Source organism: Rossellomorea sp. YZS02, assembly GCF_033963925.1.
In the GTDB taxonomy this organism is placed as follows: Bacteria; Bacillota; Bacilli; order Bacillales; family Bacillaceae_B; genus Rossellomorea.
Genome location: NZ_JAXBLY010000006.1, coordinates 57,672 through 115,342, shown reverse-complemented (window position 1 = coordinate 115,342; position 57,671 = coordinate 57,672). Strand labels below are relative to the sequence as shown.

Annotated in this window: 56 protein-coding genes and 1 riboswitch (2 of these 57 cut by a window edge); of the genes, 13 read left to right on the top strand and 43 right to left on the bottom strand. The window is 42.9% G+C overall.

Features of this window, described 5'->3' with window-relative positions:
* The 4 genes from fumC to SLH55_RS07890 all read right to left on the bottom strand — a co-directional run.
* On the bottom strand, positions 1–828 hold the 5' portion of the coding sequence (gene fumC, locus SLH55_RS07905; protein WP_219165698.1) for a class II fumarate hydratase. The gene continues 558 nt to the left of window position 1, outside the view; the window shows 828 of its 1,386 coding nt (coding positions 1–828); the start codon lies at positions 826–828; its stop codon lies off the left edge, out of view.
* 543 nt (positions 829–1,371) lie between these two features.
* On the bottom strand, positions 1,372–2,106 hold the full coding sequence (locus tag SLH55_RS07900; RefSeq protein WP_320323139.1) for an amino acid ABC transporter ATP-binding protein: 735 nt from the start codon (positions 2,104–2,106) through the stop codon (positions 1,372–1,374).
* 18 nt (positions 2,107–2,124) lie between these two features.
* A complete protein-coding gene (locus tag SLH55_RS07895; RefSeq protein ID WP_320323138.1) occupies positions 2,125–2,820 on the bottom strand; it encodes an amino acid ABC transporter permease in 696 nt (231 codons plus the stop codon).
* Complete coding sequence (locus tag SLH55_RS07890) at positions 2,804–3,625, bottom strand: amino acid ABC transporter substrate-binding protein (RefSeq protein ID WP_320323137.1); 822 nt, start codon at positions 3,623–3,625, stop codon at positions 2,804–2,806. Before SLH55_RS07890 ends, SLH55_RS07895 begins: the two co-directional genes overlap by 17 nt.
* 202 nt (positions 3,626–3,827) lie before the next feature.
* Here SLH55_RS07890 and SLH55_RS07885 point away from each other — a divergent pair, with 202 nt between their 5' ends.
* Positions 3,828–4,436 (top strand): NAD(P)-dependent oxidoreductase, encoded by a 609-nt coding sequence (locus tag SLH55_RS07885; protein WP_320323136.1) that lies wholly within the window; start codon positions 3,828–3,830, stop codon positions 4,434–4,436.
* A gap of 40 nt (positions 4,437–4,476) precedes the next feature.
* Here the strand turns inward: SLH55_RS07885 and SLH55_RS07880 are convergent, their stop codons facing one another.
* The 11 genes from SLH55_RS07880 to yfcC all read right to left on the bottom strand — a co-directional run bounded on the left by SLH55_RS07880 (position 4,477) and on the right by yfcC (position 15,801).
* Positions 4,477–4,971, bottom strand: coding sequence for a hypothetical protein (locus SLH55_RS07880; protein ID WP_320323135.1), 495 nt, complete (start codon positions 4,969–4,971; stop codon positions 4,477–4,479).
* Entirely contained in the window at positions 4,968–5,345 is a 378-nt protein-coding gene (locus SLH55_RS07875) for a hypothetical protein (RefSeq protein WP_320323134.1), read from the bottom strand. Before SLH55_RS07875 ends, SLH55_RS07880 begins: the two co-directional genes overlap by 4 nt.
* A 220-nt stretch (positions 5,346–5,565) precedes the next feature.
* Positions 5,566–7,584, bottom strand: coding sequence for an ABC transporter ATP-binding protein (locus tag SLH55_RS07870; RefSeq protein WP_320323133.1), 2,019 nt, complete (start codon positions 7,582–7,584; stop codon positions 5,566–5,568).
* Positions 7,581–9,338: an ABC transporter ATP-binding protein gene (locus SLH55_RS07865; protein WP_320323132.1), complete on the bottom strand. Its 1,758-nt coding sequence runs from the start codon at positions 9,336–9,338 to the stop codon at positions 7,581–7,583. Before SLH55_RS07865 ends, SLH55_RS07870 begins: the two co-directional genes overlap by 4 nt.
* A gap of 554 nt (positions 9,339–9,892) precedes the next feature.
* Positions 9,893–10,207 carry a YbjQ family protein gene (locus tag SLH55_RS07860; RefSeq protein ID WP_320323131.1) on the bottom strand — a complete coding sequence of 105 codons (315 nt, stop codon included), beginning with the start codon at positions 10,205–10,207 and terminating at the stop codon, positions 9,893–9,895.
* Positions 10,204–10,410 carry a sigmaY antisigma factor component gene (locus tag SLH55_RS07855; protein ID WP_320323130.1) on the bottom strand — a complete coding sequence of 69 codons (207 nt, stop codon included), beginning with the start codon at positions 10,408–10,410 and terminating at the stop codon, positions 10,204–10,206. Before SLH55_RS07855 ends, SLH55_RS07860 begins: the two co-directional genes overlap by 4 nt.
* The gene (locus tag SLH55_RS07850; RefSeq protein ID WP_219165707.1) at positions 10,407–10,724 is read right to left on the bottom strand and encodes a DUF5345 family protein; all 318 of its coding nucleotides are present in this window, start codon (positions 10,722–10,724) and stop codon (positions 10,407–10,409) included. Before SLH55_RS07850 ends, SLH55_RS07855 begins: the two co-directional genes overlap by 4 nt.
* A complete protein-coding gene (sigY, locus tag SLH55_RS07845; RefSeq protein WP_219165708.1) occupies positions 10,708–11,241 on the bottom strand; it encodes an RNA polymerase sigma factor SigY in 534 nt (177 codons plus the stop codon). Before sigY ends, SLH55_RS07850 begins: the two co-directional genes overlap by 17 nt.
* Positions 11,242–11,527: 286 nt before the next feature.
* Positions 11,528–12,796: an MFS transporter gene (locus SLH55_RS07840; protein WP_219165709.1), complete on the bottom strand. Its 1,269-nt coding sequence runs from the start codon at positions 12,794–12,796 to the stop codon at positions 11,528–11,530.
* Positions 12,797–13,061: 265 nt separating this feature from the next.
* A complete protein-coding gene (gene iadA, locus SLH55_RS07835) occupies positions 13,062–14,237 on the bottom strand; it encodes a beta-aspartyl-peptidase (protein ID WP_219165710.1) in 1,176 nt (391 codons plus the stop codon).
* A 61-nt stretch (positions 14,238–14,298) separates the two neighbouring features.
* Entirely contained in the window at positions 14,299–15,801 is a 1,503-nt protein-coding gene (gene yfcC, locus SLH55_RS07830) for a putative basic amino acid antiporter YfcC (protein WP_219165711.1), read from the bottom strand.
* Positions 15,802–15,966: 165 nt separating this feature from the next.
* On the opposite strand from yfcC, the gene SLH55_RS07825 reads away from it, so the two are divergent.
* Together SLH55_RS07825 and SLH55_RS07820 are read left to right on the top strand one after the other, a co-directional pair.
* On the top strand, positions 15,967–18,024 hold the full coding sequence (locus SLH55_RS07825; protein ID WP_219165712.1) for a sigma-54 interaction domain-containing protein: 2,058 nt from the start codon (positions 15,967–15,969) through the stop codon (positions 18,022–18,024).
* A 348-nt stretch (positions 18,025–18,372) separates the two neighbouring features.
* The gene (locus SLH55_RS07820) at positions 18,373–18,897 is read left to right on the top strand and encodes a universal stress protein (protein WP_219165713.1); all 525 of its coding nucleotides are present in this window, start codon (positions 18,373–18,375) and stop codon (positions 18,895–18,897) included.
* A 47-nt stretch (positions 18,898–18,944) separates the two neighbouring features.
* On the opposite strand, the gene SLH55_RS07815 is transcribed toward SLH55_RS07820, so the two are convergent.
* A complete protein-coding gene (locus SLH55_RS07815; RefSeq protein WP_219165714.1) occupies positions 18,945–19,397 on the bottom strand; it encodes a helix-turn-helix transcriptional regulator in 453 nt (150 codons plus the stop codon).
* A gap of 233 nt (positions 19,398–19,630) precedes the next feature.
* On the opposite strand from SLH55_RS07815, the gene SLH55_RS07810 reads away from it, so the two are divergent.
* The gene (locus SLH55_RS07810) at positions 19,631–21,037 is read left to right on the top strand and encodes a cryptochrome/photolyase family protein (RefSeq protein WP_219165715.1); all 1,407 of its coding nucleotides are present in this window, start codon (positions 19,631–19,633) and stop codon (positions 21,035–21,037) included.
* A 59-nt stretch (positions 21,038–21,096) separates the two neighbouring features.
* Here SLH55_RS07810 and putP read toward each other — a convergent pair whose 3' ends face one another.
* The 3 genes from putP to SLH55_RS07795 all read right to left on the bottom strand — a co-directional run bounded on the left by putP (position 21,097) and on the right by SLH55_RS07795 (position 24,964).
* A complete protein-coding gene (gene putP, locus SLH55_RS07805) occupies positions 21,097–22,566 on the bottom strand; it encodes a sodium/proline symporter PutP (RefSeq protein WP_257474851.1) in 1,470 nt (489 codons plus the stop codon).
* A gap of 376 nt (positions 22,567–22,942) precedes the next feature.
* On the bottom strand, positions 22,943–23,506 hold the full coding sequence (locus SLH55_RS07800; protein ID WP_219165716.1) for an NAD(P)H oxidoreductase: 564 nt from the start codon (positions 23,504–23,506) through the stop codon (positions 22,943–22,945).
* 213 nt (positions 23,507–23,719) lie between these two features.
* Entirely contained in the window at positions 23,720–24,964 is a 1,245-nt protein-coding gene (locus SLH55_RS07795; protein WP_219165717.1) for a dicarboxylate/amino acid:cation symporter, read from the bottom strand.
* 360 nt (positions 24,965–25,324) lie between these two features.
* On the opposite strand from SLH55_RS07795, the gene SLH55_RS07790 reads away from it, so the two are divergent.
* Positions 25,325–25,753, top strand: a complete 429-nt coding sequence (locus tag SLH55_RS07790) for a phosphatase (protein ID WP_219165718.1) — start codon at positions 25,325–25,327, stop codon at positions 25,751–25,753.
* Between the two features lie 45 nt (positions 25,754–25,798).
* Here SLH55_RS07790 and splB read toward each other — a convergent pair whose 3' ends face one another.
* The 8 genes from splB to SLH55_RS07750 form a co-directional block, all read right to left on the bottom strand.
* A complete protein-coding gene (gene splB / locus SLH55_RS07785; RefSeq protein WP_219165719.1) occupies positions 25,799–26,827 on the bottom strand; it encodes a spore photoproduct lyase in 1,029 nt (342 codons plus the stop codon).
* A 12-nt stretch (positions 26,828–26,839) separates the two neighbouring features.
* Positions 26,840–27,085 (bottom strand): transcriptional regulator SplA domain-containing protein, encoded by a 246-nt coding sequence (locus SLH55_RS07780; RefSeq protein WP_219165720.1) that lies wholly within the window; start codon positions 27,083–27,085, stop codon positions 26,840–26,842.
* 138 nt (positions 27,086–27,223) lie between these two features.
* On the bottom strand, positions 27,224–28,003 hold the full coding sequence (locus SLH55_RS07775; RefSeq protein ID WP_219165721.1) for a TatD family hydrolase: 780 nt from the start codon (positions 28,001–28,003) through the stop codon (positions 27,224–27,226).
* Positions 27,996–28,733, bottom strand: coding sequence for an ABC transporter ATP-binding protein (locus SLH55_RS07770; protein WP_219165722.1), 738 nt, complete (start codon positions 28,731–28,733; stop codon positions 27,996–27,998). The genes SLH55_RS07775 and SLH55_RS07770 overlap by 8 nt, the downstream gene beginning before the upstream one ends.
* A 1-nt stretch (position 28,734) precedes the next feature.
* Positions 28,735–29,496, bottom strand: a complete 762-nt coding sequence (locus SLH55_RS07765; RefSeq protein WP_219165759.1) for an ABC transporter permease — start codon at positions 29,494–29,496, stop codon at positions 28,735–28,737.
* Positions 29,496–29,786 (bottom strand): MTH1187 family thiamine-binding protein, encoded by a 291-nt coding sequence (locus tag SLH55_RS07760; RefSeq protein WP_219165723.1) that lies wholly within the window; start codon positions 29,784–29,786, stop codon positions 29,496–29,498. The genes SLH55_RS07765 and SLH55_RS07760 overlap by 1 nt, the downstream gene beginning before the upstream one ends.
* A gap of 12 nt (positions 29,787–29,798) precedes the next feature.
* Positions 29,799–30,785: an ABC transporter substrate-binding protein gene (locus SLH55_RS07755; RefSeq protein ID WP_219165760.1), complete on the bottom strand. Its 987-nt coding sequence runs from the start codon at positions 30,783–30,785 to the stop codon at positions 29,799–29,801.
* Positions 30,786–30,916: 131 nt separating this feature from the next.
* Positions 30,917–31,026: riboswitch (TPP riboswitch) on the bottom strand.
* A gap of 91 nt (positions 31,027–31,117) precedes the next feature.
* Positions 31,118–31,999 carry a phosphotransferase enzyme family protein gene (locus SLH55_RS07750; protein WP_219165724.1) on the bottom strand — a complete coding sequence of 294 codons (882 nt, stop codon included), beginning with the start codon at positions 31,997–31,999 and terminating at the stop codon, positions 31,118–31,120.
* Between the two features lie 87 nt (positions 32,000–32,086).
* Between SLH55_RS07750 and SLH55_RS07745 the strand changes: the two genes are divergently transcribed.
* A complete protein-coding gene (locus tag SLH55_RS07745; protein WP_219165725.1) occupies positions 32,087–32,989 on the top strand; it encodes an aldo/keto reductase in 903 nt (300 codons plus the stop codon).
* Between the two features lie 50 nt (positions 32,990–33,039).
* On the opposite strand, the gene SLH55_RS07740 is transcribed toward SLH55_RS07745, so the two are convergent.
* The 5 genes from SLH55_RS07740 to SLH55_RS07720 all read right to left on the bottom strand — a co-directional run bounded on the left by SLH55_RS07740 (position 33,040) and on the right by SLH55_RS07720 (position 37,288).
* Positions 33,040–33,225 (bottom strand): Fur-regulated basic protein FbpA, encoded by a 186-nt coding sequence (locus SLH55_RS07740; protein WP_219165726.1) that lies wholly within the window; start codon positions 33,223–33,225, stop codon positions 33,040–33,042.
* Positions 33,226–33,397: 172 nt separating this feature from the next.
* Positions 33,398–34,312, bottom strand: a complete 915-nt coding sequence (locus tag SLH55_RS07735; RefSeq protein ID WP_257474852.1) for a cation diffusion facilitator family transporter — start codon at positions 34,310–34,312, stop codon at positions 33,398–33,400.
* A complete protein-coding gene (locus tag SLH55_RS07730) occupies positions 34,302–36,413 on the bottom strand; it encodes a heavy metal translocating P-type ATPase (RefSeq protein ID WP_219165761.1) in 2,112 nt (703 codons plus the stop codon). The genes SLH55_RS07735 and SLH55_RS07730 overlap by 11 nt, the downstream gene beginning before the upstream one ends.
* Positions 36,403–36,771: an ArsR/SmtB family transcription factor gene (locus tag SLH55_RS07725; protein WP_219165728.1), complete on the bottom strand. Its 369-nt coding sequence runs from the start codon at positions 36,769–36,771 to the stop codon at positions 36,403–36,405. Before SLH55_RS07725 ends, SLH55_RS07730 begins: the two co-directional genes overlap by 11 nt.
* A gap of 187 nt (positions 36,772–36,958) precedes the next feature.
* Positions 36,959–37,288, bottom strand: a complete 330-nt coding sequence (locus SLH55_RS07720; RefSeq protein WP_219165729.1) for a hypothetical protein — start codon at positions 37,286–37,288, stop codon at positions 36,959–36,961.
* A 284-nt stretch (positions 37,289–37,572) separates the two neighbouring features.
* Here SLH55_RS07720 and SLH55_RS07715 point away from each other — a divergent pair, with 284 nt between their 5' ends.
* The 5 genes from SLH55_RS07715 to SLH55_RS07695 all read left to right on the top strand — a co-directional run bounded on the left by SLH55_RS07715 (position 37,573) and on the right by SLH55_RS07695 (position 43,550).
* Positions 37,573–38,928: a hemolysin family protein gene (locus SLH55_RS07715; protein ID WP_219165730.1), complete on the top strand. Its 1,356-nt coding sequence runs from the start codon at positions 37,573–37,575 to the stop codon at positions 38,926–38,928.
* Positions 38,929–39,189: 261 nt separating this feature from the next.
* Positions 39,190–40,599 carry an ABC transporter permease gene (locus SLH55_RS07710; protein ID WP_219165731.1) on the top strand — a complete coding sequence of 470 codons (1,410 nt, stop codon included), beginning with the start codon at positions 39,190–39,192 and terminating at the stop codon, positions 40,597–40,599.
* Positions 40,600–40,610: 11 nt separating this feature from the next.
* Positions 40,611–41,309: an ABC transporter ATP-binding protein gene (locus SLH55_RS07705; protein ID WP_219165732.1), complete on the top strand. Its 699-nt coding sequence runs from the start codon at positions 40,611–40,613 to the stop codon at positions 41,307–41,309.
* Positions 41,310–41,467: 158 nt separating this feature from the next.
* Positions 41,468–42,754, top strand: a complete 1,287-nt coding sequence (locus SLH55_RS07700; RefSeq protein WP_219165733.1) for a GntP family permease — start codon at positions 41,468–41,470, stop codon at positions 42,752–42,754.
* 19 nt (positions 42,755–42,773) lie between these two features.
* Positions 42,774–43,550, top strand: a complete 777-nt coding sequence (locus SLH55_RS07695) for a 3-hydroxybutyrate dehydrogenase (protein ID WP_219165734.1) — start codon at positions 42,774–42,776, stop codon at positions 43,548–43,550.
* Between the two features lie 42 nt (positions 43,551–43,592).
* Here the strand turns inward: SLH55_RS07695 and SLH55_RS07690 are convergent, their stop codons facing one another.
* Positions 43,593–45,188, bottom strand: a complete 1,596-nt coding sequence (locus SLH55_RS07690) for a DASS family sodium-coupled anion symporter (protein ID WP_320323174.1) — start codon at positions 45,186–45,188, stop codon at positions 43,593–43,595.
* A 204-nt stretch (positions 45,189–45,392) separates the two neighbouring features.
* On the opposite strand from SLH55_RS07690, the gene SLH55_RS07685 reads away from it, so the two are divergent.
* Positions 45,393–46,022: a YczE/YyaS/YitT family protein gene (locus SLH55_RS07685; protein WP_219165735.1), complete on the top strand. Its 630-nt coding sequence runs from the start codon at positions 45,393–45,395 to the stop codon at positions 46,020–46,022.
* Positions 46,023–46,090: 68 nt separating this feature from the next.
* On the opposite strand, the gene SLH55_RS07680 is transcribed toward SLH55_RS07685, so the two are convergent.
* The 4 genes from SLH55_RS07680 to SLH55_RS07665 form a co-directional block, all read right to left on the bottom strand.
* Positions 46,091–46,435: a hypothetical protein gene (locus tag SLH55_RS07680; protein WP_219165736.1), complete on the bottom strand. Its 345-nt coding sequence runs from the start codon at positions 46,433–46,435 to the stop codon at positions 46,091–46,093.
* A 109-nt stretch (positions 46,436–46,544) separates the two neighbouring features.
* A complete protein-coding gene (locus SLH55_RS07675) occupies positions 46,545–47,957 on the bottom strand; it encodes a SpoVR family protein (RefSeq protein WP_219165737.1) in 1,413 nt (470 codons plus the stop codon).
* Positions 47,958–48,361: 404 nt separating this feature from the next.
* Positions 48,362–49,552 carry an MFS transporter gene (locus SLH55_RS07670; RefSeq protein WP_320323129.1) on the bottom strand — a complete coding sequence of 397 codons (1,191 nt, stop codon included), beginning with the start codon at positions 49,550–49,552 and terminating at the stop codon, positions 48,362–48,364.
* 406 nt (positions 49,553–49,958) lie between these two features.
* The gene (locus tag SLH55_RS07665; RefSeq protein WP_219165739.1) at positions 49,959–50,261 is read right to left on the bottom strand and encodes a DUF3889 domain-containing protein; all 303 of its coding nucleotides are present in this window, start codon (positions 50,259–50,261) and stop codon (positions 49,959–49,961) included.
* A 169-nt stretch (positions 50,262–50,430) separates the two neighbouring features.
* On the opposite strand from SLH55_RS07665, the gene SLH55_RS07660 reads away from it, so the two are divergent.
* Positions 50,431–50,685: a YhdB family protein gene (locus tag SLH55_RS07660; protein ID WP_034763164.1), complete on the top strand. Its 255-nt coding sequence runs from the start codon at positions 50,431–50,433 to the stop codon at positions 50,683–50,685.
* A 113-nt stretch (positions 50,686–50,798) separates the two neighbouring features.
* Here the strand turns inward: SLH55_RS07660 and SLH55_RS07655 are convergent, their stop codons facing one another.
* The 6 genes from SLH55_RS07655 to SLH55_RS07630 form a co-directional block, all read right to left on the bottom strand.
* Positions 50,799–51,341, bottom strand: a complete 543-nt coding sequence (locus tag SLH55_RS07655) for an NADPH-dependent FMN reductase (protein WP_320323128.1) — start codon at positions 51,339–51,341, stop codon at positions 50,799–50,801.
* Positions 51,342–51,362: 21 nt separating this feature from the next.
* Positions 51,363–51,998 (bottom strand): response regulator, encoded by a 636-nt coding sequence (locus SLH55_RS07650; RefSeq protein ID WP_219165741.1) that lies wholly within the window; start codon positions 51,996–51,998, stop codon positions 51,363–51,365.
* A gap of 13 nt (positions 51,999–52,011) precedes the next feature.
* Positions 52,012–53,127, bottom strand: coding sequence for a GAF domain-containing sensor histidine kinase (locus tag SLH55_RS07645; RefSeq protein ID WP_219165742.1), 1,116 nt, complete (start codon positions 53,125–53,127; stop codon positions 52,012–52,014).
* A gap of 173 nt (positions 53,128–53,300) precedes the next feature.
* Positions 53,301–55,052, bottom strand: coding sequence for a phospho-sugar mutase (locus tag SLH55_RS07640; RefSeq protein WP_219165743.1), 1,752 nt, complete (start codon positions 55,050–55,052; stop codon positions 53,301–53,303).
* 323 nt (positions 55,053–55,375) lie between these two features.
* Positions 55,376–56,917: a bifunctional GNAT family N-acetyltransferase/carbon-nitrogen hydrolase family protein gene (locus SLH55_RS07635; RefSeq protein WP_219165744.1), complete on the bottom strand. Its 1,542-nt coding sequence runs from the start codon at positions 56,915–56,917 to the stop codon at positions 55,376–55,378.
* A 184-nt stretch (positions 56,918–57,101) separates the two neighbouring features.
* On the bottom strand, positions 57,102–57,671 hold the end of the coding sequence (locus tag SLH55_RS07630) for an alpha-glucosidase (RefSeq protein WP_320323127.1). It continues 1,104 nt past the right edge of the window; 570 of the gene's 1,674 nt are visible here — the last part of the coding sequence; its start codon lies beyond the right edge, outside the window; it ends in the stop codon at positions 57,102–57,104.

Below are 57,671 nucleotides of genomic sequence, written 5' to 3'. Positions count from 1 at the left end.
ATGTACGTACACCATTTCATCATGGGATGTCAGGGCGTGAAACTTATTGTCAGAGGAAACGAACTTGATCCCAGTCTGGACTTCCAATTGTTTCGCAACCTTGTCACCGAACGTGGGATCTGCATTGATACCTGTTCCTACGGCTGTTCCTCCGATGGCCAAGTTGACTAGACGCTGTACCCCTTCTCTAGTCATACTATAGGATTTTTCCATCATGGAGCGCCATCCGCTGATTTCCTGACCCAGTGTCAAAGGAGTGGCATCCTGAAGATGCGTGCGTCCGATCTTTATTATGTCCTTGAATACATGTTCTTTATCTTTCAGTGTTGCAATGAATTCCTGAAGTACAGGAAACAGCTTTGACTCGATTTCCTGAAAAGCCGCAATGTGCATAGCAGTCGGAAACGTATCATTGGAACTTTGGGACATGTTTACATCATCATTAGGGTGGACCAACTCACCTGAACCATTCTCGGCCAGAATTTCATTGGCACGATAGGCAACCACTTCATTTACATTCATATTGGATTGTGTTCCGCTCCCCGTTTGCCAGACAACCAAAGGGAAATGTGTGTCCCACGTCCCATCAAGGATTTCGTCGCAAGCCTGCCCGATTGCCTTCATTTTGTCTTCAGACAGCTTTCCGAGTGAATGATTGACCACTGCAGCCGCTTTCTTCAGCTGTGCGAAGGCATATGTAACTTCGATGGGCATCTTTTCAGTTCCAATTTGGAAATTCTCTTTGCTACGCTGGGTCTGGGCACCCCAATATTTTTCTTTCGGCACCTTCATTTCTCCTATTGTGTCACGCTCTATACGATATTCCATGCTCATTCCTCCCTTAAAAAGTATTGTCTACTTCCATATTTCCACTAAATCGTTTCATCTAACCTTTTTCTGAAAAGTTTATTAGCTACATTTGACTTTATTCACAACTAAATTAACTAATTCAACTGTTAGGGAACTTGGAATCTGCCTTTTGAATGGCAGTGAGAAAGAATGAGCGTACGTATTAACATGGAATAAAGAAAATTCGACACCACGGCACGATTATCCGAGATCTCGCATGAAAATCATGAATCTCGCATGAAAAACTCACTTCTCGCCCAATTATATCTAGTCTCGAACGATTCCCCTCAAATCCCGCATGATTATCATGAAGATGGTGTTCAAATGTTAAAATCTACTCTACTCTTGACCCTATACTCCTTTCAAACATGCTTATCCAGCTAAAACAGACAAACTAAAGGGCAAATCGCTTGAATGGTGAGAAATATTAAAGCTATTGTACCTTTCCTTTGCTTCATTGATAATGAGTCCCAGCAAATAAAAAAGATGAATGGGCATTTTCCCCATCCATCTCAATCAAAACTACTGTATTAAGTTCAAGAATTGTTTCGTCCGTTCATTCTTCGGGTTCTCGAAAACTTGTTCAGGTGAACCCTCTTCCACGATGTTGCCGCCATCCATGAAGATCACTTTATCGGCTGCTTCTTTCGCGAATCTCATTTCGTGAGTGACAACCACCATGGTCATACCTTCTTCGGCAAGATCTTTCATGACCTTGAGGACCTCACCCACAAGTTCGGGATCGAGTGCAGACGTAGGCTCATCGAAGAGCATCACTTCAGGCTCGATGGCAAGGGCCCTTGCAATCCCCACCCTTTGCTGTTGACCACCTGAAAGCTGGAATGGATAATAATCAACCTTATCACCAAGACCGACTTTTTCAAGCAGTTTGATGGCCTTTTCGCGCATCTCGGATTTTTTTCGTTTCTGTACAACGGTTGGTCCTTCCATGACGTTTTCGAGTGCAGTCATGTGAGGGAACAGATTATAGTTCTGAAATACCATCCCTGTTTTTCTTCTTAGTGAAATAAGCTCCTGCTTGGATACCTTTTTATTGAAATCAACGGTGGAACCGCCTATCGAAACAGTACCGTCATTCGGGATTTCAAGGGCATTCAAGCAGCGCAGGAACGTTGTCTTTCCTGAACCAGAAGGACCGATCAGGACGATGACCTGTCCTTTTTCGACCTCTACATTCATTCCTTTTAATACTTCTAACTGATCAAATCGTTTTGTTAATCCTTTAATGGAAATCATGTTCAATCTCCTTTTATATTACTTGGCAATGTACCGATCCAGTCGGTTCTCTATACGACCTTGTATAATGGATAAAATAAAGCAGATGACCCAGTAAAGCAGCGCTGCTTCCATGTACATAAGTAAAAACTCATAGTTGGTAGCCGCAATTTCCTGTGCCTTCCTGAACATTTCCGTCACTAGAATCAAGGAAGCAAGTGACGTATCCTTCACCAGACTGATGAAAGAATTTGATAACGGAGGAATGGATACCCTTGTTGCCTGCGGCAGGATGATTCTCTTTAAGGCTTGAGAATAAGTCATGCCGATGGAATAGCCTGCTTCCCATTGTCCTTTCGGAATCGATTGAATCGCGGCACGTACGATTTCTGACGAATAAGCACCTTTATTTAATGAGAAAGCGATAATGGCAGAAGGGAACGGATCAAACTTGATTCCCAGAGTAGGTAACCCATAGAAAATGATAAATAATTGAACCAGTAAAGGGGTTCCTCTTATCGCAGATACATAAACACGTGCAATCCCACGTAAAATTGATATATTTGACAGACGGGCAAGAGCAGTCAGAACAGCCAGGATCATTCCTAAAGCAAATGAAATGAGCGTTAGAGGTATAGAATAATACAAAGCCCCCTCTAACATTGGAAGCAGGGAGCTTTGTAAAATATCAATCATTGCTTGAGGATCCTGGTAAATGCTACTTAGGAGATACATCTTCTCCGAACCACTTATCAGAGATCTCTTTGTACGTACCGTCTTCCATCATTTCCTCTAACGCATTATTCACTTCTTCTACCAGCTTGTCGTTGCCTTTGCGGAACATCAAACCACTTTGACCAGCGTCTTCAGCTTCTGCGGCAATTTTCACATTGGCATTCGGCTGTTTCTTCAGGTAATCAAGGATTGAAATCTTATCGTTCACTGTTACATCCACTCGGCCTTGCTCAAGTAATTGGATGGATTGTGATAGACCTTCCACCCCTTGAATTTTCGCACCATTTTTTTCAGCGATATCTCGGTAGTTACTAGTCAGGGATTGAGCAGAAGTCAATCCTTTGATGTCCTCAAATGAAGTAACATCTTTGTTATCTTTTGATACAACAACTACTGCACTTGATTCAATATATGGTTTAGAGAAATCATATTTCTTCTCGCGGTCTTCACGGATCCCTACCTGGTTTGCAATCATATCAAAGCGTTTGGAGTTCAACCCTTCAAACATTGCATCCCATTGTGTTTCCTGGAATTTCGCTTCCACACCAAGGCGCTTCGCTACCTCACGAGCAATTTCCACGTCAAAACCTGTCAGCTTTCCAGCTTCGTCATGGAATGTGAATGGAGGGTATGTACCTTCCGTTCCGACGAGTAATTCGCCATCTTCCTTCACTTTATCGTAAAGAGATGTTTTCCCATCATTCGAATCACCGTTAGATTCTTCTTTATCTTTAGATTGACCACATGCAGCTAATACCATGGATAAGGCGATTAGCATGATGATGGATAATTTCCACTTTTTCATCGTAAAACCCCCACTATTCTTATCGGATTTAAATTTGTTACGATTGTCATCATAAAACGTTATGGGAAATAAGTCAATATAAAAGTTTCATTTCGAGATTTTTTCATCTCGTTATCTAGTATGTAACTCTGAATCCATTATCATGTAAAATCCCTCAATATAAGATACACTATCTTTTATAAGGAAACGGGAGGTCATGATGATGAAAATTGCGTTATTCGGGAGTACGGGCCGGGTTGGTTCCGTAGTCCTTCAACAAGCATTGGCTAAGCATGATATAAAACGTTTAGTCCGGAAGAACAGTTTGGAACACGTGAAAGGAATACAAATGATAGGGGATGTACTGAACGAAGAAGACGTGATGAGGACCGTAGAAGGAACGGATGCTGTGATCAGCTGCCTGAATACAGATAAAAATGATACGCTTTCAAGAAGTATGCCGATTCTATTAAAAGCCATGAGGCATCATGGCTTAAAACGGATCATTACTTGTGGTACAGCAGGTATCCTCCAGTCTCGATACGATTCAACCCTTTACCGCTTTCAATCAAGTGAATCAAAAAGGAGGAGCACAGTTGCTGCAGAGGACCACCTGAGAGCCTTTTTAATGCTGCAGGCATCAGAGATGGATTGGACGGTCGTTTGTCCCACCTATTTACCAGATGGTGTGAGACTGGGGAATTACAGGACGGAAAAGGACGTTCTGCCTGAAGGCGGCAAAAGCATTTCCATGTTCGACACAGGAGATTTCATCTTTAAACAACTTGAGGACGACTCCTATATTAGGAGCCGGGTCGGGATTTCATATTGAACACTAAAAAACGGGACTGAAAATCAGTCCCGTTTCTCCGTTATTTGAATATGGTAGAAATGATCTCGTCCGTGGTCATCCCACTTTCGACTTCGAATGTACCTGGGCGCAAGTCGTTTTCAACACCCCGGTTTTCGACTTGTTTGTAAAAATCCAAACCGCTCTTAATGATGTTCGCCTTCTCCAGGGCATTTCCGACATCGATGCTTGTCATACCTGTAGAAACTGTTAGCATCGTTTTGTATATCACCTTACCGTCGGTGTTATCTTCTTTCTTCTCTGCTGTCTTGTCTTCCTTCTTTTCGTTCATGGCTTGAAGCTGCTTCTTCCACTGATCTTCTGTATGTATGACATAGCCCTTTGAAGTCAAATTCTTTACCATGTCGTCCTCTGACAGCTTTTCTACTTTGGCAGATTCAACTTTGCCAGTACTTTTTGCTTCTGATGGACCGAACAGATAAACAGCCCCGATCAAAGAGGTTGATATCAAGATCCCTGCAGCAAAACTTCGCAATGTATTCGATGTCACTGTCATTGTGCCACTAAGCCCCTTTCACCTTTTTGAACCGTGAAAGGCAAGAGCATTTGCTCAACTTCTATGGGCTTAAGCTTTGTTTTACCTGCTATACTTTCAATGGAGTAGCCTCTCTTATACAAATCAAGCATTTCACGAAGCATCTCACGTTCTTCTGATTCAGCAGGTACAGCCCCTGCCTGCTGAGCAGTGATTTCTGCATCCAGTTGAATATTTCTTAATTGCATTTCCAGTCCATGCACCTCATTCAAAACATTGATTGATACATGCTCTATCTGTTGCTCAAGCTTTGAGTTTGTTTGTGTCGTTTTAATAAACGATAAAATGAGCAGCACAACTGCTGACCCAAATAAAATGGCGATTGCCCATCCCATCATAGGATCCTCCCTTTATGAAACTTTTTTATCAATTAAATTATACATTGATAACGGCGAAATTTCGATTTAAAACGACAAAATACCACGAAAGTCCTGTTTTCTTAACAGGAAATTGTATTTATGGTGGAATGACAGAGTCCATTTGGTTCGTTTAATGATCTATTTCAAACCAAAAAAGAAAAGCATCCGACTCCCATCGTCAGATGCCTTCCCTCTATTATCCAGCCAGATCCCCTTTTGACCCCTGCTGGAGCTGGTACATTTGATAATAGCGTCCCATCCGCTTCATCAATTCGTCATGATTGCCCCGCTCCACAATTTCACCACGATCCAATACAAGGATTTGATCGGCCTCTTTAATCGTAGAGAGTCTGTGAGCAATGATGAAGGTCGTTCTGCCTTTCTTCAAAACCTCCATCGCTTCCTGAATGATCGCTTCGGTCTCTGTATCGATGCTCGAAGTGGCTTCATCCAGGATCAGGATAGCCGGATTAAACGCAAGTGCCCTGGCGAAAGATATCAGCTGACGTTGACCGGATGAAAGCGTACTGCCTTTCTCGATCACCGGCTCATCATACCCGTTCTCCAGATTCTTGAAGACTTTTTCAGCTCCAACGGCATTGAGTGCCGCCTCCACCTGCTCCCTTGAAATCCTGGGATCTTCTAAACTGACGTTCGAGGCGATCGTCCCCGTGAACAAGTAAGGATCCTGAAGGACGATTCCCATATGCTCACGAATCGTCTGATAGGGAATGTCGACGATGTCATTTCCATCGATCAGTATTTTCCCTTCATTGCTATCATAGAAGCGGAATAAAAGATTCATGATCGAGCTTTTCCCTGAACCAGTGTGTCCCACCAAGGCAACGGTTTCCCCTCTGTTTGCTGTAAACGAAATATCTTTCAGCACATATTCATTTTCCTTATATCCAAAGAAAACATGCTCAAAGCTTACATTTCCTTCGTACCTGCTCATTTTCTCATCTTCCACTGGAGTTCCAGTCTCTTCCAACAGTTTGAAAACCCGTTCTCCAGCCACCAGTGCCTGTTCGAGGTTTGCAAGCTGATTCACTATACCCGTCACAGGCTGGAACAATCGGTTGATGTAATCGACAAAGGCATATAGTACGCCGAGCGTGACCACAGACCCCACTCCGATCGATGCGCCTCCGAAATACCATATAAATGCCACGAAGGTAATATTCCTTAAAACCCCCACCAGATTATGAGAGGTCATTGAATTTAAGCTTAGCAATTTATTTTGATATTTGAAGTGTGTTTCGTTTAAGTCTTCAAATTCTTCATTTGTTTTCTTTTCCCTGCTGAATGCCTGAATGATGTTCATACCCTGAATGGATTCATTGATCATGGCATTGATGTCGCTCACTTTCGATCTGATGATGTGATTGTATTTAGACGCATATATGCGATATAGATACGTCCACAGTACCAGTATCGGAATGAGGATTAAGCAGAGTGCCGCCAATTTCACATCAAGGATAAATAAAGCAATGTATATCCCGATAATGTAAATCGTACTGGAAAAGAAGGTCGACAGCACTGTCACATACAATTCCCTGATTGCCTCAGTGTCATTAGTGATCCTGGCGACGACCTTCCCTGCCGGGAGATTATCAAAATAGCGGATCGGCAGCTTCTGGATGTGTTGAAATACATCATTGCGCATTTTTTGAATGACCCGGTTAGCCGCCTTCTGTAAATAGAAGCGCTGACCATATTGGAAAAAGGAAGAGACGACAAGCAACCCAAAATAAAAGGCGATCAATTTAATGATCTTTGGGATTTCAGGATTGAAAAATTTTAATAGCTCATCTCCTGTCAGCTTCTCGGCAGGGTAAGTGGCAGTCTTTTCACCTTTCGTAACCGTCATCTTATCTGATTCGACCGTACGTTCACCATCAAAGGATACGGTGGCCGGAACGAAATAGAACGACCTGCCTACCTGAAGGATGCGGACGTCTTCTCCTTTCGTCTCTCCTTGCATGAAATATTGTTCACGTTTATACCATTTCCCGCCATAAGGTACAGCATCTTTCCCCTTTACAGTCTCATACCAGGTGGATTCAATGCCGAGAATATGGTTATCGATCAATTTTTTTGCAATGAATGGGCCTGCAAGCTCTGCGGCAACTGATACAGTGAGCATTAAAAGGGCAACAATAATGATTTTTTTATACATAAGGGCATATTCGGTTAGTTTTCTTCCGACTTTCATGCGCCCACCTCCTCCAGTGAGGAATCTTCAACTTGTTGACGGTCGAATTGTTCTTTATACCAGCCGCCATTTTCAAGGAGACGTTCATGAACGCCTTCTTCTACTACTTTCCCATCTTCGAATACGATGATCCAATCCGCATGCTGTACAGCCGATAGACGGTGAGTGGTAATGATCGTTGTTTTTCCTTCACGTTCTGTTCGAATATTGTCTATGATCTTGGCTTCTGTCTTTGCATCGACAGCTGATAACGAGTCATCCAGAATCAGGATTTCCGGGTTCTTGATGAGTGCCCTTGCAATGGATATCCGCTGTTTCTGGCCACCTGAAAGGGCTACCCCTTTTTCTCCTACTAGTGTCTTTAATCCATCAGGGAGCATTTCGAGGTCTTTCTTGAAGTCAGCCAGCTCAATGGCTCTTTCGAGATCACTCTCCTTTGCATCATGTCGTCCGAACAGAATATTCTCTCTTACGGTCCTGGAAAAAAGAACATGATCCTGCGGGACATAACCTATCCAATCCCGTACCTGCTGAATACTCAACTCACTGATTGGTACCCCCCCGATGGAGAGGGTTCCTTTCCCCACCGGATATTCTCTCAGAAGCTGCTTAATGAACGTCGTTTTCCCGCTTCCAGTCTTTCCAACTATTCCAAGGGTACCACCCTTGGCGATATTCACATTGATATCGGTCAGATTCAGAACCTGTGAAGAAGGGTACTTAAAGTCCACTTCCTTAAATCCGATCTGTTCAGGCGAGTCCATCCATTTTGGGTCTTCTGAATCCCGTACATCCTGCACATAATCAAGTGTCTCCTGAACCCGGTCAAGCGAGGCATTCCCCCGTTGCATGACATTGATCAATTCTCCGATCGCAAACATCGGCCAGATCAGCATCCCGAGATACACATTGAACGAGACCAGCTCACCCAGGGTGATCGTCTGATGGAATACAAGATAAGCGCCGTAGCCAAGGCCGATTAGATAACTCAATCCGACCAGGACTTTGATGGTAGGTTCGAAAAGAGAATCGATCCTTGCCACCGCTATATTTTTGTTGAACACGTCTTCCGTCATATCAGAAAACCGCTTCTCATCCGCCCTTTCCTGTACATACGCCCGGATCACCCGCACACCTGCAATAGACTCGAGAACTTTGTCATTCAAGTCCCCGAATGAATCCTGGGCATCTGTGAACCGTTTATGAATCCTGGCCCCATATACCTTCATTAACAACGCCATGATCGGCAATGGTATTATGGCTGCAATCGTAAGTTTCCAACTGATCAGGAACCCCATAGTAAACAGGATCGTTAACATAAACACGCTTGAATCGATCAAGGTCAGAACCCCGAAGCCCGCCGTAACGGAGATGGCCTTCAGATCATTCGTTGCCCTCGCCATTAAATCCCCTGTACGATTCTTCTCGAAGAATGTAGGCGTCATTTTCAACAGATGTCCCATGAACTTGCTGCGAAGTTTCCTCTCTACAAGGAAGGCGCCGCCAAATAGTTGATACATCCATACATAGGTCATTCCGTAAGATATCAGGGCGATGCCTGTTATCATCCAGAGATACTTGCCCACCACACTCCAGGTCATGTCACCGAGGTGTATGTCATCAATGGCATTGCCCACAAGTTTTGGAGGCATAACATCCAGGATTCCGACAATCGTCAATAGGACGATCGCCACTGTATACCTCTTCCAATTTTCAATAAAAAACCATGATAATTTCTTGAAAATACTAAACATTTCAGTCTACCTCCCCCATATTGATTTCTTTACTATCCGCCTTCTGTCTCCACAGCAGACATCATTTTCTTCAATTGAACCATTACCATCATCTTTTCCTCCCCTTAAAAATGGATATTATATGTGATCAAGGATTCCCTTGGGTCCACCGCACAGTGGAAAAACCAAAAAAGACGGACGTCAAATGGCGGTCAGAATCAACATTCCCCTGATCGGGGCATGCGAATCTGTCGTGCCTTATAGACGTCCGTCTTCAATATTGGACATAAAAAAGCACAGATTATATACATAACCTGCGCTCATGGATTCAGATAAAATCGTTAAGGAGTTAACGGTCATGTGATGATATGAAATTGATTTGAAAAGCCGCTTGTGCTCCTTGAGATCTATACACATTCATCATCACAAACCCTCCATTCGTTTACGTTTTTTATTCCATTAATAACCATACTATAGGAACTGAATTGTGTCAATATTATTTTTATTGATAATTTTCTATACACTATATGCTTTCCTACCGTATTCCTGAACCACTTTTCAACATTTATCCTTCATCATTCCACAGTGACTGCCGTTCCATAGGCAATGATTTCAGAAGCGTTCTGCATGACGGAGGACGTCTCGAGTCGCACGGCCACCACTGCGTTCGCTCCTAATTGAGAGGCTCCCACTTTCATTCGGTCAATTGCCTGCTTTCTTGCTTCCTCCATCAATTCGCTGTATTCACTGATTTCGCCGCCGATGATGGTCTTTAAGCCTGCAATGATGTCCTTTCCGATATGCTTTGCCTGCACGGTGCTTCCCCTGACGAATCCCTTTAGCTCCTTGATTTCCTTACCTGGTACATAATCCGTCGTTACGATGATCATGATTTCCTCTCCCCTTTTCTACTAAAAACTTTCTTAGCGAATATGAAATAAAAAATGATGGGCATCGGGCACTGAATCAGCCCCCAAATTCCCCAGAACCAATGGTGATGTCCATTCTTGCGTGCATCGATGAATAAATAAATGCTTTGGGCCAACAGAATGGGAATGACGATGGGCAGGATATAAAGCTCTTCTCTTGTCATATCCTTTTCACCTTTTTTGTATAAGTCACACCAATGAACACCAACGCTCCTGCGAATATGAGACCCTGAAGGAGAAGAAATAGAAGCGGCATCTGAAATAAGGTAAGGGAGAATACAGTCAGCAGGCAGCAAGCGAGAAAAAGAAAGAGTATCATATCTCGTTTAAACCTTGCTTTTAGCTGTTCCTGCTGAACCTCGACCAATTGCTCAAACCATTGAAGAGAGGGGGTACTTTCGTCTACTCCACGATCAATGGAACGAAAACCCTCATCTATCAATTCCTTTAGTTCATCATGTTCATGTCTGTTTTTCATCTATTTTCAACTCCTTTCTCATCTTGGTAATCCCGTGATGAACCCTGGATTTTACGGTTCCAGGCGGCAGGTCCGTCATTTGGCCGATTTCATCATAAGAGTATCCGTAATAATGTTTTAAAATGATAGGAAGCCTCACCTCTTCTGAAAGTCGTCCAAGCGCAGATAATACATCATTCCACTCTTCATTTCTGGATTCCATTTCCCACTTCAGCTTCCTTATTTTCATTTCTTCCCTTTGCCAATCCTTTTCTCTATTACTTTTGCGCTGAAGATCGATATACCGATTAGTGGCGATCGTAATCAACCAGGAGGAAAACTTTGATTTCCCGTTGTATTGATGGATTTTCTCCACACATTTAGCCATCGTGTCCTGAGCAATCTCCTCTGCCAGATCACGGTTCATGGTTACTTTGATCAAGTATTTCACTAGAAAGGGATAATGTTCTTTAAATAGAAGAGCAAAAGCTTCATGATTCCCTTTTTTCGCTTGCTTAATCCATTTCTTCTCTTCCATTCTTTACTGTCCTTTCTATCCCCCGGCAGGTGAGTTCATTGATAAGACGTACATAAGGGAAAATCGTTCATAAAATGATTATACTTTTTAAAAATAATTTTCATTCTTTTTATAATAGCGGTTTATTAAACATTTTTACTGTTAAAGAAGCGAGTGCTGGTTGATTTAACTATAAGTAAAGGAATAAATCATTTTCTCCTTCCAATCCATTTTCAATGATCGGAGAGATTTATAATATTAAAAACCCCTACTGAATCATCTTGCCCAATTCAGCAGGGATGTTTCTTTAACTATTTAAAACGGCAGAATGTGGTTCTTCTTCCTTAACGTATTTAGGCAGGATGATGGTGTAGAATATGGCTACGATGAGTAAACAGCCTCCAACGAGCCAGTAGAGCATTTCAACCGTGATCACAGAAGGGAATGTCATGGCGATGACTCCAAGGGTGATTGATTGTGACAACATCATAAGGGGATTGATCCACCCCTGCACCCTCCCCATCATCTTGGGGTCAATGATACTCGGCATCCACCCCCCAATTGCAATGTTCACAAGTGGCAATCCCAGTGCTGCGATAAAAATGATCATCAAGAAAAGCCAGGTGGTCGGGGCAAACGATGCTGCGATGATAAAGGTACCCGATATCACGAGACCTGTCACGATCAATACATGAAACTTGAATTTCTGGGTAAGCATGGATGAGAAGATACTTCCGATCAGCACTCCTGCACCGAAGGCGATTCCTAATAGAATCGAATATTCTTCGTAGGAGCCTGGAGCCAATTTATATTTCAATATAAAGATGGGAATGACTGCAAATCCCCCGTTCACAATTCCAAAAACGACAAAGCCTCCAATCAATGATAGGAGCAGCTTATGATTAAGAATATATTTCATCCCTTCCGTAAAGTCTTTACTGACAGATTGAATGTTCAAATCTTTCCAGGAATGCTTCCCATTTGGGAGCCTGACTTCTTCCGGAATGACACATTTCTTAATCAAGATGGCAGAGATCACAAAGGTAACGAAATCAACCGCGATGGCTCCGTAAATCCCTGTCGTCCAATAGACAAAGATGGCAACGGCATTTCCGAGCAGCATAAACAGACTCATCACCATTTGATTAAGTCCGGCAGCAGTAGAATAATCATCCTTTGAGAGGACCCCTTGAAGGATTCCCTGTTCTGCCGGGAAGAAAAATTTCTGTACACCACTTCGCAGGAAGAGAACTGTAAAGATAAGAGGAAGCCAGCCTATGAAGATGGCAACGAATAATAATAGTGTGAGAAAAGCACTGATCGTATCACAGTGATAAGCAATTTTTTGGCGATCCATTCTGTCAGCCAACACACCAACAAGGAAAAACACGACAAGAGTCGGAAGCGAATACATCATCTCCGTAACCGACGCATACATAGGCTGCTCTGAAAAGCGATCCAGCAGGTAAAACATAAACGCTGTCAAGCCAATAACACTTCCCATATGCGACGTGAAATTAGCAAAAAATAATTTTAAAAATATCGGATTCTTAAAAATTTCAATCATTTTTTTCATAACATCCGTCCCCCATCAATAAGTAACTATCTTTATCATATAGAGATTTGCTTATGGGGAGGAGGGTCAATTGGTGGTTTTTTCCTCCTCCTCGGGTCGGATAAGGATTAGGCGCATCTGCGGAAATGGGAATGGTTTTTCGTTTCGGTGACATATTCGGGATTTCCCTGATAAATTAAAGATTTCACATGTGCCGCTCTAATAGTTCATTTATATTCAAAAAAAAAGCCGGAAGCGCAAGGCCCCGGGCTTTCCTTCTTTTCAATCACAGTTCAAATGTCCCTTTCACAAGAGCTTCCCCATTCTCCACCATCATTTTCCCCCTGGCGAATACCGTATTCACTTTAAGGGTATCTTCTTCCAATAGTATGAGATCAGCATCCCTCTCCACTTCCACATGACCTTTTTGTTTTAGTTTCAGGATTTTAGCAGGATTCGAGGTAATGACCCTGATCGCTGTTTCCAATGGGATTCCTTCCTTCAGAACGGCATCCTTCACTTCATCATAGAGGCTTGCAACCTGACCGATCTGCAGTCCGATCAATTCTCCATCAGCATCAAAGTTCGGCAGACTTGCTTGTCCATCGGAAGTGTAGGTGATTTGTTCCACCGGTACGCCCGCATCAAGCATGCGTTTAAGCGCCATACTGCATTTGACTTCACCGTCTTCCAGAAATTGAGGGATGGTACTCGTTGTAAAGTCTACATATCCACCTTTAAGGGCATATTGAATCCCCGCTTCAAAGAGATGTGCATTCCGGTTGATATGAGTCGGATAGAACTGCTTGATTGGAATATCCGTTGTCTCGACAATCTCTTCCAACAGGTTCAGGTGATCATAACTATCCCCGACATGGACATTGACAATTCCGGCTTTCCCCGACAACATCCCACCGATCCTTGCCGCTGAAGCAATTTTCGCTAACTCGTTTACCGTCGGCTGGGATGAGCGGTGATCGGCAATCGCCACCTCACCCACACCAATGATTCTATCCACTAAGATGATATCATCTTCAATCTTTCCGGTAAGTGTTTTCAAAGGTACCTGGTATGAACCAGTTTGCACATAACAGGTAATCCCTTCTTCTTCAAGCCCCTTCGCTTTGGCTATGAGGCTTGCCATCGTCCTCGTCGTCCCGTCGGTGCCGATGACACCGACAAGAGTGGTGATTCCCGATAGAGTGGCCTGAGTCAATTGGATTTCAGGAGTTCTTGTACGGAAGCTTCCTTCTCCCCCACCGCCCATAATATGAACATGCGAGTCGATGAATCCGGGTACAACATATTTCCCAGTTGCATCCACCACTTTAATATCCACAAATGGACCCGGAAGCTCAATCTTATCTTCAATGAACCCTATTTTATCACCTACCAGAAGGATATCCTTTTTTCCTAGATATGCTGGAGCATAAACTTCCCCGTTTTGTATAAGTGTTAGCATGATGTTTGTTCGCTCCTTTCACTATGTCTTCATAATCGAGCCTGGCCCGAAGTATGGCTAATTAAAATCCAATGAGCGTTGCCGTAATCACAAAGATGGATGATAGGACGAATAGAATAAGCATGAATTTAAAGATGAATTTAGCCCACACTCCCCAGTCGACCCGTGCTGCTCCCAATGTACCCATAAGGGCGGCGGATGTTGGAACCAGGATATTCGTTAATCCATCCCCCAATTGGAAAGCCAGTACCGATACTTGGCGGGTGACGCCCGCAATATCGGAAAGCGGGGCCATCAATGGCATCGTGAGTGCTGCTTGACCAGAACCGGAAACCACGAAGAAGTTGAAGATAGATTGGAATAAATACATACACCATGCAGAGATGGCTTCCGGGAAATCACCTACTACTTGCCCTGCACCATATAATACCGTGTTCAATACAGATGGGGCGTCCGGCGCGTCTCCACCAAGGATGATGACGATCCCCTTTGCCATCCCCACCACCAATGCTGCAGGCAGAAGATCTTTCGCACCGTCGATGAAGCCGTTCGCTACATCATCCCAACTCATTCCATTTAATTTAAACAGAACCCCGATAATCCCTGCAACTAAGCCTATTGTGAAGAATTGGCTTGCAATTTCAGGAATGTAGTATGCGTGCTCCACTACTCCCCAAATGATCCAGGCAATCCCCACTACTACTGTAAGGATGACAAGTGAGTGTCCCCATGTAAATTTCGCATTTAAATGTTCCACTTTACCTTCTTTCCGGAAGTACTCATCCGTTGTGTAGGAAAGGCTTCGTTTAGGATCCTTCTTGATCGTATTGGCATATCTCCAAGTATAAACGATTCCGACAAGAGTGAAGACTATCCACATTACAATCCGGAAGCCGGCTCCTGATAGAACCGGAACACCGGAAACCCCTTGAGCGATCGCTACCCCGAATGGATTCATCCACGATGTGGCAAATCCGATCTGAGTTGCAACATACGTGATCATGATACCCGTAATAGCATCATATCCTATGGCAATCATAATTGGAACGAGGATCATGGCAAAGGCGATGGCCTCTTCCCCCATACCAAAAACAGCTCCACCCAATGAAAATAAGAAGAACATGATCGGAATGATGAGGGACTCCTTCCCCTTGGTCCGATCGATTACTTTGAGGATCCCTTCTTCGATCGCTCTTGTTTTCATGATGATTCCAAAGGCTCCCCCGATAATGAGGATAAAGGCCACCACCCCAACGGCTGATCCCCATTTATCCCCTGATACAAGGCCTTCAAATACATAATTCAGGAAACCTATCCCTCCACCAGGTTCAAATAGGCTTGTTCCTTCCCTGATCAGATTTCCATCCTCATCTTTTAAATAACTAAACGAATCCGGATTCAAGACTGTTTTTGTTTGTTCTTCCCCATCCTGCATATACGTGATCTCTTCTGTTGCAAATTGCCCCTTAGGTATGACATACGTTAAAATGGCAGCAGCAAGTACGACGAAAAACACAATGATAAAAGTATGCGGCACCTTCCAAGCTTTTTGTTCTCTCTCCATTTCTTATCCCCCCGTTTGATAGATTAATATCCTTCATTTTCTTACATGCAAGTTCCGTGCCAACCCTCTATTATCTGAAAATACAAACTTTAATTCCGCTAATGGTTGAAATAGGTTAGAATATAGTTAACCAAAAACCTTTTATTAACCATAAGGAGGATTCAAATGAAACGTGAATTAATTCTATTAGCCGGCACAAAGGAAACAGAGAGAGCCCTGAAGGAGCAGTTACAGTCCGTTTTTGGTGAACTGATCCATATTACCAGTTATGCCTGTGATGAGGGGATTCCCACTTTTTTCACAAATAAGCTGATTGTATATTCTTCAGCGCTGATCGAGCCTGAAGTACAGGAATATATCGATTTCGATTCCTGTACCATTATGAAAGCCCGACGCACGGTGAACTACGAATACATAGATCGTATATTTGAATTGCCTCCGGGAAAGAAGATCCTTTATGTGAATGACTTCATCGAGACTGCCCAAGAAGCCGTCGCCACGTTAAAACGACTTGGGATTGATCATGTTGACTATATTCCTTACTCCCCTTCAGGAGTATATCCCAGACACATCGACATTGCCATTTCACCTGGAGAGATGTTGAGCATCCCCCCTACCATACCCGAAAAAATAGATATCGGCGTAAGATTGATTGATTTGAATACCATCATGAAAATTATCTATCACTTTCAGTTATCGGAACGATTGACCTTCGATATTACTGACCGATACACCCGAAAGATCATTGAACTCAGTCAAAAACTCGGAGCCATCAATAGACGGGCGAAAACCTTGAATAAATTCCTGAACAAAGTGGTTGATGGAGTCAACGACGGAATCCTGGCCTTTCAGGAAGATGGTGAAATCACTGTTTTCAATGAAGTCCTCGAGAGGATGGTGGGAATAACGGCCACCCATGCAATCGGGAAAAAGTTGAACAGGGTCTTTAAGAATATCGAGTTGAATCACTTCCTGACTTCCCGCCAGGATGAGGATCAAGAATATTTCACACTCAGACAACAGAATGTGATGGTCTATCGCTTCCGCTTGGAGGCTGAAGGTGTCATTGTGGCGACATTCAAAGATATGGAAGAAACCATAGAAATGGAGAAAGTACGTAAACGCGAACTTCAAAAGAGGGGATACATCGCCAAATATACGTTTGATAGTATATTAGGAAATAGCAGACTCATCAATGAGACGAAATTGATTGCGGGGAAACTTGCCCAAAGTGAACTTCCCGTTTTGATCTATGGTGAAACTGGAACAGGGAAAGAATTGTTCTCTGGTGCCATACATAATAGTTCCTCCCGCAAGAACAGCCCTTACCTTGCCGTGAACTGCAGTGCATTACCGGAAGATTTGTTAGAAAGTGAACTATTCGGTTATGAGGATGGTGCCTTTACCGGAGCTAAAAAAGGGGGAAAAAAGGGCTTGTTCGAACAAGCCGACGGCGGCACTCTGTTCCTCGATGAAATTGGGGATATCAGTTTAAAGTTGCAGGCCAGGTTGTTGAGGGTCCTTCAGGAAATGGAAATCAGGAGAATTGGAGGAAACAAGAATATCCCGGTAGATGTAAGGATCATCGCAGCCACCAACAAAGACCTTCAATCCCTAATTACAGAAGGAACATTCCGGGAAGATCTATACCACCGCTTGAAAGTCTTATCACTGCAGCTGCCAAGCCTGAGGGAAAGAAGCGGGGATATTCCCATCCTCATCGAAAATTTTCTCCGCACGGAACAAAGCAAGATCACAACAATCGACAGTGCCGTATTGGAAGCCATGCAGAACGCCCGGTGGAGTGGAAATGTCAGGGAACTTAAAAATACGCTCCTTTATATGATGACTGTCGCGGAACACAACCGATTAACGATAAATGAATTACCGAGAAATGATGATAATTTCCAAGACAACGGGGAAACTAGAAATGCCCACATTCATCCGGAAATAACCATGTCAAAATCCGAGGAGTATGTCAGTATCCTATCAGTATTATTGAGCTTCTACAATGAGGGGACAAGGGCAAGCAGAGAGAAGATTCATTCATCCCTGGAAGATAGCCCGACACCTCTATCCGTTCAACAGATCAGAACAAGATTGAACGAACTAAAAGATTTAGGATACGTCATTATCCAAAGAGGAAGGACAGGAACTGAAATTACGCCGGCAGGAATACAGTGGTTAAACAATCAGAAAGAGAATGTTTTAACCATTAGATAACGGGGTATCTTAATTTTAACCGGTTATAACTAGTAAATATTCTTCACGATACAATAAGTCGAGGTGATTTTTCATGGTACGTACAATCTTAATGGTCATTGGTGCAATTGTTGTTATTGGCTGGATTATCAGCATGCTTTAAGAGGTCAAACACTATTCATGCTATTATTTGAGTTATATTATTGAAAATAGAAAGAGCAGAGTGGATCTTCCCCCACTCTGCTCTTTCTATTTTCATTCCGGGAAATCCTTTTCCCTTTTATGTTAATTCTTTCAGAAATAACTGAAAAAGATTAACTTTTCTCCAAACGGGTAAACAACTTATATTCCAATACAGAGGTGATTGACATGTATAGACATATTCTATTAGCTTATGATGAAACAGACGGCAGCAAAAAAGCATTAGATGAAGTAACAAAATTAATGAAAAGTTCTATAGACTCAAAACTAACGGTACTCCATATTTCAGACGAGAAAACAGCAAACGAACCGCGTGACAATTACACACCGACTCACGCTATAGCCGACACGTCACCAGGCTTCGATCATCAATATATGGGGAATCTATCCGTTTCTCCGGATAACAAAGTGCGAGAAACAGAAGAAGAACATCATGAAATCAAGACACCATCATCTACCCATCCTTTTTTAGTCAATGCCCGCGAGAAGCTTTCTCCCCATGGAGTAGATGCTAATTATATTCACCTGTCAGGCTCTGAAGCGAAACGCATATGCGAATATGCGAAAGAAATACAGGCAGATCTGGTTGTCATTGGCAACAGCGGAAAATCCGGCATAAAAAAATGGGTACTCGGAAGCGTCAGCGAAAAAGTCGCCCATGACTGCGAATCAAGCGTACTGGTTGTAAAATAAGATAAAATAGAGGGACGGACCTTTAAAGGTCCGTCCCTCTATTTTGCTTATTCCCCTGTTAATTCATCAAATCGTTTATGGCTGCTTTCTTCATCGAAGCTGCTATAGATCCGATAATCCTCAGCGTCCAGTATGCGATAATGCTTACTGAAAAGATTTTGTTGCAGGATGTAATCATCGGTTTTTTTTAAATCTTTCCACCAAATTTTTCCACCAAGGGTTTTTTCTTTTCGATAATCAATCCCTTCCCGGGCAATGATTTCAATGACTTCAAGGGGTTCCCCCCCCAAACTAACCGTTAAGGTTTCACTATCTTTAAACAACGCACAGATAGCTACGGCAGCTGTCCAGCTCGCCATGACTCTTCCCTTCTCAATCTGCACCAGGGTCTTTTTCGATAGCCCTATGACTGTCGCCATCTTATCCTGGGTATAGCCCGCTTCGGTTCGTATCAGCCTTAACTTTTCAGAGATGATTAATATGATTTCTTCTTTTGTCATGGTTTCACACCTTATTTGTTTATAGTGTAATATTACACCTAAAGCACCACTGTTTTCAATCTTATTGGAATATTTATTGTCAAACCCATTGATTTTTGTATCGATTCCATCGATTTATTATACTTTTAGATAGGCTGGAACGGGTAAAAAACGCTTCAGTCCTATTAACAAACACAATTTAAACCTAATGGACATTTGATCATAAGCCACATCTCATACGAGGAGGAATCAAAATGGATAAATCAATCATCGTTTTGTTTAGGGAAGATCTGAGGATCCATGATAACCCCGCACTCTATTCGGCTTGCCAGGAAGGCAACGTGATCCCTCTTTATATTTGGGATGAGGAAACTTCCCATTCCACCAGCGGCGAGGCAAAGAAATGGTGGCTGCATCGCAATATCGATTCTTTTCAGAGCACAATCCGTTCAATTGGCGGCCGACTCTTTCTTGATGCAGGAAAAATCGAAGAAATCCTTCCGAAATGGGTGGAGAAAACAAATGCCCAAGCAGTATATTGGAATCGCGCGTATGAGCCTAAAGTATATGAACGGGACCTGAAATTGGCACATTCATTGTCCTCTCAAGGTATAGAGGTCAAAACGTACGAAGGATCCCTTCTTTTACCACCGTGGAAAATTAAAAAGGATGACGACAGTCCTTATAAAGTATACTCGGCTTTCTACAGGTCAATCAGGAAAGAACACATCCCGGAGCCATTTCCTTCCCCTGAACACCTGGAGATTCCAACATTCAAGAAGGAAGGGATGTCCCTTGAGGATTTAGGTCTTTTACCATCCATCCCCTGGTATCACGTCATGGAAAGCATATGGGAACCGGGCGAAGAAGCAGCATTTACAAGATTAAACTCATTTCTGGAGAGTAGCCTGCATGACTATTCAGAAGGAAGAGATTTTCCCAGTGTAGGACATCATTCCACCCTGTCTCCATATTTAGCCCTCGGGGTGATATCTGTCAGGAAGATTTTCCATACATTGATTGAAATGAAAAACAAACCTGTGGAACCTTTTATCAAGCAACTTATATGGAGAGAATTCTCATATACAGTACTCCTTCACCATCCCGAGTCCACCACTCGGCCACTCAATGAAAAATTCGGAAAGTTTGAGTGGCAACCAAATGAAGATGAATGGGAGAAGTGGACAAAAGGTCAAACCGGCTATCCGATTGTGGATGCCGGAATGAGGGAATTGTGGGCAACCGGATTCATGCACAATCGGGTTCGGATGATTGTCTCTTCCTTCCTCACAAAGCATTTGCTCATTCCATGGCAAAGAGGAGCGGAATGGTTCCTCAATACCCTTATCGATGCAGACCTGGCAAATAATTCGATGGGATGGCAATGGGTAGCGGGTTCAGGGCTCGATTCAGCCCCTTACTTCCGCATCTTCAATCCCACACTGCAGAGTAAAAAATTTGATGAAGACGGCACCTACATCCGAATGTGGGTGCCTGAACTAAATAACCTTCCCAACAAATATATTCACAAGCCATCGGACACACCCGCTGATGTATTGGAACAGTCCGATATCACGCTGGGAAAGGATTATCCTTGTCCGATCGTCGATCACAAAGCAGCGCGCGAAAGGGCTTTGGAGCGGTACGAAGAGATAAAATAAATAGACTACGCATGACAAAAGGACCCAATAGCGATTATTGGGTCCTTTCCGTTACAGCCTTAATCTTTCAGGCGTAATTTAACCGTATCGAATTCTTCCTGCACTTCTTTTGAAGGCGGGTTGCCAACTAAGCTGAAGATGAATATTGCAATGGTAGCAAAGATGAATCCTGGAAGAAGTTCGTACACATCGAATAGTCCTCCAGACAACTGCTTCCATACAATAACTGTTACTGCACCTGTAATCATACCTGCAAGGGCACCGTTACGAGTCATTCGCTTCCAGAATAAGCTTAGGATGACAACCGGTCCAAAGGCTGCACCAAATCCTGCCCAAGCATAACTGACAAGTTCCAATACCTTGCTATCACGATCATAGCCAAGGAAGATTGCGAGGATTGCGATGACCACTACAGAAATTCGACCAACCAAGACTTCTTCCTTTTGGCTTGCTTCTTTCCTGAATATCGCTTTATAGAAATCCTGAGCCAGGGCACTGGAAGAAACAAGTAGCTGAGAATCCACTGTGCTCATGATCGCTGACAGAATCGCCGCCAGTAAGAAACCGGCTACCCAAGGATTAAATAATACTTGGGAGAACATGATGAATACCGTTTCTGAATTTTCTAACGGTGAATCGGCGAAATACGCAATACCTGAGAATCCGATGAAGATTGCCCCAAACAAGGAAACAATCATCCATACCATACCAATCAGGCGGGCTTTCGGAATTTCTTTCGTAGATTTAATTCCCATAAATCGAACAATGATATGAGGCTGTCCGAAATAACCCAAGCCCCATGCGAGAAGCGATACGACCGATACAAATGTCGCTCCTGTGTAAACATTCAAGTAAGATGGATCAATGCTTGATACGGCACTTACCGTCGCATCCCATCCGCCGATCTCAGAGATGGCTACTATTGGAATAATGATCAATGCCAAGAACATCAGGATACCCTGAATGAAATCTGTCCAGCTGGCCGCAAGGAATCCACCAAAGAACGTATATGAAAGGATAACACCTGCTCCAACCCATAAAGCTAACCGATAATCCATATTGAATGATTCTTCAAGTAAGATTGCTCCACCGACTAAACTTGATGAAGTATAGAACGTAAAGAAGATCAGGATGATGATAGCAGAGAACACTCGAAGAATTTTGCTTGAATCGTGGAAACGATTCTCAAAGAAATCCGGTACTGTAATGGAATCATTGGCAACTTCCGTATATACACGGAATGGTTTTGCAACAAATTGCCAGTTCAGGTACGCACCTACCGAAAGACCGATTGCCAACCAGATTGACCCCATACCACTTGCATAAATGGCACCAGGCAACCCAAGCATCAACCAACCGCTCATGTCGGATGATCCCGCACTGAGGGCGGCTACACCGGCAGTTAATCGTCTTCCTCCTAAAACATAGTCGGATAAGTTACTGGTTAACTTCGCTGCCATGTAACCAATAACACCCATTCCAATTAAATATATGATGATCGATGTTAACGTCTGAATATTAATATCCATAATCTACTCCTTTGTTTGTTCTGTGAAAAAAGTGATGATTGATAAAATGATCAATGTCGGCATTGGAATTAATAGCCATAACCAGGTTCCCATTGTTAATCCTTCACCCAATTTCAAACCCCTCCTTCTTATGCAATTAAGTGTATTTTTTATACACTTTCTTTTTAAATGTTATTTTCCCGGCTGTTGTAGACACAAGATTTATCATACCATAATACAGATTTTTTTAAAGTCATACGCCTTACAACAAGAGAAAGTCATGAATAAAAATACAGTAATATTCGATATTTTTGTTTTATATCAGCTATTCCTCTATATTTATTCACAAAAAATTATTTAAATTTATTCAAAAAACAGTACTTTTTTCACACTTCTGTCAAAATAACGTACCCAGCAGATACGCTTTATTCATAGTTTTTTCATAATCAAATTTTTTATCCCTGTCCATTGTGTCAAAAAAGATCTCTACTTCTTTATCAATGACCCCCATCCTTTCTGAAATTCCCGATATTAATTGGTGTCGCAACGCTTCATTATGACCATTTGAGAGAAACTCCTCTTTTGTTTCACCTGCAAGCCCCACCCAAAGAACCTTCTGATGACTGATTTGAGTAAAAGCCGGATATGTAAAGACTCGATCAATATACCCTTTCATGATGGCAGGCAAACCATACCACCATATCGGAAATACGAAGATCAGGGCATCATATCGCTTTAATTTCTTTCTCTCCTTATCGACAATATATGAAGGCTTCCCTTTCAGGGGGGTATCCCATTCTTCTTCGCCTTTGTCATCTAACACCGGATGGAATTCCTCCCTGTATAAATCCAGTATCGATGTTTTATATTCTTTCTCGTGAAGGCCTTTCTGAATATGCTTTGTGATGGAAAATGTAAGGGAGTTCGTTCGGGGATGGGCAACAATCATAAGTACTTTCAAGAATACCAACTCCTTAAATGAACTTTCGTGATTACTGTGTTTAACTCTCTGTTCAGGATAACATACTGAATTTCCTATCAAGTCGGCTTCCTTGTAATTTGCCAAATCAGAGCAGGCAACATACAGGAAAACCTCCCCTTTCCAAAAAAAAGAAGGTGAAATCAACATGATCTCACCTTCCGTTTGTTTTACAATATGGTGGCTGTCACTTGGTTACGCTTCGCCTCTTTGTATCTTTATGGTGCGCTTTTTTTCAGTCTCTGATACAAATAGGGCGCATGCAGCATCACCTGAAATATTGATGGATGTTCGAGCCATATCAAGAAGGCGGTCTATCCCTAAAATCAAGCCGATCCCTTCAACAGGAAGATTGACACTGCTTAGAACCATGGCAAGAAGGATTAGACCTACTCCTGGTACTCCCGCCGTACCGATACTCGCCAATACAGCTGTCAGAACGACCGTTATCAGCTGTTCCATCGATAGATCGACATTATACACCTGAGAGATGAATACAGTCGCAACACCTTGCATGATGGCAGTACCATCCATGTTGATCGTCGCTCCTAATGGTTGAACGAAGGAACTCACAGATTTAGAAACACCCAATCTCTGCTGGGCAACATCCATGGAAATCGGAAGAGTCGCATTACTGCTTGAAGTACTGAATCCAACGCTCATGGCAGGGCTGAAATTCTTAAAGAACCAAAGCGGATTCTTCTTAGCAAGCAGGAGAATCGTTCCACCATACGTAATGAATGCGTGAACGATGAGAGCCGCCAATACAACGACAAAATAAAGCCACATTGCTTTTAAAGCACTGGCACCCTGACTACCGATTGCAGAAGCAATCAACCCGAATGTTCCGTATGGAGCGAATTTCATAACAAGGGTGACGAGATACATCATCAGGTCATTCCCTTGCTCCACAAGTTTCAGGATGCCTTTTGTCTTCTCCCCTAAAGCTGTTAATCCAAACCCGATGAAGATGGCAAAGGCGATGATCTGGAGCATATTGCCTTCCGTCATGGCAGTTAGCGGATTTTTAGGAATAATGTTCATTAGTGTCTCCCCAACCGGAGGAGCTTCTTCTGTTTTAAAACCTTCTGATTGGGAAGTATCAATCCCTTCCACAAGTCCAGGATCAATAATATAAGCAAGAGTCAAACCGATTACGATGGCAATACACGTTGTCACTAAGAAGTAGACAATGGTCTTCAACCCTATTCTCCCTAGCTTCTTCGGATCCCCAAGCCCTGCCGATCCAAGAACAATGGAAAGGAAGACAATCGGTACCACAAGCATGCTGATAAGATTAAGGAATATTTTCCCTAGTGGAGTGAAGAGATATGGATCTAATATATCGAATAAATCTTTTGCAAAAATATTAAGTAATAAACCAACTACCGCACCAAGTATCAAAGCGGTAATAATCTTCGTTGTTAAGTTAAATTTCATAGATGTACCTCCCTATAATTTTCCAAATAATATAAAGGTATTTACCCCCATATCTTTTTTATAAAACCAAAATTTTTGAACTTTTAGCAAGCTGATCCTCCCTGCTGCTTTATTCGTTTAGAGCGCTGCATTCTCTTTCTACTATTATACTGATTTTTTTAATAATTAAAGAAGAATAAGGGTGAATCACATCCATTTTCCTATAATTATATACCTTCACTTCATAATTTAAGGCAGTTCATTGAATCCATTCTACTAAAAAGTTTCTACCAAAAATTTCTTTTCTTCATTCAGGGGTTAAACAATACGTGATTGGGTAAATAGTAATAACAGCATGAAAATAGAAAGGAACATACTTTTATGAATAAAACAGTCTATTTTCTTTCAAGTAGTCAACAGCGCAGCTTGATAGCTGAAGGGTGGGCCGAGAAGCTCAATGTGTCAGACTGGTCCTTTAAAAGTGCCGGATGGGTTGCTGAAAGCCGTGCTGAATTCAGCGTCTTAGCAATGAAAGAATTATGTATTGATATTAGTTCTTTTCCTCTTTCACGCATTGAAATGAAAGAACTCGGTGACGCCTCGGTAATCGTTGCGATTCAGGATACAGAATATGACGATAAGATCGAACTCCCATCTGAATTAGAAGACAGGGTCATTTATTGGAATTTACCTAACCCCCGAAAACGTTCGACAACCTTGATTGAAGAATGGGTCCATTACCAGGAAATCTGTGATGAAATTGCCATACGAGTGAAAGATTTAGAGAATATCCTTCCACAATTACATTAAATGGACTGATTACAACCAATATTTCCATGTAATCAGTCCTTTTTTTTAGGTGAAATATTCAAGCTTTGCTTTCGGGAAATGCTTCTCCATATACGCGTATAGATGATCTTTGATTTCCTGCTCTTCATCCTTTTGATAAATATACTTTCCTATTCCATATTTACCCCATTTATAGCGGCGTTCTTCTTCATTTAATTCAAGTTTCGTCATCGGATAATTCTTCTCGATCACCCTCTTGGCAGGCTTTGTGAAGCGATGCTGGATAAATTCGAAGGTTAGATCCTTTTTGGCTTCTTCAGGCAAATGGGCTTCCAGATGTTCGAACATTTCCTTATATCCCTCTTGCCACCCTTCATGGATATAGATCGGGGCCACGATAAATCCTAACGGATAGCCGGCTCTCGCAACCTTCCCTGCTGCTTCCAATCGTTTATCCAAAGGCGAAGTTCCCGGTTCAAAATTCTTAATGACATAGTCTGCATTGATACTGAAACGGAACCTCGTCTTTCCGTTATGCTTCGCATCCAGCAGATGATCTACATGATGGAATTTGGTAACGAAGCGTAATTTTCCATACTCCGATTCACCAAAATGCTCAATCGCCCGTTTAAGTGTATGAGTCAAATGGTCCACACCGACAATATCGGACGTACACGCAGCTTCGAAGCGCGTGAACTCAGGTGCCCTTTCCTCGATATACTTATCTGCCGCCTCAAATATTTCATCCACATTCACATAAGTACGGATATAAGGTTTGCTCCCCATCGTAGTCTGGAGATAGCAATAATGACAGTGACCCATGCATCCGGTCGCAAACGGGATGGCATATTCCGCTGACGGCTTGGATGTATCAAACTTCAGGGTTTTCCGGACCCCCACAACCAATGTGGATTTTGCGATTCGATATTTTTGAAAATGATTTTCCCCAGGTAGATTTCGAACCTGATTATGGGACGTTGTATAACGGATTTCCACATCCATTTTTTCAAACTTTTCCTTTAATTGCTGCCCTAGTGGATAATCAAGTGCATTCGGTTCAAAATAGACCAATTGAGGCATGAACGGTTTCACCATATTAATCCCCTCCTAAAGGTCTCCAAATGATTGTGTGTAAGCCTGTTCTGCTTCTGCTTCTGTACTGTAGACAGCAACTTCATGGGATAAAGGATAATAAGTCTCATATAGAAATAATGCCAGCCCATCCGGATTTTCCGGATCGTGTACAACGGCGGCTTCCTGTACATTGGCCACACTTTGAGTATGCGGGTTTCTGTAAATTACATATACAACATCCCCGGCTTGATAGGGAGTATAGTGATTATTCAATTCCATTTTCCTCACCTTTTTCATCATGTCATTGTTATCATTTTCTGTTAAGAAGAGAAGAAATATGATGGTAAAAGATGTTTAAATATTTTCAGGAAGAAAAAAATGGCTCCCCATGCAAAATTCACAGGAGGAGCCTAGCTTCTATATTTTATAGAATTCCTTGGTATTTCTGAATAATTGTTTATATACAGTTGATTCTGATAACCCTTTTATTTCGGCTATTTTCTCAACTGAGCGGTGCATCAAACCGGGATGAGTCATTCTCTTAAGAAAGACTCCTTCAAATCGCCATGGTCCGTCCGTTTCCACCATTAACCCTTCTATGGGATATATTCTTACGAGTTCTTGAATTTCCTCTTCATACAGGACATCAGGTGTAATAGAAACCATATATCCATTATCAATCATGCGTTCTGTCGTATCATTATCCCCTTTAAACCAATGAAAGTGCGCTTTTTCTATTGAATGTTTCTCCAATAGATCACAGATAATGGGAGCATGCTCATAGATTCCATGAAGAATGATGGGTTTATCAAGTTGCTTTGATTGAATGATGAAGCGTTCCAGTAATTCCACATAAGGCGCAAGAGGAAGTGAAGGATTTTCTTTTATTTTATAATAAGGCAATCCTACTTCCCCGATTGCCACAAGCTCTTGATGATGTTCCTCAATGAAATCCATGAGTAGTTGGATATCCTTCTCTCCAGGAAGATCTTGTTCGGGATGAAAGCCAGCTGCAGGTCTCACCCGTGCGTCCTCCCTTGCAATCAATATATTATGCTGTGATGATTGGAGATGGAACGATACGGATATAATGGATTTCACAGCATACAACTCAAGCTCCCGAAGGATTTTTTCACGTTCCGCCAGGTTATATAAGTCTAGGTGGACGTGTGAATCAATGAGTGAGGATTTAGACATACTGAGATAACTCCTCAAAGATATCCGTTTTCCATTTAAGGAACTCCTCCGTCAATAAGATCTCTTTGTCACGGGGACGGGGAAAAGGCACCTTGAATTCCTTCTGTACCCTCGCAGGCCTTGTTGATAGGACAATGATACGGTCAGACAAGAAGAGGGCCTCATCAATATTATGGGTGACAAAAAGAACAGAACTTAAATCCTCTTCCCATATGGATAGAAGCCATTTCTGCATATCCAGTCGTGTAAATTCATCCAGCGCAGAAAAGGGCTCATCCAGGCACAAGAAGGATTGAGGACTTACAAGCGCACGGATAAATGCCACCCGCTGTTTCATCCCTCCAGAAAGATCATCAGGATAGGCTTCCTCATATCCCTTTAAACCCGCCCGATGAATCATTCTGATTGCCATGTCCCTGTCTCTTTTCCCATGCAGCTCCTGACCAAGCATCACATTCTCAATGACAGTGCGCCACGGCAGGAGGGAAGGACTTTGAGGCATATAGCTGATGGAGCCCCGCTGGCCACTTATGGACTGACCATCCAGCAGGATATCCCCTGTGTCAGGGGTGAATAAACCACCAATCACATGAAACAATGTACTCTTCCCACTTCCTGAAGGACCGAGTATTGAAACAAACTCACCTTCTCCGACCGTAATGGATAGATCATCAAGAATAAGCTCTCCATCAAAGGACTTGGACATATTTTCTATTGATAAGGTCGTCATATTACTTGTCCTCCTTTCGATTCCACTTCACCATGAATTTCTCCAGTAAAAGGATGATACCGAAAAACACCAGACTGAGGAGCATGATCATGAAGATCGCTACAAAAACCCGGTCGGTCCTGAATGAAGACGATGCGAGTGTCATATAAACACCAATGCCTTTTTGGGCACCCAGCCATTCAGAGATGACCGCTCCCATTACACTGTAAGTAGCTGAGATTTTCAATCCCGAGAAGATGGACGGCAGTGCGTGTGGCCACTCCACTTTCCTGAAGATCTGCCCTTTTGATGCTCCCGACATTTTCATATATAGGATGTATTCTGCATTTGTCTGTCTGAATCCATCGAGTGCAGAGACCGCCACTGGAAAGAAGCAGATCAACGTAATGACGATGATTTTCGGCAATAGTCCAAACCCAAACCAAATGACAAGAAGTGGCGCAAGGACGATAATGGGTATATTCTGGGACAGAATCATCAGTGGATAGATTGCTTCCTTTACCTTTGGAAGGAGATGGAGTCCGACCGCTGTCCCGATTCCAATCGAACAGCCAATCACAAACCCTGCAATCGTAAGAGTCGTCGTCGAAGCAAGATGTCCCTTGAACACAGGCCACGAAGCAATACCTTCTGCCCAAATGTCTGAAGGTGGAGGCATCAGCCAAGCAGGTACTTCGAATACTCTGATGGATACTTCCCAAATGATGAATAAAAGGATGAGGACCAAGAAGGGTCTCCATCCTTTTGAAATCCATGTTCTCATCATCTAAACTTCTCCGTTAATTGATTCATTTCAATACCGTCGGGCTGATACAGTACTTTGATTTGTGAGATCACGTTTTTGCTACCTATTTCAATCATCCGTTCATTCATTTGTTCAATCACCTTAAATAGGTCAGATAGATTTCCCTCCATCGTCGTTTCCAAGGGATGTACTTCATATCGGACACCCGATTTTTCAATGATGGCAATTGCCTCATCAACATATGGAATGACGTCTTCCCCGTTATTTGTCTTCGGAATGATTTGTATGCTTACGAGTGAGTTCCCCATTTTGTTCACCTCTTATTTCGGTAAGAATTCGTTCGTGAATGCTTTCTTGCTTTCCAGCTTCTTATCTAATAAATCATTATCATACATCCATGATGCATAGTTTTCCCATACTTCAAGCTTCTGCTCTCCCCATCTTTCAGCGTCATCTTTGTACTTTGGTGCTAACCATTCCTGACTCTTCATGACTAGTTCTTTATCAAGATCAGGTGCTGCTTTCAGAAGAATGTCACCAGCTTCTTTCGGGTTATCGATGCTGTACTCGTACCCCTTGGAAGTAGCTGCCAGGAACGCTTTGACCGTATCAGGGTCTGATTCGATCATTTTTTCATTTGTGGTGAGGACCGGTGTGTAATAATCCAATTTATCCGAATAGTCCTTTACATACATCATGTTCAGATCCTCACCGCGAAGCTCTGCCTCGATACCCGTCCAACCATAGTAGATCCAGGCGAAATCAACATCCCGTTTTACGGCAGTAAAGAAATCGGTATCTCCCATGTTGATGAAATTCACTTTTTCCACATCGGCATTTTCCTGTTTCATGATCGAATCCATAACGGCTTTTTCAACAGGAGATCCCCATCCGCCATAGCTTTTCCCTTCGAAATCCTTAGGTTCTGTTATACCCTTGCTCTTAGGTGAAGCAAACCCTGAAGTATTATGCTGAATAACCGCAGCAATAGATACGAGCGGTACATCCTGGACTCGTGCTTGTGTGACACTTTCCTGGTATCCTACCCCGAATTGTGCCTTTCCTGAAGCAACGAGTTGGTCCGCACCCGCTTCTCCGGGTAAGATGATTTCAACATCGAGTCCCTGGTCTTTGAAGTAGCCTTTTTCTTTCGCTACATATAAACCGGTATGATTGGTGTTCGGTGTCCAGTCGAGTACGACCGAAACCTTTTTAAGACTTTCTTTCTTCTCATCAGTTGTATCTTCCCCAGCGCTGCAGGCAGTTAATAGAAATACAGAACAGATGATGAACATCCATTTTTTCATCATGTTTCCTCCTTACATCTTATACAATATCAACGTCTATTCAATTATTCTTCGCACATGAGGGTGAATGAATGTAAAATAAAAAAGCGCCCCGGGCTGTAGCCTAGGACGCATCGTTAAACATAATATGTATCGTTTAATAGAATGTTTCCTACGCTGGTATCAGCCAGTTCAGGTTCAAAGGGTCAGCATCTACAGGATACAATCTCAACCGGCCATTCCGGTCCCCCTACACATTGAATATGAAATTAAACGTGATCTTCTTTCCTACTGTGCCATAGAACGGATCGTTAATCAAGTATTTACTTTTCATTTTGATAAAATCCATATATTTAAACCCGGTTCAGGATCTCATCAATCAGGGAAACACAGAAGAGGCCCTTTTCTGCATATCCCTTTTGGTCATATAAAAAGGCATATTGCAAAAGGAAGAGAATGATCACTATAGGCAGCATCCTTTTCTCCAAGTTGGTCAAATGTCTTTCAGCCCCATATCCACCGACAAATAATTGTTTAGACCTGAAATAATTCTCCCTATCAACCTTTTCATTATCCTTCAGTAAACCTGCCAGAAAGTAAGCGATGTCTGTAATGCGTGGTGCCGTTCTGATCCTGGCAAAATCAATGATCCCACTGACATCATTCCCCTTCATCAATATATTCCCCCGATGATAATCACTATGGACAAGCTGAACAGGCAACTGGTCATAGTACGATTCCCAACCTTCCATTCTTGATAGTAAGTCCTTCCCTCGCTTCCCAATCCTTGTAGTTTCAAGCTCACTCATCCATTCCTTCACATGACGTGCTATATCCCAAGCCCTTATTTCATATGTGCTGCGATATTCTTTCAGGAGGCGGTGAAGGATTGAAAGGTTTGCTCCTGCACTTCCAAAGGAAGTGAAAGAACATTTCGTTAATGGCGTTCCAACAAGTTCTTCATAGAGTGAATAGATTTGCTTTCCCTCTTTCACAAAGGGTCTCTGTGATGAAGTTAAGATTGGGGATTCAACATGGAGGCCATTATTCAGTAGATATGAGGACAAATGGTACTCTTCCAAGCAATTCTCAATAGATGAATCCTCTCTCTTCTTTAGATAATAGGTTCTCTTACCATCCATCACCCTCATGACATGGGGATGAAGGTGGAGCATCTTCACGCCAGTCGCATCCACATCCCACTGACGTAATATATCCCAATGAGGTCCAATCATTTCTATTTCCTTTCAAAACGTAGTAATATACTTACTAGTATGACTTTGAAAGAATGTCTACATACCAAATGAAGAGAGGTTACATCTATGCAACGAATACAAATGACTGAAGACTTATCGTTCTCCAGGATCATTCATGGTTTGTGGAGGCTTGCAGATTGGAATCAATCGAAGGAAGATACACTATCCCTTATTCAACATAATATTGAAAACGGAATCACAACCTTTGACCATGCCGACATTTATGGTTCATACACATGTGAAGCTTTATTCGGTGAAGCTCTAGCCCTTGACCCTTCCTTGCGGGAAAAGATGGAGATTGTGACGAAATGCGGTATCGTTCTGCCTTCGGATCATCGACCTGAACATAAAACACATCATTACAACACTAGTAAGAAGCACATTCTCACATCCGTCGAGAATTCTCTTCAAAATTTAAAAACGGACTATATCGACTTATTATTAATTCACCGACCAGATCCATTCATGAATGGTGAGGAAGTGGCCGAAGCCTTCACTCAGTTAAAGGAAGAGGGAAAAGTACGCCATTTCGGTGTTTCAAATTTCAAAGATCATCAATGGAATATGCTTCAATCTTATTTACCGTTCCCATTGATTACAAACCAAATTGAACTATCTGCTTATCACTTAGAGAACTTTGAAGATGGCACTTTAAATCTATGTCAGGAAAAACGAGTGGCACCGATGGCATGGTCGCCACTCGCAGGAGGGGCAATCTTTAAAGGTGAAGATGAGAAAGCTCTCCGACTTCAACACACATTAAAGAACATCCAAGAGGAAACGGGTGCAAAGGGAATTGACGAAGTTTTATATGCATGGCTTCTCAATCATCCAGCTAATATTATGCCGATTGTCGGTTCAGGTAAGAAAGACAGGATTCAAAACGCAATCGATTCCCTTTCCATTACATTGAATCATGATCAGTGGTTTGAGATCCTTCAAACATCCATGGGGCATGATGTGCCATAATATCTTCACACATAATAAAAGACGATCCTTTTTCTAAAGGGTCGTCTTTTTTAACGCAGTATATCTCCACCAACATAGTACTCAAGATAAACGTCCTGTAATTCATTCATCGACAGTTCATAAAGCTGCTTGTCGAAAGATTTATAGACGCCAATCCTCAATAATTGCTGTATATAGAAATCCTTTTTTATTTCGGGTGTTTTTTTTATTTGTGATTTGGTTTCTTGATGTAGCATGTTCATCCCTCCAGTTGAGGATATACCCCATTTTCGGAGGGAATTAAACATCCTTATGATTATTTCATAAAATCACCATAGCTCTGTTCATGCTGAATTCAAATCCCCTGTAAAGACAGTCATTATTGGGGATGATGCAGCCGAAATACTCCATGGCCTGGCACATGATTGATCATGTACAACAGTGATGATGTCCTTCAAGGACATGTTTCCCTTCCACTTGAAGAGTGGCATGATGAATGTCATATTCATCTTCAAGGAACCGAGAAAGCTGCTGTATGATTTCATCTCTGTCGACTCCATCTCCCACCACTACATGACAGCTTAGTGCCGTAAATTCCGAAGTGATGCACCATACATGAAGATCATGCACTTCTATTACTCCCTGTACTGTAGACATACCTTTTTTCACTTGATCTGTATCCACGTTCCTAGGGGACCCTTCCATTAAAATGTGAATGGAGTCCTTCGTCACCCTCCATCCGGAGATGATGATAAGAATCGCCACGATAATAGAAGCAATCGGATCAGCTAGATTCCAACCGAAGAAATAGATAAGAAGACCGGCTATGATGGCGCCGACTGAGCCCAACATATCACCCAGCACATGAAGGAAAGCACTCCGGACATTCAGGTTATGCTCTGTATCTCCCCTCATGAGGATCCAGGCTACCAGGATATTCACCACTAATCCAATGACGGCGATGATCATCATATTGGCTGAAACATCAGGTGTGTCGATAAAGCGGCGGTATGCTTCCCAGAAGATATAAAGGGATACAAGAATCAGGGTGATCCCATTCAGAAAAGCAGCTAGGATTTCAAATCGCCTGTAGCCGTATGTCTTCCCTTTGTTGGACGCCTTCTCTCCTATATAAAAAGCAGCAAGGCTCAGCCCAAGTGCCGCAGCATCGCTGAGCATATGTCCTGCATCTGAAAGAAGTGCCAGGCTATTTGTCACGATTCCCCCGATCACTTCAACGATCATAAAGGTGAATATGAATAGAAAACTGATTAATAATGCTTTTTTATTTTGTGAGTGGCCATGACTGTGATCGTGACCCATTGCATATCCCTCACTTTCCATCTCTTATTTTGAGTAATCTGAGACCATTCAATGTTACAAGTAGTGTCGCTCCCATATCGGCAAAGATGGCAATCCATAATGTAAGCATTCCTGGGATGACAAGCAATAAAGCAAGAAGCTTAATTCCGATAGCGAAAGAAATATTTTGTTTAATGACGGTAAGCGTTCTCCGGCTTAGGCGGATGATATAGGGCAATTTTTTCAAGTCATCATTCATTAATGCAATGTCTGCTGTTTCTAATGCGGTGTCTGTTCCTGCCCCGCCCATGGCAATGCCGACGTTTGAAGCGGCAAGTGCTGGAGCATCATTGATTCCATCTCCAATCATGGCGACTTTGCCATAGGTATTCATATATCCCTTAACGAAACTCAGTTTTTCTTCAGGAAGAAGGCCGGCTTTTGTCTCCTTGACCCCTACCCGGTTCCCAATCGATCTAGCCGTATTTTCATGATCCCCTGTCAGCATCACGGTATGCTCTATCCCTATCTCGTGAAGAAGACTAATCACTTCCTTACTCGTTTCCCTCACTTCATCCGCGACGGCTACAAGTGCTAAAGGGGTATCTGCCGTTCCGAACAGCATGACGGTTTTCCCTTCCCTTTGAAGTTCTTTAATTTCAGCATACGATCCGTGAAAGAGACTCTCAGAACCAAGATAATACCTTTCACCCTCAATGAGACCACTGATTCCTTTACCCGTATGGGATTGAAACTCAAACACTTCATAACTTCTATAATCTATGTTACGTTCCTCCGCTTCTTTAATGAACGCGTGTGCGAGAGGATGTTGAGAGTGAAATTCAAGAGCGGACATCCATTTCCATAATTGATTCTCTTCCACATTTGACAATGGTATCATATCCGTAACCTCTGGCTCACCCTTGGTAAGAGTCCCGGTCTTATCAAATGCAATGGCCTTCAAACGACCTAATTCCTCAAGATATACCCCACCTTTGATGAGGATGCCATTTTTTGCTGCATTTCCGATTGCTGTGACAATGGCCACGGGAGTAGAAATCACCAATGCACATGGACAACCGACAACCAGCACCGAAAGCCCCTGATACACCCAAGTGGACCAATCTCCATCCAATAAGAGAGGTGGTATTACTGCTACAAGGAACGCAACGACCATGATGATCGGCGTATAATATTTTGCAAACATATCGACAAATGCCTGTGAGGGGGCTTTTTCACCCTGCGCTTCTTCTACCAGGTGGATGATCTTGGCAAGTGTCGTATCTTCTATCCGCTTTGTAACCAATACTTTAAGGTAGCCTTCCTCATTTAACGTACCGGCAAATACGGCATTCCCTTGGACTTTCTCAACCGGTACAGACTCACCTGTAATCGCTGCCTGGTTGACGTATGAAGAACCTTCGATAATGTCCCCATCCATGGCTATTTTCTGCCCGGGCTTCACCAGCATGATGTCACCGATTTCGATTTCCTCTGCATCAACCATCATCTCTGATCCATTTCGAATGATGAGTGCCTGCGGAGGAGCTATATCCATAAGTGAACGGATCGATTCCCTTGCCTTATCCATTGAATAAGCTTCCAGTACCTCACTGATGGCAAAAAGGATGACAACAATCGCCCCTTCACCCCACTCGCCAATGAACGCTGCACCGATAATGGCAATGGTCATAAGCGTCCTCATATCGAACTCAAGTTTAATCAGGTTTTTAAAACCCGTCTCAAACAGGCGATATCCACCGGTCACAATGGCTACGGCAAAAGAAAGATTAGAATAAAATTCACTATTATCCCAACCGGTCAATGGTAATGAGTAGGCTAACAGAATGAAAAACAAGGAAAGAAAAAGATGCTTATGTTTCCTATGAAAAGGTTCTTTCTCTTCCTGGACCTTCCTCAAACCGTCTTCTGTTAAGCGAAGCCCTTCGAATGCCCCCGCTTTTTCTACCGATTCCTTTGATGTATCTCCGTAGACAGTAATCTTGGCAGCACCGAAGTTCACCTTAGCGTCTACCACTCCTTCGAGATGCTGGACATTTTTTTCGAACTTGGCTGCACAACCTGCACACGTAAACCCTTCAACCCGGTACGTTTGTTTATGGGCTGGTTTACTAGTCACGATCCTCCACCTCCAACTGATGGGTCACTGCAATTTCAATCAACTGTTTCACATGATGATCATCCAGGGAATAATAGACAAGCTTGCCTTTTTTTCTGAATTTAGCCAGCCCCTGCTTCTTCAATAAACGCAAATGGTGGGACGCGGTTGCTGTGGAAGAGCCTACAATATTGGCCACATCACATACACAAAGTTCGTCTTCTATCGTAAGTGCATACGCTATTTTCATTCTCGTTTGATCAGAAAGTGCTTTAAAGATTTCTGCCACTTTAGACGTATTTTGTGTTAAAACCATCGATTTTAAGCGGTTGACCTTTTCATCCTCTACACAGGTCACTTCGCATACATCTGTTTCTTTCATATTGACACCTCTCCTCATTCAAACACCCTTTTGAATATAGTATAAAAGAATACATGAAAATGTTCAAACATTCTTTTGAATGTTTTGTATTTCTCTCTAAGCTATTCAGAAAAACCGTTGTCCGGTTGGGTTTTTTCTCTAAAAGCACAAAAAAAACTCCGAAATCGGAGCTTTTTTAGAAACCATATTAATTTTGCTGAAGCTTTTTACGACTGCGCTTCATGGAGAGGTCGATTGTGATCCAAAACACCACTGATATAATGGCGAAGATGGCGATTGCAAAGTAGATGTCTTCTGTTTTCCAGTCTAACCGCGGAATAATGAGGCCCAATACGCCTGATACTATGTAGTAGCCTCCAATCAATTGAAGGTATAACCGTCCTGTAGGGGACTGGAGATTTTCCAGATAACCTTTTCCTGCTTTCCCAAAGAAAATGGCTATTCCCCTTACAATGATATACGCCGAAAAGGCAATGATAAGGGCTACTACAAATTCTTGATTGAATACGTCTGCCATAATCGTTCTCCTTTCCAACTATCGTAGGATGACGAATCCAAAATAATTGTATTGTTCATTCTTTTTCTCTATGATGAAATCATGAAACGTCCTGATAAATCATTATATTTTAGGATAACCGAATGATGGTCACATTGCAATTGCAAACCACATTAGAAGATCGTGATGAAATTGCCTGATTAAAACAAATATACTCATCGAAGGATGATTCTTGTCTCAATCCTTCATCCATGATGGTATATCTACTCTTTCAAACAGGAGGTGAGTGAAGCAGAAGAAAGGAAATGAACCCCTTTCTTTTTGACTTCTATCCATTGGACATTTTATTTAATTTATTCCTTGTTGCCCTACTAATAGGGCTGACTGCATTCTTCGTGGCTTCTGAATTTGCCATCGTCAAAGTGAGGAGTTCGAGAATTGATCAGTTGGTCTCTGAAGGAAATCAAACCGCCGTTGCGGCGAAAAGAGTCATTTCCCATCTGGACGAATACCTGTCAGCCTGTCAGCTGGGTATTACCATCACCTCCCTTGGACTTGGGTGGTTAGGAGAACCTACCATAGAAACCCTGCTTCACCCTGTGTTCAAAAAATTTGATTTAAATCCGTCCATTGCCAGCATCATATCATTCGCATTGGCTTTTTCTGTCATTACCTTTTTGCATGTGGTTATTGGAGAATTGGCTCCGAAGACATTTGCCATCCAAAAAGCAGAAAGAATCACATTACTATTTGCCAAGCCGCTGATCTGGTTTTACAGGATTGCTTATCCATTCATTTGGACTTTAAACAGTTCAGCCCGCGTGTTTACCGGGATGTTCGGTTTAAAACCGGCTTCTGAGCATGAAATCGCGCATTCCGAAGAAGAGCTCAGAATCATTCTTTCCGACAGCTACAAAAGCGGTGAAATCAATTCATCCGAATTCAAGTATGTGAATAAGATATTTGAATTTGACGAGCGTATCGCGAAGGAAATCATGGTGCCCCGGACAAACATCGTGACTTTATCCGCAGAATCGACCATTGACGAAGTACTTTCGGTCATTAAAGAAGAACGGTACACGAGATACCCTGTCGTGGATGGTGATAAAGACAATATCCTCGGGATTGTGAATGTCAAGGAACTGTTGACGACACTCGTGAATCACAAAAGCGAACATGAAAATATTACTTCGTTCATCAAACCTGTCATTCGCGTGATCGAAACGATTCCCATCCAGGCACTGCTCGTCAAATTGCAAAAGGAGCGTTCCCCCATGGCGGTTCTCCTAGATGAGTATGGCGGGACAGCCGGCCTCGTTACGGTGGAAGACATCATTGAAGAAATTGTCGGCGAAATCCGGGATGAATTTGATATCGACGAAATACCTGAAGTCCAAAAGGTAAAAGATGATCACTATATCTTCGATGCCGTCATGCTCATCGAGGATGTGAATGACCTTCTTGGGATCTCAATCGAAGAAGAAGAAGTCGATACCATCGGGGGCTGGTTCCTTACCCAGAAATATGAAGTCAAGCCGGAAGATAAGATTGAGGAACAAGGCTATTGCTTTAAGGTGAAGGAAATCGATGGACATCATATCCAATATCTGGAAGTGACAAAAATGAATAGCACCAAAAATAAAACGAACGGGTCAGATTAACGGCCCGTTCGTTTTTCTATGAGCTGATATATCCCTTGGCTTCTGTTTTCTCTTATCCATTAAAGATTAACATTTCTTGCTCTGCCACATTTAAACTTTCGGACATTTTTCGTTCATATTTTGGCCATATTTGGTGGATAAGCTATTTCTGTAGCCCGGTTTAAACCATGTACACCACGGGGCTTTACAGGAAGTAAGGAAGCAGTGGGTCGAAAAAAAACACGCCCTCATAATCATTTGAATGGATAGGAGTAGAGGAGAATGAATTTTATTAAACGTGCCTTTTGGAGTGTGAAAGCACGAATGGGTAAGAGCATCTTATTACTGATTGTCCTGACGGTCATATCCGTATTGGTGCTGTCAGGATTAACGATCCAGACAGCTGCGGATCAATCCAGCATCTTAGCACGTGAGAAATTAGGTGGCGAGGTAACATTGACCGTGGACCGGGAAAAGCTGATGGAACAGCAGCAAGGAGAGAATCAAGGTGGCGGAAGGCAAAGATTCCAATCATTTCCCGTCCCCATCGAATCTGCTGAAGAACTTATCGATTCAAATTATATAAAAGGCTACAATTACTATTCAACCACTTCTGCCCTTGCGAAAGATTTTACTGCTGTAGGCAGTGATGACACAGCGGATAGCAGTGATCAAGGGGGATTTGGCGGCGGCAGAATGATGGCCGGGGATGTATCAGTTGAAGGAATTGTATTCTCGGATTCAACAAGTTCTTTCATAAATGGCGATGCATCCATAGTAGAAGGTCGGCATCTGACTAAAGAGGATGTAAACAAAGATGTAACGCTTATTGAAGAAAACCTGGCCTCAGAAAATGACTTGAAAGTCGGGGACGTCATCACCATATCCAATAGTGATGGGACAGAGTCCACCCTTGAGATTGTGGGAGTTTATGAAACGACCACAGAAATGGATGAAAGAGCGCAGGATTTCACCTTCCTGAATCCATATAATCAGCTGCTTGTCCCTTATACCGTTGCAAATACATTAAAAGGTACAACGGGTTCGATCGATCGAGCCGTCTATTATATGAAGGATCCAGCTGACATTCAAAGCTTTATCGCGGATGCAGAAAAATCTGCTATTGATTTTGATCAATTTAAGTTGGATGCAAATGACCAATTGTATCAACAAATGATGGGACCGATTGAAAATGTAGCTTCATTTTCTAATAATGTGGTACTTCTGGTCACCATTGCTGGTGCCATCATTTTAGCGCTCATTGTCATGATGACGATAAGAGAGAGAAAATACGAAATGGGTGTACTCCTTGCCATTGGTGAAAAAAAAGGGAAACTTGTCAGTCAATTTCTCGTTGAAATTTTGATTGTGACCGTTTTGGCGATGGGGATCTCTACTTTATCCGGAAATCTGGTTGCCAATCAATTAGGGGAACAACTCCTTCAGCAGGAAATCTCTCAGTCTGACGGAACAGCGGAAACACCTGCTTCTTTTAACTCACGCCGTATGCCGTTTCAACCTTCAAACGTCCAGGATGTGGACACGATGAATGAATTATCCATTCATACAACAGGTGAAGATTTGATGAAATTGTTCGGAATCGGGATGATTGTCGTTTTACTGTCAACTCTGATTCCATCACTGACAGTTCTAAGACTCAACCCTAAAGCAATCTTAACGAAACAGGATTAAGGAGGATTATGATGAGCACCCTTTTACAATTTGATAATGTCAGTTACAGCTATAAACAAGAGTCTAACAAACATCATATATTAAAGAATGTTACCGCTGCATTCAAACGGGGCACCTTCTATACTTGTGTCGGTCCATCAGGTTCCGGTAAAACTACTTTTCTTTCCCTGGCAAGCGCATTGGATTCACCTACCGAGGGACAAGTCCTATTCGAAGGAAAGAATATACGCAAAATCGGGTTATCTACATTTCGGAATAAATATGTTTCCATCGTTTTTCAATCTTACAATCTACTACCCTATATGACAGCTCTACAAAATGTAATGACTGCCATGGAGATTACAAAGACACAGGCTAAAAACAAAAAAGGATTTGCCCTGGAAATGCTCCATAAGGTGGGAATCTCTGAGGAACAGTCGCGCCAAAGGGTGCTCACTCTCAGTGGCGGCCAACAGCAGAGAGTTTCGATTGCGAGAGCACTTTCGTGTCAATCAGAACTTATTCTTGCAGATGAACCGACAGGGAACCTTGATGAAGATACCGCCAGTGGGATCGTTGATTTGTTCAGAAATCTCGCCCATAAAGAAAATAAATGTGTCATTGTCGTAACCCATGATCAAGGGCTAGCCCAGAAATCAGACACCATCATCACCCTTTCAAAAGGCAACCTCATCTTCAAGGATATAAGGAAAGTGGAACAACTCATTTGAGTGTAATACCGATCGAAAGGCAGCCGCAAAGTCAATCGCGGCTGCCTTTTCATTTACTCCCGTTCCACACACTGCTACATAGGATTTAACCCTACCACAAAGAATAAATCCCTTCATTATTGGAAAAATAACTGAAAACATATATGAAGAGGTGAATTATGACTAGTATCATCATTGGATTAATCCTGCTAATGGTATTAGCGTATCTCGGCTGGTCGATCATATGGATCGCTCCTTTAGTTGCAGGTTTAGTAGCGATAATGAGTGGTCTCGACCTGCTCCCGGCCTATACAGAAACGTATATGACCGGATTTGTAAACTTTGCAAAGGAATGGTTCCCTGTCTTCCTCTTCGGGGCCATATTCGGGAAATTGATGGAGGATGTAGGAGCCGCTCAGTCCGTCGCATATAAAATAACCAATCTCATCGGAAAAGACAGGGCCATCCTCGGTGTTCTCATCGCGGCAGCTGTGTTGACTTATGGAGGTGTAAGCTTATTCGTAGTGGTATTTGCCATCTATCCACTGGCGATCGCCATGTTCAGAGAGGCAGACATCACTAGAAAACTGCTTCCGCCAACCTTTGTGTTAGGTGCCTTTACCTTTACGATGACAGCCATTCCGGGAACACCCCAGATCCAGAACTTGATTCCCATCGAGTATTTCAAAACATCCCCAACCGCCGCTCCGATCATCGGGACCGTAGCTGGATTAATCATGGCGGTTGGCGGGTACTTTTACTTAAGATGGCGTCAAAAGCAATTTACGAGTAAGGACGATCGGTTCACTGAGCCGAAAGGCGGTAATGACGTGAAGGAGATCAAAGAATCTGAACTTCCTAACTTCTATCTATCGTTTCTCCCCCTTGTCATTGTTGTCGTCACATTAAATGTTTTTAAGTGGAACATCTTGACGTCTCTGCTTGTTGGGATCCTTTCGATTCTAGTCATAAACTTCAAGCACTTCAAGAAATTCATACCAGCCATTAATGGAGGGGCAAAAGGGTCCGTAATGGCCGTAATCAACACCAGTGCCGCAGTAGGATTCGGAGCAGTCGTTACGGCCGCTCCCGGTTTCAAAACCTTAACGAAACTGATACTTGGGATCAAGGGGAATCCTGTCATCTCCGAAGCAATTGCTGTACAGACGTTAGCCGCCATTACAGGTTCGGCATCTGGAGGAATGGGCATTGCCCTGGAAGCGTTGGGTGATAAGTATTATGAATTATCCCAAACTAGCGGAATCAGTGCCGAGGCATTCCACAGAATTGCTTCCGTCTCTTCCGGAGCATCCATCCTTCCTCATAATGGGGCTCTCCTGACACTGTTTGCGGTAACAGGTCTCACTCACAAGGATTCATATTTAGATGTCGCCGTTGTCGGACTCCTGATTCCGACGGTTGCAGAAGTCGTCTCAATCATTCTAGCCAACATGGGAATTTATTAATTCGAGGAGGAAATGAAAAATGGTCAATGACAAAGTGGTTTTTATAACAGGTGCTGCAAGAGGGATCGGATATGAAATCGGGGAACATTTCGCTCAAAACGGTGCAAAGGTCGTCCTCTCTGATATCAACCAGGAAGGACTGGATGAAGCGGTGGACGAACTAAAAAGCCGGGGGTTCGATTGCCTTGGTGTTAAATGTGACGTAACCAGTGAAGATGAAGTAAAGGCAGGAATCGATAAAACGGTTGAACATTACGGGAGAATCGATGTTCTTATCAACAATGCCGGACTTCAACACGTTGCTCCGATAGAAGATTTCCCTATAGAAAAATTCGAACTATTAATCAAAATTATGCTGACCGCTCCATTCATCGCAACAAAATTTGCTTTTCCACATATGAAAAAACAAAAATTCGGGCGTATCATCAATATGGCCTCCATCAACGGGTTGATCGGTTTTGCAGGAAAAGCTGCTTACAATAGTGCCAAACACGGAGTCATCGGATTAACAAAGGTCTCTGCCCTTGAAGGTGCTGAACACGGCATCACGGTAAATGCCATGTGTCCTGGATACGTGGATACCCCCCTTGTCCGTAACCAGTTGAAGGATATTTCGACTACCCGCGGAGTAGAACTTGAAAAAGTATTGGAGGACGTCATTTACCCTCTCGTACCTCAAAAGCGATTACTCTCAGTGGAAGAAATTGCGGATTACACCATCTTCCTTTCCAGTGACAAAGCGAAAGGTGTAACTGGTCAAGCCGTTGTCCTGGATGGAGGGTATACGGCTCAATAAAAACCACAAAAAATCGGATCAGAATCCTGATCCGATTTTTATTTATTTCATGTTTTCAGGAAATCCTCCCAGGTCCACTCCCCATACAATTGGCATGACAAAATAAATCAAGAGAGTGATAAACACAATACTGATAAGATTCAACCAGACACCTGCTTTCACCATATCCCCCATCTTTATATAACCCGATCCGAATACCACCGCATTCGGCGGTGTCGCAACCGGCAGCATGAATGCACAGGATGCAGCAAGACCGGCGGCTACCATCAGACTGTACGGATGAACATCCAAGGCAGCAGCAAGGGCTGCCATAATCGGAAACATCATAGTGGCTGTGGCCGTATTGGACGTGATTTCTGTCAAGAAAATAACAAAAGCCGTAACGGCAACAAGGATGATGATAAACGATATTCCGTCAAGTACCGTCAATTGCTTTCCTATCCATTCTGCAAGGCCCGTCTCCTTGAACCCTTTGGCAATGGCAAGGCCTCCGCCAAATAGAAGCAGGATACCCCAGGGTAGCTTTTTGGCATCATCCCAATTCATCAATCTCGACTGCTTTCTCCCAGGAAGCAGGAAAAGGACGAGTGCACCTGTAATGGCAATGATTGTATCATCCAGAGATGGAATCCATTCATTCAGTAGAAACGAGCGTGTGATCCAGCAAAGGGCCGTGGCAACAAAGACTGTCAAAACAAGCTTTTCTTCGAAAGATATCCTTCCAAGAGAGTAATTTTCCTTCTCCACGATCTCCCTGCCCCCAGGAAGTTCCTTTATTTTCAGCTGGAAGGCTACTTTGATGAGATACCACCATGTAACCATAAGAAGGATGGCAGCAAGAGGGACCCCGAAGAGCATCCACTTGGCAAAAGAAAAATCAATTCCATACAGTTGTTTGATCACTGCAGCAAATATCGTGTTGGGAGGCGTCCCGATTAAGGTTCCCAATCCTCCGATCGATGCACTATAGGCAATTCCCAGCATGATGACTTTACTGAAATGCCCCGTCCTTTTTGCTCCTTTCTTCTGTAAACTTTCATTTACTTGATAAACCACGGCGGTTCCGATCGGCAGCATCATCATGGCCGTTGCCGTGTTGGAAATCCACATGGAAAGAAATCCTGTAGCGAGCATAAACCCAAGGACAATCCGTTCTGTGCTTGTGCCGATCAATAAGATGATATTCATCGCGATTCGCTTATGTAAATTCCACTTTTCCATGGCGATGGCAATAATGAACCCACCCATAAATAAGAAGATCGTGCCATCTCCATACGCAGACGTCACTTCTCCGGACTGGAGAGCGCCGGTAACCGGGAACAAAATAATTGGCAGAAGCGATGTAGCCGGTATCGGTATTGCCTCCGTAATCCACCACACCGCTATCCATACTGTTCCTGCGAGGACCGCCACGGCTTCCTTGGAGAGTCCCTCTGGGGAAAAAAACAAGAGTATGAGCATAAATAACAACGGGCCTAGTACAAACCCGATTGTTTGTCGTGGATTCGCAGTAGGTTCAGGCTTTCGATCGATTTCCATCGTGCCATTCACCGGCGTGCTTCCTGAGGTGAAGAATTGAAGCGTCTCCTTTACATCACGATTCCAGCTCCAGAGTGTCCCCCACGCTCTTTTTACCATTTGCATAAACCATTCCCCCCTTATAATTCATACTAGACCATACCCCTTTACGAAAGCGTCATAAACAAAACAAACCATATTTTGTAAGAATCCCATCTTTATTCCCATCCCATTCCGAGAACGAAAAAAGGACCATTTTATCATAGAACGTTTCGTTGTAAAATAATGTTAGATAGATACAACGTTTTTACAAAAGGAGAAGCGATGAAAATTCACTGGCAAATTAGCTATTTTGTGATCGGGTTACTTATTTTCAGCTATGGGATCAGCATGTCAATAAAAGTCCAATACTTAGGCATCCATCCATGGGATGTACTGAATATAGCCATGTTCCAGAAGTTCGGTTTAACCATCGGAACATGGAATATCATCGTGGGAGCGGTGCTTGTTTCAGCTACGCTTATACTAAAGGGAAAATATGTTCAAATCGGCACCATTCTAAACGGGGTTCTGGTCGGGATGCTTGTGGACTTTTTTCTATTCTATGATCTGCTTCCCCCACAAACTGGTCTGATTACGGATATCCCGATTCTACTATCTGCCATTTTATTGATGGGGGTTGGCGGGGGATTATATTCCGCTGCGCATCTCGGGACCGGTCCACGGGATGGATTTATGCTTACCATCTCAGATTTAACCGGTCTTTCCATCAGCAGGGTCCGGATCATCTGCGAGTGCACAATACTACTGATCGGCCTTTTCCTCTCCGGGCCAGTCTTTGTGTTTACATTCATTTATACATTCATTCAAAGTCCCATCTTTCAAAGATCTTTCTTATTTTTCACAAACAGACTCCACACACGTTTCCCTAAACAGAGTAATATTAGTATGTGAAACGGAAAGCGGAAGGGATTGATCCAAAAAGGACAAACCGCCACAGACAGGCAGTTTGTCCTTTTATATTATGTCATCTCACATGCAACCAGTCCGTATTGTTGTTCCGGGTCCAGCTGTTTAATAAACTGAAATAATTGCTGTACTTGTTCATCATCCAGCTCTCTCTTGTAATAATCTTCCAGCATCGACAGCATTTCTTCCGGGAACATCAGGCAGGTATGACTCCCCCAGTCGGTCTGTCGTCCCTCCAACCTTTTATAATAAATCCCGTCCAACAGTGAGAAAAAAAGTTCATAACCCTTCGGAAAGAAAGGACTGATCCGTTTCGGGTAATTATGATTCCAGTCTCCCCCCTCATATTGAAACGACCGGTCCTTTAAATCTCCGATAAAGACTTCCACATCCGCCATCCTATCTCCTCCTCAGATTTCCTTATTATTATGTATAAACCCGTCCACCTTTTTTAGAACCTAAAAAAGAGCCCCATCAGGATTTTCTCCTAAATGCGGCTCTTTCCTGCTATAGATATTTCCGTTGCACACTTCTTCCATCATACGTAAACAGCATATCACGGTTCTCCACATGAGTTTCAATATGGACCGGTCTTCCCCAGAGCTGATGCAAGTAAGGTAATACCTTCTCCAAGTATTTTATATCCAATTCAACATCTTCGAACCAGTGCTTGAGATAGAGCTCGCCACTCTTCATATAATCCCCGTCATTCACCGTGATGTAAGGAAAACCGCCATTCACCCTCATGCCGACGAGCTGATCTCGCACATGAGTCCATTCCTTATCGACAATTTTATAATCCTTTCCTTGTTTCTGGAACAAATACATATCTTCTCTCGTCACCAGATCCTTCGTCAAATAGTTTCGTAAGAAGGAGATATCCGATTCGATTTCACGGACTTCAAACATTTTTTCACGTCCGGAATTCGGTTTCACCCCACGCCTCTTCATTTCTTCAGTCGGATTATCAAAACGATCTTCAATGTCTTCGAATATTTTCAATCCGAGGTAATATGGGTTGATCTGTGTACGGGAAGGCTGTACAACACCGGCATTCAGCTTTGCGAATTCGATGGATTCACCGCTCGTCAAATCCATTTCCCGTATGATCCGCTGGTGCCAGTACGAAGCCCACCCCTCGTTCATGATCTTCGTTTCAAGCTGCGGCCAGAAATATAACATTTCCTCCCGCATCATAGTCAAAATATCCCGCTGCCAATCCGACAGTTCCCTGCTGTACTGTTCAATGAAGAGAAGGATATCTTTTTCCGGCTGCGGAGGAAACTTCTTCTTCACTTTTTTCTTTTCCCTGCTCTTCGGCTTTTCGTCAAGAGACCACAGATCATCATACGGGGACGCATGGCTCACTTCTTCCTCTTCCCACTCTACATCATCCATCGTCCATGAGAGCTTCGGACGCATCAGGGAAGGATCGATATGTTCATCTACGGCAAGAACCGCATCCAGAAAGTTCTCTACTTCCTGCTTCCCATGTTCGATCTCATACATACGTACCCGTTCAGCAGTCGCTGCCATGCTTTCCACCATATCCCGTTTCGTATTCTGGAAACGTACATTATTCTTAAAGAAATCACAATGAGCCAGCACGTGAGCCACGATCAGCTTATTTTGAATAAGCGAATTTGAATCCAGCAAAAACGCATAACAAGGATCGGAATTGATCACGAGCTCATAAATCTTACTCAACCCCAGATCATATTGAAGTTTCATCTTATGGAACTGCTTTCCAAAACTCCAATGAGAAAACCGGGTCGGCATCCCATAAGCACCAAATGTATAAATAATGTCAGCAGGACAAATTTCATATCGCATAGGATAAAAATCAAGTCCAAAACCGGCTGCAATCTCCGTAATTTCCCCTATCGCATTCTGTAACTGCTTCTGTTCCTCTAAATTCATTTTCATCCCCCTCTTTATACTCTTATCTAAATGTATGAAGAGAAAAGGGATTTGATGAGAAGAAAAGCGGAAGGGCTTTGCCAGAGGCGACAAGCATAAGTCAAGGTGGCATGAAGGTGTGCCCTTTCACCTTCTTGACAGCTTGACTTATGACCTCGAGCCTCTAAGCCCTGGAGCTGGACATAAAGAAAAGCGGAGCCGGGTTGGGCAGGCCCGACAAGCATATGGCGAATCCACATAAAAGGCGCTTTTTGCCTTTTTTGTGGATTTGACTTATGACCTCGAGGGACTACCCGGCGGAGCTGGACAAGAAGAAAAGCGGAAGGGCTTTGCCAGAGGCGACAAGCATAAAGCAGGACATACAAAAAGGGCTGTTCCCTCTTTAAGGAACAACCCTTTCTGTATTACGACTTTAAATCCTTTTGCAGAAACCACACAGGAATAAGTGTACCTAGCAGCAACAGGGCAGACAGCGTGAATATCATGGAAATACTCAGCACTTCAAGGAGCAGCCCTACTCCAACCGATGATAAGCCGAACAACAGCGTGGTCAATGCTCCTTGTGCCGCATAAATCTTTCCCAGTTCTTCAGGAGGGGCACTCTCCTGCAAAAATGTCTGAAGCACAACATTTTTAATCTGATCAAACAACCCGAACACAAAGGACAGGGCAAGTGCCACGAGGGCCATCTTGTTCCAAGCAAAGACAACGGTAACCCCTGAAGTGACAATCATACAGAAAGGAAGCCACTTATACCGATGCTTTGAGAAGATACCATGAAGCTTAAATATGGCATAGGAGGCAAGAACGAGCCCGACAAAAAAGCTGGCGTTTATGAACCCCCACCATTGTTCCCCGCGCTGAAGCATGATATCCACATACAAATAAAGAACGGCCGCTATCCAGACAGTTCCCGAAATTGACTCCAGCCCGTAAATCCAAAAAACGGGAACCAGTCCTTTACGTCCTTTCACTTCTGACCATCCCTCCCCAAGCTGTTCCCACCAAACCTTGCGAACTTCCAAAGTGGTAGTCGGAATAACCGGAAGCTTCAGCATAAAAAAGGTACTAGCCAAAAACAAGACAATCACAACGATAAAAACATTCTTATCACCAAGTATCGCTAATAGAATTCCTCCCAATGCCCAGCTTGAAAACTGAATTGTCTGGTCGACGGTTGAAAGAAACCCGTTCGCCCCCATCAACTCTTCCCGCTTCACAAGAAATGGCACATAGGAATTTCGGGCAGGCAGGGCCCATCCATCCAAAAAGGAAATGATACTCGCACACGCAAGATAGAACCACACATTTCCCATTTGGAGAACCATCAACAGAAGGAAGACACACAGGAAAAAGGTCTTTCCCATTTGAGAGTACGCGATCAAACTCCTCATCTGAGTCCGGTTCAACAGTAATGGTGCCGCCATACTGCTGATAAACCTGGAAAACGTAATGACTAAAGGAACGGCCGTCATATACACGGCGGATCCTGTCAGAGTGTAGACAATGGAGATCAGTCCTACGATATAGAACACATCCCCCATATTGGCCAATGCCTGGCCGAACCATAGATTTCTAAATGCATTGGAATGCATATCTCTTCCTCCCTTTATTCAGTTCGTATAGGTAAGAAAAGAACGGCATCACATTGGAAAAAGGTCCCCTTTCAGAATCGCAAACGATTTATGTATAGTGTTATTTTAGCAAACCGAAGCTTATTATGCAGGTACTACTTTAACTAATCATAATATTTATGTGAGGAAGTCAGATTCCATATCCCAACTCTCTATACTCCATTGTTTATTTACCATTAAACTTGTGCCACTTTCAGTCCAACTTGTACAACATTGAACGTAACTCGTTCCACTTCAGGAAGAACTTGTGCCAAAGCATGTTGATCCAACGGGATCCAGGTCATAATACCCTCCATCAGCCACACTACTGCCAGCCTCCCCCAAAACAAAAAAAGCCTTCTTTTATAGAAGACTTTATCTGCTTACGTTATTCCTTCACAGAAATATTCAGTACCTTTTCATTGTCCAGATCATGCACAACGATGACTACGACTTTTTTCTCAGCATCATTTTCCTGAACCGTAAATTCAAATGCATCGGACACTTTGTTCTCTGACATTTTTTTACGACCCTGATACTGATAATCCTTTACAGGCTGGCCGGGATAGTCTTCTTTGATCACCGCTGTCGCAATGCGTCCGAACTTCTTATAGTCGCCCTGCTCTGCATTGACCTGACTTGAAAACAGTAGAAAAAATACAGTTGATAAGATTACGATTACTTTCTTCATTTTTTATCACCTCTGTTAACGTTACATTACATAGGATGAATAAAATGAACGTTTTTATTCACCCAATACAAGGAAAACCAGCGTTTGCAACAGTACCAACTTTTTCAGAGAAATAATTGCGGTTTTCTCGTGCACAATAGGAGTACCCCTTCAGAAGGAGGGAAACCAAGTGAACAAAGTCGATTACGACCGGGCCTTGTATTACACTCACCGATCAGAATGGGATAATCTCTTGATCCTCATGGTGAGAACGAAGGATGACCTTCTTTCGAAAAGAATTGAACATTTCTTACACGCGTATCACTTTTCAAACGATTACACGGTTGTAGAGCGTAATCTCTATACGCTTTTACGATATATTGAACATGCAAATTTCACCTATAGTGTCGAGCAACCACTTCAGGAAACCTTTGCAGAGATGTAACACAAAAGAGAATTCCACCTATGGCTGATCCAATTAGCATGCGCTATTGGATCAGCTTTTATGTGATTTGAAGGTACAATCAAAAAAAACCGGCCCAATGCCAGTTTTTTTATTTAAGAAGAAGATATTTCACTTTTGACAAGCGCCGCAGCCTTCATATAAACTTTCAATTCATTCATCAAACCATCGACAAGTTTCGCAGGTTCTTCCAGAAGTCCGTCTCCCTCATAGTCGAAACAATGTGGATCAAGGACCAGCTGCTTCGGAATGACATTTGCATATACTCCGCGACCGACGATGCGAAGATTGTTCAAGCAGTTGATGCCGCCTTTTCCTCCACCTGCACAAGCGAGTAGGGCTACAGGTTTGTGTGCGAATTGTTCACTGCTCAAGAAATCCAATGCGTTTTTGATGGCCCCGCTCATACCACTGTGATATTCAGGGGAAGCTAAAATGACGGCATCTGCTTCCTTCACTTTTTGTTTGAGTGATTGAACGGCCTGAAGCTCCGCCTGATCTTGTTCTCCCGTATACAATGGAAGGGTTCCATCACTTAAGTCAATGAGTTCACAGTCGTACTTACGCGCAATGAATCTTGCAGCAATTCCCGTACGACCATGTTTCCTGGGGCTTCCGTTAATAATGACGATATTCATGATATAAAATCCTTTCTCCATTTAATTTATTGTCAACTTATGCTTTACGGCATACAAAGCCGCCTGTGTCCGATCCGATACTTCCAGCTTGGAAAAGATGTTCGAAATATGGGTTTTTACCGTTTTCTCCGTTATATAGAGGCTAGAAGCTATCTCTTTATTACTCTTCCCCTTGGTAAGCTCAATCAAAACATCCTTCTCCCGTTTGGTCAGTTCATGGATTTTGTGGGGGGGTTCCTGTTTCGATATCCTTGTCAGTAAATGATTGGTAGCTTTCGGGTGAAGAGAATTTTCACCCGATAAAAGCTTTCGGATGCTGAGTACTAATTCATCGGGTTCAATGTCCTTTAACTGGTACCCTGCCGCACCTGCTTCGATAGCAGGAATGACGTGATTCTGATCAGAGAAGCTCGTCAGCATCAGAATTTGTATGTGGGGATGATTCTTTTTTATCTCCCTGGTCGCCTGTATACCGTCCATGACGGGCATCATCAGATCCATTAGTATAATGTCGGGATTTACGTCTGCCGCCATTCGAACCGCTTCCGCTCCATCCTTTGCTTCTCCTACAATATCCAGGTCCTTCTGGGTTTTCAAAAAGAAGACCAATCCCCTGCGCACAACGTGATGATCGTCTGCTATCAATACTCTAATCATTGTCCGGCACCTCCTAATACGGTATTTGAACTGATATGATCGTTCCTCTTCCAAGCTGGCTGTCGATGGTAAATGTACCCCCGATGCTTTTCACACGTTCCCTCATGCTTTGAATCCCCACTGAAGGCAGGGACTGCTTCCTGTCATAATGAAATCCGTTGCCTCTATCTTCAATCGTTAAAAGAATGGATTGTGCATTGCTTTTCATGGTATAGAGAATCGTTTTCTCCCCGGAATGTTTTTTGCAGTTATTCAATGCTTCCTGACTGACACGCCACAACACTTCTTCTATTTTAGAGCTTAAGGAAATGACCCCCACCACTTTCGTTTCCAAGGTCAACCCAAGCATTTCTGCATAACCTTTGGCCGCTTCCACCACTCCATTTTCCAGGCCATGAGGTCTCAATTGCCAAATGAGGGCCCTCATTTCCGATAATGCCTCCTGTGCAAGACCTTGAATTATTTTGAAGGTATCCTTTACATCTTCCTCCCTGGTCATTTCTGCCCCTCCCCTGGCCGTTAACGTAAGGGAAAACAACAACTGATTGACCGAATCATGAAGGTCTCTTGCCAACCGGTTCCTCTCTCCGATCAACGCGACTTCCTGCTCTTTTTTCGTCAATAATATGCGTTTAATCGCAGAACCGATTTGAAAGGCAACCGATTCAAGAAGAGCCAGTTCATCAGTGGAAAAGTGGGTCTTGTTCGGCGCGGCGACATTCAATAACCCAAATGACTCATTCCCTGACTGAAGGGGAACTGTTGCATGATATGTAATATCATCCGTTTCTCCCCTGTTCTCTTCGATCGCCTGCTCAATCCGCTGGCATTCAATAATATTGGAGGCTTTGGTGAGCTTACCTTTACGGAAACGATTTACGCACCAGCACCCTCCCTTATTCATCAGCTCGCACTTACGGTCCGATAGGGATTCTGGCAGATTTTCATAAGAAACCAGTTCGTGACTTCCTTCCTTTTCAATGAAAAAGATCCAGCCTGTCGTGAAACTTGAGCCCCTGATCAGTTTCTTTAATGCACCTGAAAGCATGGAAGCAAGCTCTGTTTCATTATTCAGCAATTCGGCTATCTCTTTCAAAAGCCCGATATTTGAAAGGGATTCCTGATTCATGTTCATCGTCCTCTCCGATCCTACACTACTAGTATATAGAATTTACACAAAACCGGTATTATCAAAAAGAATGAAACGTTCTACGACCTTTGACCGAAAACACATGTTCTCCTTATAATTCAAAAAACAAGAGATGCAGGAACACATCTCTTGTTTCAACATACGAAAAGGGTTTACACCTCTCCTACAGATGAACTGATCATCGTCTCCACTTTTGCCATGATGGCATTCTCGAGAGCTTGTAATTTATCATCACTATCTCTTTGTGTCTCACCGATGACGCTGAAGTAAAATTTGATTTTCGGTTCAGTTCCAGATGGACGCAGGCAAATCCATGACCCGTCTTCCAGATGATATTTCAACACATTGGAAGATGGAAGATGGATGGATGTTTCCTCACCAGATACTAAATCCACTTTTTTACTTACCTTATAGTCTTCTGATGAGACAACACGTAAACCGGCCACCTCTTTCAACGGTTCATCCCTGAAGTCCTTCAGGATCCCCTGAATTTGTTCAGCTCCTTCTTTTCCTTTCAGAGTTAGACTTTTCAGCCCTTCCTGATAGAAGCCGTGCTTCTCAAATAGTTCATTCAATACATGATAAAGCGTTTTGCCTTCTTTTTTATAATATGCAGCCGCTTCCGCTGCCATCAACACAGCTTGAATCGCATCTTTATCACGTGCGAAATCGCCGATCAAGTAACCATAGCTTTCTTCATAGCCGAATAAAAATGAATATTCACCGGATTCTTCATACTTCTTGATTTTTTCACCAATGAATTTAAAGCCAGTCAGCACATCCTCGACTGAAGCTCCATAATGTTCAGCAACTTTGCGTCCCAATTCAGATGTAACGATGGTTTTGAATACTCGTCCGTTTTCAGGAATACTGTTCTTTTCCTGTTTGCGGGCAAGGATATAATCAAGCAGAATGGCACCAGTCTGGTTTCCGGTTAGGAGTATATACTCGCCTGTTTCCCCTTTTACGGCTACACCTAATCGGTCGGCATCGGGATCTGTCGCAATCAGGATATCTGCGTCGATTTCCTTCCCGTCACGTATGGCGTATTCAAATGCTGCTTTATCTTCCGGGTTAGGAGACTTTACAGTCGTGAACTCAGGATCCGGCACTGCCTGTTCCCTTACGATATGAACTTGCTCATATCCTAATGCTTTCAGTCCTTTTTCAGCCATCTTCAAGGCTGTACCATGCAGTGGTGAAAATACGATTTTCAGATCCGATTCCTTGGCGATCTGAGGCTTTTCAGAAATTGAAATCAGGTGCTCCAGGTAGGATCGGTCGATCTCTTCCCCGACCATTTTGATCAGGCCGGATGATTTTAATTCTTCTTCAGTCTTAACATGGATTTCCAATTCGTTTTCAACGGCATTCACTTTCCCGATCACTGCATCGGCAACATGTGGAGGGAGTTGTGCTCCATCTTCTCCATATACTTTATAACCATTATATTCGGGCGGGTTATGACTTGCCGTTACCACGATGCCTGAGAAAGCATTTAACTGTCGGAGGGCAAAAGAAAGCTCAGGTGTCGGCTTCAATTCATCGAAGACATACGTTTGGATACCATGGGTTGCCAGGGTTTTCGCTGACTCCATGGCGAATTCAGGTGATTTATAACGGGAATCGTAAGCGATTACAACACCGCGATTTTTAGCCTCCTGGCCTTGTTCTTCTATGTATCGTGCCAATCCTTCAGAGGCTTTTCTGACTGTATAAATGTTCATCCGATTGGTTCCGGGACCGATTTCTCCCCTCATCCCACCAGTACCGAATTCAAGGTTTTTGTAGAATGCGTCTTCTAAGGACTTTTCGTCGTCTTTCATTGACACTAACAGTTCATTGACTTCTTCATCCAGATTTGAAAAGCTGCTCCATTTTTCCCAAGATGTTTTCCAACTCAAAACGATCCCCTCCTAATGTTGTATAATAATGAATTCTATCATATATTGTAGAATTCCTTCTAAAACAATCCGTCAGTTGTCGACAGGATTCGCTCAGTCCTTATTTTAGCATAATTTTTCTTCAGACCTTTTGCCTTTTTCTCAAAAGCTGTTTTCCTTCTTTAAGTTGCAAGTGGTGGTTGATTTCTTTGTGACTAATATACTCTATCCATTTTAGTAGTTAACCGAGCCGTGACATTTTTCAATATATAGAAATTAACTTAAATAAAATATACACAATAAATACCCCGCTGAACGATTCAGCGGGGTCATTTTTATTTCCCTTATTTTTTATAATTCACTCCATATACATCATGTCTCCGGTCTTTGAGCTGACGTACTGTCCCTGATTGACGTTGTCGGCGAAGGACTTCAAGGTCGACGTCGCCGATCATGACCATTTCGATGTTCGGGTTGGTTTCCCCGACGATTCCGTCACGGGCAAACTCAAAGTCAGATGGAGCAAAGATGCCTGATTGAGCGTACTGAATATCCATATTTTCGGTTTGCGGAAGGTTTCCGACCGTACCGGAGATGACCGTATAGATCTGGTTTTCAACAGCGCGTGCCTGTGCACAATATCTTACTCGAAGGTAGCCTTGTCGGTCCTCTGTACAGAATGGGGTGAAGATGATTTTTGCGCCCTTGTCTGTAGCAATGCGAGCAAGTTCAGGAAATTCAATGTCATAGCAGATCTGGATCGCGATTTTTCCGCAATCCGTATCGAATACCCTGACAGAATCCCCAGGGCTGATCCCCCACCACTTCCGTTCATTTGGTGTGATATGGACTTTGTATTGCTTTTCTATCGTTCCATCACGGCGGAACAGGTAAGCAATATTGTAAATTTCATCATTCTCTTCTTTAACGAAGTGCGAACCTCCGATAATGTTGACATTGTATCGAACCGCAAGATCTGTGAACAATTCAATATAGTCTTCTGTGAAATCTGTCAACCTTCTAACGGCAAGGCTCGGTGATTGGATATTCAGGAAAGACATCAGCTGCGTTGTAAAGATTTCAGGAAATACGACGAAATCCGATTTTGCATCAGAAGCAACATCCGTGAAGTATTCAACCTGATTCGCAAACTCCTCAAAGGAGTTGATTTTACGCATCATATATTGTACGACGCAGATCCTGACGGGATAGCTCGTCTTGAAGTGACGTTTGCTCGACGGTCGGTAGTCGACGTTATTCCATTCCATCAGTGTCGCATATTTATGGGAGCGCTTGTCGTCGGGTAAGTAGTTCGGGTTGATCCGCATCAGGGTGAATCCATTCAGTAGCTGGAATGAAAGCACTGGATCATAAATCTTATGTCGCCCAACTGAATCCACGTACTCTCTTGGGGACATTTCTTCAGAATGCTTATAGTAATTCGGGATCCTTCCCCCGATGATGATACTCTTTAAATTCCACTGTCTCGCGAGATCTTTCCTTGCCTCGTATAGTCGGTGCCCTACTTTCATGCGCCGGTATTCAGGGTGCACCATTACCTCGATTCCATATAAATTATAACCATCTGGATTATGATTCGTTATGTAACCATTATCCGTTACATCATCCCACGTATGACGGTCGTCATATTCATCGAAGTTGATGATCAGGCTGGAACAGGAACCGATGATTTCACCGTCTAATTCCGCCACGAGCTGTCCTTCTTGGAATACTTCCAGGTGACTTTCCAGATGCTCCACTTTCCATGGATCCATCCCTGGAAAACAGACAGACTGCATATTGATAATATCTTGAATGTCCTTATGTTCCATTGGACGGATGATCATTTTCTTTTCAAACTGTGATAAGTCTAGTTTTTCTGCCATCTATGATCGACTCCTTCATCAAATACGTGAATTATATACCCTTATGGTGCACTGTTGAAACGAAGTTCATGACAGTGCATTTCTTTTATTTTAGCAAAGGGGCATGGATGATTTGAAGAAATTTGATTTATCAGTCGTTCGGATTTTTCTTTATCTGAAACCCTTTTGTCCCAGACTCCTTTCTTTATCCTTTAATATAGTAAGCTGTTGCCTCCCATGGCATTAAAGTAAAGACATCTTTACTATGCTGTTCTTCGTTCGTGATTAAAATCTCTGCCTTTGTGATGTCAAAGGAATCAACCCTTTCGATGACCTGCTGTTCACCTGAAACATTACAAAGGACCAGGACCTTCTCGTTACCGTATGCCCGGGTGTACGCATATACGGAAGGATGATCGGCATAATGGAGTTCAAATGATCCGTACGGAATGATTTCATGCTCTTTCCGTAATGAGATCAATTTTTGATAGTGGTAAAAAACTGATCCTGGATCTTTTAATGCTTCTTCAGCGTTGATCTCTATATGGTTCGGATTGCTCCTGATCCATGGTTCCCCTTCACTGAACCCGCCATGTTCACCGCTGGTCCACTGCATAGGGGTTCTGGCATTGTCTCTTCCCTTTACATAGATGGACTCCATAATTTCCTTAGGATCCTTCCCTTGTGACAGCTTTTCACGGTACATGTTCAGTGTTTCGATATCCTTGTACTCATCAATGGAAGAGAATCGGACATTGGTCATCCCGAGCTCTTC

What these genes read in the sequence shown, in the direction of transcription:
- SLH55_RS07675 (WP_219165737.1), bottom strand. Translation starts at nt 47,957, where the DNA reads ATGAATTTAGAGGAACAGAAGCAGTTACAGAATGCGATAGGGGAAATT.
- SLH55_RS07890 (WP_320323137.1), bottom strand. Translation starts at nt 3,625, where the DNA reads ATGAAAAAGTGGAAATTATCCATCATCATGCTAATCGCCTTATCCATG.
- SLH55_RS07655 (WP_320323128.1), bottom strand. Translation starts at nt 51,341, where the DNA reads ATGAATATCGTCATTATTAACGGAAGCCCCAGGAAACATGGTCGTACG.
- SLH55_RS07720 (WP_219165729.1), bottom strand. Translation starts at nt 37,288, where the DNA reads ATGGCAGACGTATTCAATCAAGAATTTGTAGTAGCCCTTATCATTGCC.
- SLH55_RS07865 (WP_320323132.1), bottom strand. Translation starts at nt 9,338, where the DNA reads ATGTTTAGTATTTTCAAGAAATTATCATGGTTTTTTATTGAAAATTGG.
- SLH55_RS07900 (WP_320323139.1), bottom strand. Translation starts at nt 2,106, where the DNA reads ATGATTTCCATTAAAGGATTAACAAAACGATTTGATCAGTTAGAAGTA.
- SLH55_RS07665 (WP_219165739.1), bottom strand. Translation starts at nt 50,261, where the DNA reads ATGAAGAAAGTAATCGTAATCTTATCAACTGTATTTTTTCTACTGTTT.
- SLH55_RS07860 (WP_320323131.1), bottom strand. Translation starts at nt 10,207, where the DNA reads ATGATCATCGTAACGACGGATTATGTACCAGGTAAGGAAATCAAGGAG.
- SLH55_RS07680 (WP_219165736.1), bottom strand. Translation starts at nt 46,435, where the DNA reads ATGGCGGATGTGGAAGTCTTTATCGGAGATTTAAAGGACCGGTCGTTT.
- SLH55_RS07895 (WP_320323138.1), bottom strand. Translation starts at nt 2,820, where the DNA reads ATGTATCTCCTAAGTAGCATTTACCAGGATCCTCAAGCAATGATTGAT.
- SLH55_RS07750 (WP_219165724.1), bottom strand. Translation starts at nt 31,999, where the DNA reads ATGATTGGACCTCATTGGGATATATTACGTCAGTGGGATGTGGATGCG.
- iadA (WP_219165710.1), bottom strand. Translation starts at nt 14,237, where the DNA reads ATGCTAACACTTATACAAAACGGGGAAGTTTATGCTCCAGCATATCTA.
- SLH55_RS07825 (WP_219165712.1), top strand. Translation starts at nt 15,967, where the DNA reads ATGAAACGTGAATTAATTCTATTAGCCGGCACAAAGGAAACAGAGAGA.
- SLH55_RS07715 (WP_219165730.1), top strand. Translation starts at nt 37,573, where the DNA reads ATGAACCCCTTTCTTTTTGACTTCTATCCATTGGACATTTTATTTAAT.
- SLH55_RS07810 (WP_219165715.1), top strand. Translation starts at nt 19,631, where the DNA reads ATGGATAAATCAATCATCGTTTTGTTTAGGGAAGATCTGAGGATCCAT.
- putP (WP_257474851.1), bottom strand. Translation starts at nt 22,566, where the DNA reads ATGGATATTAATATTCAGACGTTAACATCGATCATCATATATTTAATT.
- SLH55_RS07770 (WP_219165722.1), bottom strand. Translation starts at nt 28,733, where the DNA reads ATGACGACCTTATCAATAGAAAATATGTCCAAGTCCTTTGATGGAGAG.
- SLH55_RS07880 (WP_320323135.1), bottom strand. Translation starts at nt 4,971, where the DNA reads ATGACAGTGACATCGAATACATTGCGAAGTTTTGCTGCAGGGATCTTG.
- SLH55_RS07790 (WP_219165718.1), top strand. Translation starts at nt 25,325, where the DNA reads ATGAATAAAACAGTCTATTTTCTTTCAAGTAGTCAACAGCGCAGCTTG.
- SLH55_RS07700 (WP_219165733.1), top strand. Translation starts at nt 41,468, where the DNA reads ATGACTAGTATCATCATTGGATTAATCCTGCTAATGGTATTAGCGTAT.
- SLH55_RS07650 (WP_219165741.1), bottom strand. Translation starts at nt 51,998, where the DNA reads ATGATTAGAGTATTGATAGCAGACGATCATCACGTTGTGCGCAGGGGA.
- SLH55_RS07745 (WP_219165725.1), top strand. Translation starts at nt 32,087, where the DNA reads ATGCAACGAATACAAATGACTGAAGACTTATCGTTCTCCAGGATCATT.
- SLH55_RS07740 (WP_219165726.1), bottom strand. Translation starts at nt 33,225, where the DNA reads ATGCTACATCAAGAAACCAAATCACAAATAAAAAAAACACCCGAAATA.
- SLH55_RS07870 (WP_320323133.1), bottom strand. Translation starts at nt 7,584, where the DNA reads ATGAAAGTCGGAAGAAAACTAACCGAATATGCCCTTATGTATAAAAAA.
- SLH55_RS07685 (WP_219165735.1), top strand. Translation starts at nt 45,393, where the DNA reads ATGAAAATTCACTGGCAAATTAGCTATTTTGTGATCGGGTTACTTATT.
- SLH55_RS07755 (WP_219165760.1), bottom strand. Translation starts at nt 30,785, where the DNA reads ATGAAAAAATGGATGTTCATCATCTGTTCTGTATTTCTATTAACTGCC.
- SLH55_RS07670 (WP_320323129.1), bottom strand. Translation starts at nt 49,552, where the DNA reads ATGCATTCCAATGCATTTAGAAATCTATGGTTCGGCCAGGCATTGGCC.
- SLH55_RS07885 (WP_320323136.1), top strand. Translation starts at nt 3,828, where the DNA reads ATGAAAATTGCGTTATTCGGGAGTACGGGCCGGGTTGGTTCCGTAGTC.
- SLH55_RS07855 (WP_320323130.1), bottom strand. Translation starts at nt 10,410, where the DNA reads ATGACAAGAGAAGAGCTTTATATCCTGCCCATCGTCATTCCCATTCTG.
- SLH55_RS07725 (WP_219165728.1), bottom strand. Translation starts at nt 36,771, where the DNA reads ATGAAAGAAACAGATGTATGCGAAGTGACCTGTGTAGAGGATGAAAAG.
- SLH55_RS07705 (WP_219165732.1), top strand. Translation starts at nt 40,611, where the DNA reads ATGAGCACCCTTTTACAATTTGATAATGTCAGTTACAGCTATAAACAA.
- SLH55_RS07635 (WP_219165744.1), bottom strand. Translation starts at nt 56,917, where the DNA reads ATGGCAGAAAAACTAGACTTATCACAGTTTGAAAAGAAAATGATCATC.
- SLH55_RS07765 (WP_219165759.1), bottom strand. Translation starts at nt 29,496, where the DNA reads ATGAGAACATGGATTTCAAAAGGATGGAGACCCTTCTTGGTCCTCATC.
- sigY (WP_219165708.1), bottom strand. Translation starts at nt 11,241, where the DNA reads ATGGAAGAGAAGAAATGGATTAAGCAAGCGAAAAAAGGGAATCATGAA.
- SLH55_RS07695 (WP_219165734.1), top strand. Translation starts at nt 42,774, where the DNA reads ATGGTCAATGACAAAGTGGTTTTTATAACAGGTGCTGCAAGAGGGATC.
- yfcC (WP_219165711.1), bottom strand. Translation starts at nt 15,801, where the DNA reads ATGGAGAGAGAACAAAAAGCTTGGAAGGTGCCGCATACTTTTATCATT.
- SLH55_RS07690 (WP_320323174.1), bottom strand. Translation starts at nt 45,188, where the DNA reads ATGGTAAAAAGAGCGTGGGGGACACTCTGGAGCTGGAATCGTGATGTA.
- SLH55_RS07645 (WP_219165742.1), bottom strand. Translation starts at nt 53,127, where the DNA reads ATGAATCAGGAATCCCTTTCAAATATCGGGCTTTTGAAAGAGATAGCC.
- splB (WP_219165719.1), bottom strand. Translation starts at nt 26,827, where the DNA reads ATGGTGAAACCGTTCATGCCTCAATTGGTCTATTTTGAACCGAATGCA.
- SLH55_RS07780 (WP_219165720.1), bottom strand. Translation starts at nt 27,085, where the DNA reads ATGGAATTGAATAATCACTATACTCCCTATCAAGCCGGGGATGTTGTA.
- SLH55_RS07820 (WP_219165713.1), top strand. Translation starts at nt 18,373, where the DNA reads ATGTATAGACATATTCTATTAGCTTATGATGAAACAGACGGCAGCAAA.
- SLH55_RS07875 (WP_320323134.1), bottom strand. Translation starts at nt 5,345, where the DNA reads ATGGGATGGGCAATCGCCATTTTATTTGGGTCAGCAGTTGTGCTGCTC.
- SLH55_RS07840 (WP_219165709.1), bottom strand. Translation starts at nt 12,796, where the DNA reads ATGAAAAAAATGATTGAAATTTTTAAGAATCCGATATTTTTAAAATTA.
- SLH55_RS07735 (WP_257474852.1), bottom strand. Translation starts at nt 34,312, where the DNA reads ATGGAAAGTGAGGGATATGCAATGGGTCACGATCACAGTCATGGCCAC.
- SLH55_RS07710 (WP_219165731.1), top strand. Translation starts at nt 39,190, where the DNA reads ATGAATTTTATTAAACGTGCCTTTTGGAGTGTGAAAGCACGAATGGGT.
- SLH55_RS07795 (WP_219165717.1), bottom strand. Translation starts at nt 24,964, where the DNA reads ATGAAATTTAACTTAACAACGAAGATTATTACCGCTTTGATACTTGGT.
- SLH55_RS07850 (WP_219165707.1), bottom strand. Translation starts at nt 10,724, where the DNA reads ATGAAAAACAGACATGAACATGATGAACTAAAGGAATTGATAGATGAG.
- SLH55_RS07815 (WP_219165714.1), bottom strand. Translation starts at nt 19,397, where the DNA reads ATGACAAAAGAAGAAATCATATTAATCATCTCTGAAAAGTTAAGGCTG.
- SLH55_RS07760 (WP_219165723.1), bottom strand. Translation starts at nt 29,786, where the DNA reads ATGGGGAACTCACTCGTAAGCATACAAATCATTCCGAAGACAAATAAC.
- SLH55_RS07775 (WP_219165721.1), bottom strand. Translation starts at nt 28,003, where the DNA reads ATGTCTAAATCCTCACTCATTGATTCACACGTCCACCTAGACTTATAT.